Source organism: Rhizobium sp. Nf11,1, assembly GCF_050587665.1.
Lineage (GTDB): Bacteria > Pseudomonadota > Alphaproteobacteria > Rhizobiales > Rhizobiaceae > Rhizobium.
Map to the genome: position 1 here is coordinate 54,336 of NZ_JBOBHU010000021.1, position 50,371 is coordinate 104,706.

At 61.7% G+C, this 50,371-nt stretch carries 63 protein-coding genes (1 of these 63 running past the window's edge); 51 read left to right on the top strand and 12 right to left on the bottom strand.

Annotated elements, in window-relative coordinates; translation table 11 throughout:
• From ACQ7C1_RS25020 to ACQ7C1_RS25165, 30 genes are all read left to right on the top strand, one after another.
• Positions 1 to 1,489, top strand: partial view of a hypothetical protein gene (locus tag ACQ7C1_RS25020; RefSeq protein ID WP_430960210.1) — the 3' portion only. Its footprint begins 137 nt before the window's first position; 1,489 of the gene's 1,626 nt are visible here — the last part of the coding sequence; the start codon falls outside the window, past its left edge; its stop codon occupies positions 1,487 to 1,489.
• 61 nt (positions 1,490 to 1,550) lie between these two features.
• Positions 1,551 to 1,886, top strand: coding sequence for a DUF2190 family protein (locus ACQ7C1_RS25025; RefSeq protein ID WP_430960211.1), 336 nt, complete (start codon positions 1,551 to 1,553; stop codon positions 1,884 to 1,886).
• A gap of 4 nt (positions 1,887 to 1,890) precedes the next feature.
• Complete coding sequence (locus tag ACQ7C1_RS25030) at positions 1,891 to 2,298, top strand: hypothetical protein (protein ID WP_430960212.1); 408 nt, start codon at positions 1,891 to 1,893, stop codon at positions 2,296 to 2,298.
• Positions 2,298 to 2,975, top strand: coding sequence for a hypothetical protein (locus tag ACQ7C1_RS25035; protein ID WP_430960213.1), 678 nt, complete (start codon positions 2,298 to 2,300; stop codon positions 2,973 to 2,975). Before ACQ7C1_RS25030 ends, ACQ7C1_RS25035 begins: the two co-directional genes overlap by 1 nt.
• Positions 2,976 to 3,004: 29 nt before the next feature.
• Positions 3,005 to 3,205 carry a hypothetical protein gene (locus tag ACQ7C1_RS25040; protein ID WP_430960214.1) on the top strand — a complete coding sequence of 67 codons (201 nt, stop codon included), beginning with the start codon at positions 3,005 to 3,007 and terminating at the stop codon, positions 3,203 to 3,205.
• Positions 3,206 to 4,696, top strand: a complete 1,491-nt coding sequence (locus tag ACQ7C1_RS25045; RefSeq protein WP_430960215.1) for a phage tail sheath subtilisin-like domain-containing protein — start codon at positions 3,206 to 3,208, stop codon at positions 4,694 to 4,696. It abuts the gene before it with no gap.
• Positions 4,697 to 4,723: 27 nt separating this feature from the next.
• Complete coding sequence (locus ACQ7C1_RS25050; protein ID WP_430960216.1) at positions 4,724 to 5,095, top strand: phage tail tube protein; 372 nt, start codon at positions 4,724 to 4,726, stop codon at positions 5,093 to 5,095.
• Entirely contained in the window at positions 5,095 to 5,409 is a 315-nt protein-coding gene (locus ACQ7C1_RS25055; protein WP_085858493.1) for a phage tail assembly protein, read from the top strand. The genes ACQ7C1_RS25050 and ACQ7C1_RS25055 overlap by 1 nt, the downstream gene beginning before the upstream one ends.
• Positions 5,410 to 5,515: 106 nt before the next feature.
• Complete coding sequence (locus ACQ7C1_RS25060) at positions 5,516 to 7,372, top strand: phage tail tape measure protein (protein ID WP_430960217.1); 1,857 nt, start codon at positions 5,516 to 5,518, stop codon at positions 7,370 to 7,372.
• Position 7,373: 1 nt separating this feature from the next.
• Positions 7,374 to 7,832: a DNA circularization N-terminal domain-containing protein gene (locus ACQ7C1_RS25065; RefSeq protein ID WP_430960218.1), complete on the top strand. Its 459-nt coding sequence runs from the start codon at positions 7,374 to 7,376 to the stop codon at positions 7,830 to 7,832.
• 8 nt (positions 7,833 to 7,840) lie between these two features.
• The gene (locus ACQ7C1_RS25070; RefSeq protein ID WP_430960219.1) at positions 7,841 to 8,464 is read left to right on the top strand and encodes a hypothetical protein; all 624 of its coding nucleotides are present in this window, start codon (positions 7,841 to 7,843) and stop codon (positions 8,462 to 8,464) included.
• A gap of 9 nt (positions 8,465 to 8,473) precedes the next feature.
• Entirely contained in the window at positions 8,474 to 9,526 is a 1,053-nt protein-coding gene (locus ACQ7C1_RS25075; RefSeq protein WP_430960220.1) for a phage baseplate assembly protein, read from the top strand.
• Positions 9,523 to 9,978, top strand: a complete 456-nt coding sequence (locus ACQ7C1_RS25080; RefSeq protein WP_430960221.1) for a phage baseplate assembly protein domain-containing protein — start codon at positions 9,523 to 9,525, stop codon at positions 9,976 to 9,978. The genes ACQ7C1_RS25075 and ACQ7C1_RS25080 overlap by 4 nt, the downstream gene beginning before the upstream one ends.
• Positions 9,979 to 10,024: 46 nt before the next feature.
• Positions 10,025 to 10,255 (top strand): hypothetical protein, encoded by a 231-nt coding sequence (locus ACQ7C1_RS25085; protein WP_430960222.1) that lies wholly within the window; start codon positions 10,025 to 10,027, stop codon positions 10,253 to 10,255.
• A 6-nt stretch (positions 10,256 to 10,261) separates the two neighbouring features.
• Positions 10,262 to 10,798, top strand: a complete 537-nt coding sequence (locus ACQ7C1_RS25090; protein WP_430960223.1) for a phage GP46 family protein — start codon at positions 10,262 to 10,264, stop codon at positions 10,796 to 10,798.
• A complete protein-coding gene (locus ACQ7C1_RS25095) occupies positions 10,770 to 11,852 on the top strand; it encodes a baseplate J/gp47 family protein (protein WP_430960224.1) in 1,083 nt (360 codons plus the stop codon). The genes ACQ7C1_RS25090 and ACQ7C1_RS25095 overlap by 29 nt, the downstream gene beginning before the upstream one ends.
• A gap of 121 nt (positions 11,853 to 11,973) precedes the next feature.
• Complete coding sequence (locus tag ACQ7C1_RS25100; RefSeq protein WP_430960225.1) at positions 11,974 to 12,633, top strand: hypothetical protein; 660 nt, start codon at positions 11,974 to 11,976, stop codon at positions 12,631 to 12,633.
• 15 nt (positions 12,634 to 12,648) lie between these two features.
• The gene (locus ACQ7C1_RS25105; protein WP_430960226.1) at positions 12,649 to 13,563 is read left to right on the top strand and encodes a hypothetical protein; all 915 of its coding nucleotides are present in this window, start codon (positions 12,649 to 12,651) and stop codon (positions 13,561 to 13,563) included.
• Between the two features lie 10 nt (positions 13,564 to 13,573).
• Positions 13,574 to 14,521 carry a hypothetical protein gene (locus ACQ7C1_RS25110; protein WP_430960227.1) on the top strand — a complete coding sequence of 316 codons (948 nt, stop codon included), beginning with the start codon at positions 13,574 to 13,576 and terminating at the stop codon, positions 14,519 to 14,521.
• Positions 14,518 to 14,943: a hypothetical protein gene (locus ACQ7C1_RS25115; protein WP_430960228.1), complete on the top strand. Its 426-nt coding sequence runs from the start codon at positions 14,518 to 14,520 to the stop codon at positions 14,941 to 14,943. Before ACQ7C1_RS25110 ends, ACQ7C1_RS25115 begins: the two co-directional genes overlap by 4 nt.
• Before the next feature lie 79 nt (positions 14,944 to 15,022).
• Positions 15,023 to 16,120, top strand: a complete 1,098-nt coding sequence (locus ACQ7C1_RS25120; RefSeq protein WP_430960229.1) for a hypothetical protein — start codon at positions 15,023 to 15,025, stop codon at positions 16,118 to 16,120.
• 49 nt (positions 16,121 to 16,169) lie between these two features.
• The gene (locus ACQ7C1_RS25125; RefSeq protein WP_430960230.1) at positions 16,170 to 16,370 is read left to right on the top strand and encodes a hypothetical protein; all 201 of its coding nucleotides are present in this window, start codon (positions 16,170 to 16,172) and stop codon (positions 16,368 to 16,370) included.
• A 127-nt stretch (positions 16,371 to 16,497) separates the two neighbouring features.
• Entirely contained in the window at positions 16,498 to 18,639 is a 2,142-nt protein-coding gene (locus ACQ7C1_RS25130; RefSeq protein WP_430960231.1) for a hypothetical protein, read from the top strand.
• A 29-nt stretch (positions 18,640 to 18,668) separates the two neighbouring features.
• On the top strand, positions 18,669 to 19,637 hold the full coding sequence (locus tag ACQ7C1_RS25135) for a peptidoglycan-binding protein (RefSeq protein ID WP_430960232.1): 969 nt from the start codon (positions 18,669 to 18,671) through the stop codon (positions 19,635 to 19,637).
• 1 nt (position 19,638) lies between these two features.
• Complete coding sequence (locus ACQ7C1_RS25140; RefSeq protein WP_430960258.1) at positions 19,639 to 19,887, top strand: hypothetical protein; 249 nt, start codon at positions 19,639 to 19,641, stop codon at positions 19,885 to 19,887.
• Complete coding sequence (locus ACQ7C1_RS25145) at positions 19,787 to 20,026, top strand: hypothetical protein (RefSeq protein ID WP_259667925.1); 240 nt, start codon at positions 19,787 to 19,789, stop codon at positions 20,024 to 20,026. Before ACQ7C1_RS25140 ends, ACQ7C1_RS25145 begins: the two co-directional genes overlap by 101 nt.
• A gap of 29 nt (positions 20,027 to 20,055) precedes the next feature.
• Positions 20,056 to 20,334: a hypothetical protein gene (locus ACQ7C1_RS25150; protein WP_430960233.1), complete on the top strand. Its 279-nt coding sequence runs from the start codon at positions 20,056 to 20,058 to the stop codon at positions 20,332 to 20,334.
• Complete coding sequence (locus tag ACQ7C1_RS25155; protein ID WP_430960234.1) at positions 20,331 to 20,528, top strand: hypothetical protein; 198 nt, start codon at positions 20,331 to 20,333, stop codon at positions 20,526 to 20,528. Before ACQ7C1_RS25150 ends, ACQ7C1_RS25155 begins: the two co-directional genes overlap by 4 nt.
• Positions 20,525 to 21,001 (top strand): hypothetical protein, encoded by a 477-nt coding sequence (locus ACQ7C1_RS25160; RefSeq protein ID WP_430960235.1) that lies wholly within the window; start codon positions 20,525 to 20,527, stop codon positions 20,999 to 21,001. Before ACQ7C1_RS25155 ends, ACQ7C1_RS25160 begins: the two co-directional genes overlap by 4 nt.
• Positions 21,001 to 21,132 carry a hypothetical protein gene (locus ACQ7C1_RS25165; protein WP_430960236.1) on the top strand — a complete coding sequence of 44 codons (132 nt, stop codon included), beginning with the start codon at positions 21,001 to 21,003 and terminating at the stop codon, positions 21,130 to 21,132. Before ACQ7C1_RS25160 ends, ACQ7C1_RS25165 begins: the two co-directional genes overlap by 1 nt.
• A gap of 357 nt (positions 21,133 to 21,489) precedes the next feature.
• On the opposite strand, the gene ACQ7C1_RS25170 is transcribed toward ACQ7C1_RS25165, so the two are convergent.
• The gene (locus ACQ7C1_RS25170; protein WP_430960237.1) at positions 21,490 to 21,723 is read right to left on the bottom strand and encodes a hypothetical protein; all 234 of its coding nucleotides are present in this window, start codon (positions 21,721 to 21,723) and stop codon (positions 21,490 to 21,492) included.
• A gap of 104 nt (positions 21,724 to 21,827) precedes the next feature.
• Between ACQ7C1_RS25170 and ligD the strand changes: the two genes are divergently transcribed.
• Complete coding sequence (ligD, locus tag ACQ7C1_RS25175) at positions 21,828 to 22,883, top strand: non-homologous end-joining DNA ligase (protein ID WP_430960238.1); 1,056 nt, start codon at positions 21,828 to 21,830, stop codon at positions 22,881 to 22,883.
• A gap of 325 nt (positions 22,884 to 23,208) precedes the next feature.
• On the opposite strand, the gene ACQ7C1_RS25180 is transcribed toward ligD, so the two are convergent.
• Positions 23,209 to 23,496: a hypothetical protein gene (locus ACQ7C1_RS25180; RefSeq protein ID WP_020922394.1), complete on the bottom strand. Its 288-nt coding sequence runs from the start codon at positions 23,494 to 23,496 to the stop codon at positions 23,209 to 23,211.
• A 167-nt stretch (positions 23,497 to 23,663) separates the two neighbouring features.
• Complete coding sequence (locus ACQ7C1_RS25185; protein WP_430960239.1) at positions 23,664 to 23,999, bottom strand: hypothetical protein; 336 nt, start codon at positions 23,997 to 23,999, stop codon at positions 23,664 to 23,666.
• A 154-nt stretch (positions 24,000 to 24,153) separates the two neighbouring features.
• On the opposite strand from ACQ7C1_RS25185, the gene ACQ7C1_RS25190 reads away from it, so the two are divergent.
• The gene (locus ACQ7C1_RS25190) at positions 24,154 to 25,899 is read left to right on the top strand and encodes a cation:proton antiporter (RefSeq protein ID WP_430960240.1); all 1,746 of its coding nucleotides are present in this window, start codon (positions 24,154 to 24,156) and stop codon (positions 25,897 to 25,899) included.
• A gap of 16 nt (positions 25,900 to 25,915) precedes the next feature.
• Here the strand turns inward: ACQ7C1_RS25190 and ACQ7C1_RS25195 are convergent, their stop codons facing one another.
• Positions 25,916 to 26,206: a hypothetical protein gene (locus ACQ7C1_RS25195; protein ID WP_430960257.1), complete on the bottom strand. Its 291-nt coding sequence runs from the start codon at positions 26,204 to 26,206 to the stop codon at positions 25,916 to 25,918.
• Positions 26,207 to 26,401: 195 nt separating this feature from the next.
• Between ACQ7C1_RS25195 and ACQ7C1_RS25200 the strand changes: the two genes are divergently transcribed.
• Both ACQ7C1_RS25200 and ACQ7C1_RS25205 read left to right on the top strand, forming a co-directional pair.
• Positions 26,402 to 26,998 carry a YqaA family protein gene (locus ACQ7C1_RS25200; RefSeq protein WP_183705388.1) on the top strand — a complete coding sequence of 199 codons (597 nt, stop codon included), beginning with the start codon at positions 26,402 to 26,404 and terminating at the stop codon, positions 26,996 to 26,998.
• Between the two features lie 22 nt (positions 26,999 to 27,020).
• Complete coding sequence (locus ACQ7C1_RS25205) at positions 27,021 to 27,536, top strand: disulfide bond formation protein B (protein WP_183705386.1); 516 nt, start codon at positions 27,021 to 27,023, stop codon at positions 27,534 to 27,536.
• A gap of 10 nt (positions 27,537 to 27,546) precedes the next feature.
• Here ACQ7C1_RS25205 and ACQ7C1_RS25210 read toward each other — a convergent pair whose 3' ends face one another.
• Together ACQ7C1_RS25210 and ACQ7C1_RS25215 are read right to left on the bottom strand one after the other, a co-directional pair.
• Positions 27,547 to 28,104 (bottom strand): HNH endonuclease, encoded by a 558-nt coding sequence (locus tag ACQ7C1_RS25210; protein ID WP_085779620.1) that lies wholly within the window; start codon positions 28,102 to 28,104, stop codon positions 27,547 to 27,549.
• 111 nt (positions 28,105 to 28,215) lie between these two features.
• Positions 28,216 to 28,908 carry a DNA-3-methyladenine glycosylase family protein gene (locus ACQ7C1_RS25215; protein WP_430960241.1) on the bottom strand — a complete coding sequence of 231 codons (693 nt, stop codon included), beginning with the start codon at positions 28,906 to 28,908 and terminating at the stop codon, positions 28,216 to 28,218.
• Here ACQ7C1_RS25215 and gluQRS point away from each other — a divergent pair.
• Positions 28,907 to 29,788 (top strand): tRNA glutamyl-Q(34) synthetase GluQRS, encoded by an 882-nt coding sequence (gene gluQRS / locus ACQ7C1_RS25220; RefSeq protein ID WP_430960242.1) that lies wholly within the window; start codon positions 28,907 to 28,909, stop codon positions 29,786 to 29,788. The two genes, ACQ7C1_RS25215 and gluQRS, sit on opposite strands and share 2 nt — an antisense overlap.
• On the opposite strand, the gene ACQ7C1_RS25225 is transcribed toward gluQRS, so the two are convergent.
• Positions 29,753 to 30,676: a YihY/virulence factor BrkB family protein gene (locus ACQ7C1_RS25225; RefSeq protein ID WP_085779623.1), complete on the bottom strand. Its 924-nt coding sequence runs from the start codon at positions 30,674 to 30,676 to the stop codon at positions 29,753 to 29,755. The two genes, gluQRS and ACQ7C1_RS25225, sit on opposite strands and share 36 nt — an antisense overlap.
• Before the next feature lie 76 nt (positions 30,677 to 30,752).
• On the opposite strand from ACQ7C1_RS25225, the gene ACQ7C1_RS25230 reads away from it, so the two are divergent.
• The 7 genes from ACQ7C1_RS25230 to ACQ7C1_RS25260 all read left to right on the top strand — a co-directional run bounded on the left by ACQ7C1_RS25230 (position 30,753) and on the right by ACQ7C1_RS25260 (position 36,532).
• The gene (locus ACQ7C1_RS25230) at positions 30,753 to 31,586 is read left to right on the top strand and encodes an SDR family oxidoreductase (protein ID WP_430960243.1); all 834 of its coding nucleotides are present in this window, start codon (positions 30,753 to 30,755) and stop codon (positions 31,584 to 31,586) included.
• An 18-nt stretch (positions 31,587 to 31,604) separates the two neighbouring features.
• On the top strand, positions 31,605 to 31,808 hold the full coding sequence (locus ACQ7C1_RS25235; RefSeq protein WP_085779625.1) for a twin transmembrane helix small protein: 204 nt from the start codon (positions 31,605 to 31,607) through the stop codon (positions 31,806 to 31,808).
• A 411-nt stretch (positions 31,809 to 32,219) separates the two neighbouring features.
• Positions 32,220 to 32,798, top strand: a complete 579-nt coding sequence (locus ACQ7C1_RS25240; protein ID WP_097601620.1) for a cob(I)yrinic acid a,c-diamide adenosyltransferase — start codon at positions 32,220 to 32,222, stop codon at positions 32,796 to 32,798.
• Between the two features lie 32 nt (positions 32,799 to 32,830).
• Positions 32,831 to 33,613, top strand: coding sequence for a rhomboid family intramembrane serine protease (locus ACQ7C1_RS25245; RefSeq protein WP_430960244.1), 783 nt, complete (start codon positions 32,831 to 32,833; stop codon positions 33,611 to 33,613).
• A gap of 184 nt (positions 33,614 to 33,797) precedes the next feature.
• Positions 33,798 to 34,547 (top strand): electron transfer flavoprotein subunit beta/FixA family protein, encoded by a 750-nt coding sequence (locus ACQ7C1_RS25250; RefSeq protein WP_430960245.1) that lies wholly within the window; start codon positions 33,798 to 33,800, stop codon positions 34,545 to 34,547.
• A gap of 25 nt (positions 34,548 to 34,572) precedes the next feature.
• Complete coding sequence (locus ACQ7C1_RS25255; protein ID WP_430960246.1) at positions 34,573 to 35,502, top strand: electron transfer flavoprotein subunit alpha/FixB family protein; 930 nt, start codon at positions 34,573 to 34,575, stop codon at positions 35,500 to 35,502.
• A gap of 148 nt (positions 35,503 to 35,650) precedes the next feature.
• Entirely contained in the window at positions 35,651 to 36,532 is an 882-nt protein-coding gene (locus tag ACQ7C1_RS25260; RefSeq protein WP_064805274.1) for a 3-hydroxybutyryl-CoA dehydrogenase, read from the top strand.
• Positions 36,533 to 36,705: 173 nt separating this feature from the next.
• Here the strand turns inward: ACQ7C1_RS25260 and tlpA are convergent, their stop codons facing one another.
• Complete coding sequence (tlpA, locus tag ACQ7C1_RS25265; RefSeq protein WP_430960247.1) at positions 36,706 to 37,368, bottom strand: thiol:disulfide interchange protein TlpA; 663 nt, start codon at positions 37,366 to 37,368, stop codon at positions 36,706 to 36,708.
• Positions 37,369 to 37,392: 24 nt separating this feature from the next.
• On the opposite strand from tlpA, the gene argH reads away from it, so the two are divergent.
• From argH to ACQ7C1_RS25285, 4 genes are all read left to right on the top strand, one after another.
• Complete coding sequence (argH, locus tag ACQ7C1_RS25270; RefSeq protein ID WP_430960248.1) at positions 37,393 to 38,796, top strand: argininosuccinate lyase; 1,404 nt, start codon at positions 37,393 to 37,395, stop codon at positions 38,794 to 38,796.
• Between the two features lie 149 nt (positions 38,797 to 38,945).
• A complete protein-coding gene (gene lptM / locus ACQ7C1_RS25275; RefSeq protein WP_003582619.1) occupies positions 38,946 to 39,140 on the top strand; it encodes an LPS translocon maturation chaperone LptM in 195 nt (64 codons plus the stop codon).
• A 12-nt stretch (positions 39,141 to 39,152) separates the two neighbouring features.
• Positions 39,153 to 40,421: a diaminopimelate decarboxylase gene (gene lysA / locus ACQ7C1_RS25280; protein WP_430960249.1), complete on the top strand. Its 1,269-nt coding sequence runs from the start codon at positions 39,153 to 39,155 to the stop codon at positions 40,419 to 40,421.
• Between the two features lie 268 nt (positions 40,422 to 40,689).
• Entirely contained in the window at positions 40,690 to 43,359 is a 2,670-nt protein-coding gene (locus ACQ7C1_RS25285; protein WP_430960250.1) for a TIGR02302 family protein, read from the top strand.
• Between the two features lie 33 nt (positions 43,360 to 43,392).
• Here ACQ7C1_RS25285 and ACQ7C1_RS25290 read toward each other — a convergent pair whose 3' ends face one another.
• The 3 genes from ACQ7C1_RS25290 to ACQ7C1_RS25300 form a co-directional block, all read right to left on the bottom strand.
• The gene (locus ACQ7C1_RS25290; RefSeq protein WP_010028815.1) at positions 43,393 to 43,752 is read right to left on the bottom strand and encodes a response regulator; all 360 of its coding nucleotides are present in this window, start codon (positions 43,750 to 43,752) and stop codon (positions 43,393 to 43,395) included.
• A 136-nt stretch (positions 43,753 to 43,888) separates the two neighbouring features.
• A complete protein-coding gene (gene hpt / locus ACQ7C1_RS25295; RefSeq protein WP_064805282.1) occupies positions 43,889 to 44,431 on the bottom strand; it encodes a hypoxanthine phosphoribosyltransferase in 543 nt (180 codons plus the stop codon).
• A gap of 129 nt (positions 44,432 to 44,560) precedes the next feature.
• Entirely contained in the window at positions 44,561 to 45,214 is a 654-nt protein-coding gene (locus ACQ7C1_RS25300) for a hypothetical protein (protein WP_430960251.1), read from the bottom strand.
• A gap of 206 nt (positions 45,215 to 45,420) precedes the next feature.
• Here ACQ7C1_RS25300 and ftsE point away from each other — a divergent pair, with 206 nt between their 5' ends.
• The 4 genes from ftsE (at position 45,421) to ACQ7C1_RS25320 (ending at position 48,761) form a co-directional block, all read left to right on the top strand.
• Positions 45,421 to 46,080 (top strand): cell division ATP-binding protein FtsE, encoded by a 660-nt coding sequence (gene ftsE / locus ACQ7C1_RS25305; RefSeq protein ID WP_097601574.1) that lies wholly within the window; start codon positions 45,421 to 45,423, stop codon positions 46,078 to 46,080.
• On the top strand, positions 46,073 to 47,092 hold the full coding sequence (locus ACQ7C1_RS25310) for a cell division protein FtsX (protein ID WP_430960252.1): 1,020 nt from the start codon (positions 46,073 to 46,075) through the stop codon (positions 47,090 to 47,092). Before ftsE ends, ACQ7C1_RS25310 begins: the two co-directional genes overlap by 8 nt.
• A 67-nt stretch (positions 47,093 to 47,159) precedes the next feature.
• Positions 47,160 to 47,876: a YdcF family protein gene (locus ACQ7C1_RS25315; protein ID WP_430960253.1), complete on the top strand. Its 717-nt coding sequence runs from the start codon at positions 47,160 to 47,162 to the stop codon at positions 47,874 to 47,876.
• A gap of 87 nt (positions 47,877 to 47,963) precedes the next feature.
• Positions 47,964 to 48,761, top strand: coding sequence for a lysophospholipid acyltransferase family protein (locus ACQ7C1_RS25320; protein WP_085779636.1), 798 nt, complete (start codon positions 47,964 to 47,966; stop codon positions 48,759 to 48,761).
• Here ACQ7C1_RS25320 and ACQ7C1_RS25325 read toward each other — a convergent pair whose 3' ends face one another.
• Positions 48,762 to 49,292, bottom strand: coding sequence for a gamma-glutamylcyclotransferase (locus tag ACQ7C1_RS25325; protein ID WP_097601580.1), 531 nt, complete (start codon positions 49,290 to 49,292; stop codon positions 48,762 to 48,764). It abuts the gene before it with no gap.
• Positions 49,293 to 49,341: 49 nt separating this feature from the next.
• Here ACQ7C1_RS25325 and ACQ7C1_RS25330 point away from each other — a divergent pair, with 49 nt between their 5' ends.
• On the top strand, positions 49,342 to 50,358 hold the full coding sequence (locus tag ACQ7C1_RS25330; protein WP_430960254.1) for a DUF2125 domain-containing protein: 1,017 nt from the start codon (positions 49,342 to 49,344) through the stop codon (positions 50,356 to 50,358).
• The last annotated feature ends 13 nt before the right edge of the window (positions 50,359 to 50,371 follow it).

Sequence of the window (50,371 nt, forward strand, 5' to 3'; positions counted from 1 at the left end):
AAACCATGTGCATCATTTCGCGGTCACGCTCGCTGCCATGCGGGCCGATCTCGACAAGCTGACCCAGCGGGCCGCGGCGAAGATCGCCGAAATTACGGACGACATGTCCACTGATGCCGCGCGCGCCATCGAGGATGAGCACAAGACCATCCTGGCCGAGGCGGATAAGCTTCGTGGCGAAATCAAGCAGAAGGAAGAAGAGGAGGCGGCCGCAACCCGCTCGCAGCAAAATCAGAATCCGGAGCTGACACCGGAGGCGGTGGCTGCCAGCCGCGCAGCCGACATTCTCGACATCGGCACTCGCGCCGGCATGGCGACGGACGCCATTCAGCAGGCCATCCGAAATAATGTCACGCTCGACGTTTTTCGTGCGCAGGCTTTCGATCACATGGCCGGGCGTCAGCAGCGGACATCGCCGAGCCGTGTTATCACAGATGAACGCGAGACGCGGCGCAATGCTCGCATCGAGGCCCTGTCCTATCGCCTCGGCGCTCCCATCCCGGCAGCGGGACCGAGCGCGGCCGCACGCGGCCATATGGCTGACGGCCTAGTCGCAATCGCAGCGGAGGCGGTCGAATATCGCGGCTATCCTCGCAATGCCCGCGACATCGAGGATATCTTCACGCGTGCCGCACATACGACTTCCGACTTTCCTGTGATCATGGAAGGGGCGATCAACCGGACGCTCGAAGGCCGATACGCCCTGGCGCAGCCCACCTATCGCCGGATCGCGCGCCAGCGCAATTTCCGAGATTTCCGTCCGCACACTGTCCTCAAGACCGGTGATTTCCCGATGCTCAAGCAGGTTCTTGAGGACGGCGAGATCAAATATGGGACGCTGACGGAAGGTAAGGAAACGCTGCAAGTCCTCTCCTATGCTCGAGCAATTTCTGTTTCTCGTCAGCTGATGATCAACGACGATCTCGGCGCGATCCAGGACATGCTATCCTCTTACGGCACCACCGTGGCCCTGTTCGAAGAGATCACCTTTTACAGCTCCGCCTTCAATGCCAAGCTTGCCGACGGCCAGACGGTATTCCATGCCAGCCACAACAACCTCGGCTCAGCCGCGGCGATCGATATCGACCCGGTTTCGCTCGGTCGCGCGGCAATGGCCAAGCAGAAGAGCCTTGACGGCAACCCGCTGCTGGCGAATGCGCCCGCCATCATCCTGACGGGACCCGATACGATCACCAAGGCTGAAAAGCTGGTCGCCAGTTTCACGCCGGCGACCGTCGCGACCGTCAATATCTTCTCCGGCCGCCTAACGCCGATCGATACGGCGCAGATTACCGATACCGCCTGGTACCTCTTCCCGAACCCGGAAGCGGGATCGAATTACCGCTGGGGTTATCTTGAAGGCTACGAGGCGCCGCGTGTCCGCATCGAAAGCCCCTTCGGCCGCCAGGGCATGGCGATGTCTGTAGAGCACGATTTCGGCTGCGGTGCGACGGACTATCGCTACGGCTTCAAAAATCCCGGCGCATGACGAACTGGCGGCGTCAGGCCGCCAGCTTCCCTCACCAATCTGATCATCTGAGGATAGAACCATGAAAAACTTTGTTCAGCCGGGCGACTCGATCGATGTTCCGGCACCCGCTGGCGGCTCAGTTTCGGGTCGGCCGGTCATCATCGGATCGCTGATCGGGATCGCCAGCGTCACAGCCGTCGCCACAACCATGATCGCGATTCAGACCAATGGCGTCTTCAACCTTCCCAAAACCTCGGCGCTTGCGATCGCGATCGGCGACAAGCTCTACTGGGATGCTACAAATAACGTCGTCAACAAGACCGCGACCGGCAACACTCTGATCGGCACGGCAGTCTCGGCTGCCGCCGACCCATCGGATAACGTTGACGTGCTACTCGGACCAACGACGGTCTAAGGCGATGTCGAACATCTTTGAGCGGGCGGTCTCGATTGCCCGCTCGACGACAGAGCGGGTAATGGGGAAAGATGTCACGATCTTTCCGGTTGCCAATAAGGATCCGAACGCCGCGCCGCGGCTATCGCAGACAGATGCGCCGTATACGACTTCGGCTGTCTTCTATGAAAACACCCTGATCGAGAATGATGCGAAGGCGCAGCCAGTGACGGGCGGAGGCGGCAAGCTTGTCAATCGAGCGCTGCAGCGTCAGGCGTCGATCAGGATCGTTGAAGGCCAGCCGCTCATGGCCGGCTACTTCATGCGTCGGGAGAGCGACGGCGCCATATTCATCATCAGCCAGTTCGATGCTGACGGGCTCGGAACCGTGCTCGCCCTAGTCGCGACTGTCAAAGCGCTGCCGGAGGCCTGATGCTATCCGCCGAAGCCATGCGGCTTGCCGCTATCGAGATACTGAGACCGACCGCGGCCGTCGAAGCCGGTTCAGGCTTTCCCACCCTTGCCGGTCTCATGGTTCTCGATACACGCGATATTGCGATCGAGGAGCTGAACCAGACCGCAACCTATACGCCGGTATTGGCGCTCTATACGATGGGTAGCGACGCGGTTCTCCGTGGAGAGATGGCTGCTGCCGGCGATACGGTTGCCACGGCTGTCCTGGAGATCGTTGCGGAACTAGCGATTGACGCCGGCAGTGGCCCGGCTGACGCCCTAGTGGCCAACGACCCTGAAGCGCGGCTCGTTCTTGCTGCGCTGTGCGCGCAGACCCGTTATCTGCTGGAATACAGCCAAGCGGGACTTCTCTGGCGGAAAATCGTCAAGCGGGTAATCCGTTTTGAAGAGGAGACCTTCGCAGCACCGCAACTAGGTGTCCGATGGCAGCGCACGACAATGCGTTATCACGTCGAACTTACCGACGACGATTTCGACATGACCGGCGGCGGGCTGCCGCAGCCGATACGGCGGCTCTATGAGGCGCTGCCTGACCAATCCTATGCGAAGGCCAAGCTCGCGGCGCTGGCCTCGCATTTCCCGGCCGAGGTCCTGCCGCCCTTCGAAGGCGGGGATGCATACGGTCCCGAGACCTGAAGCCGTCGTCACGACCGGAGATCACGACCATGTCTGAAGACATCTACATCCCCGCCAAAACGGGGGAGCGCATTCCCATGCCGGGCAACCAGCCGGACTGGCCGGCTGACGGGCGAACGGTGAATTTTGCCAGCCCCTACGAGGCCCGCCTCGTCGCCGACGGCACGCTCAAGCTGAAACCGGCCTCGGCCGATCCCGAACAGAAACCCACAGCCAAGAGGACGAAGTAAATGGCTTCGAACATTCCAGCCAACCTGACCGCGCCGATCTTCGCCTTCGATACACAGTCGGGCGGGCAATTCCAGAGCGAAACCCGGATGATCATCCTGGCGCATGGCCTGGCTGCCGGCAAGCTTGCCGAGGGTCAGATCGCGATCTGCAACACCCGCACCGATGCGCGGTCGCTCGCCGGCGCCGGCTCGATGCTGGAAGCGATGTTCATTGCAGCCAGGCGCAATGCGCCGGCGCAGGAAATCTGGATCGGCCGCGTCGCCGATAGCGGGACCGCCGAGATCCGCACGATCACCGTCGGCGCGCCGCCGGCCGCCGGCGGGCAGGGCATCCTGCAGATCGCCGGGGAGTCGATCTCGCTGGAGCTTGCTGCAGGCATGACCGCCAATGCGGTTGCGACCGCGCTCGCCGCCGCCATCAACGGCTATTACAACCGGCTGACGGGCATGTCGCTGCCGTTCACCGCGACCGCCGCGACCAATGTCGTGACGCTGACGGCGCGGCATAAGGGCACCTATGCCAGCGGGCTCGATATCTTCGTGCCGGTGCTGGATACGGTGAATGCCTTCGTCGGCCTCTTTACTTTCGCGACCACGACGGCCGGCGCCGGCACGCCGTCGCTTGCCAATATCCTGGCGGCGATGAACGACGATCCCTTCGAGATCATCGTTTCGGCCTTCGACGACGGCACCAACCTCGACCTGCTGAACAGCTTCCTCGGCGAGGTCTCCGGCCGCTGGTCCTATATCCAGCAGCTCTACGGCCACGCCTTCTATCCGAAGACGGACACGTCGACGAACCTCGTCACCTTCGCGCTGGCGCGTGACACCTGGCACCTGACGATGATCCCGCGGTTTACCGACGGCGGCAATGCCGAGCCGGGTTATATCTGGGTCGCGGCGGTGGTGGGCCGCATTGCCGCATGGCTCGGCGGCGGTGCAAACGGCGACGTTTCGCGCAACCAGTCGGGCCTGATCGTCGAAGGCATCTCGGCGCCTCGCGATCGCGCCTACTGGATGGACTATGCGACGCGCGACGCGATGCTGAAGAACGGCGTCAGCACCTGGGCCGTCAACCGCAGCGGCCAGGTGACGATCGACAAGATCATAACCCAGCAGCAGACGACCAACGGCGCGCCGGATACGACCTTCCGGGATATCCAGACGGTCTACCAGCTGACCTACGCGCTGAAGAAGTTCCGCGCCGCTCTCGCCTACGAGCATTCCAACAAGGCGATCGCCGACAGCAATCCGCAGAACCTCGATGCGCTGACCACGGTGAAGGACATCAAGGCGACGCTGTTCCATACCTATCGCGAGATGGCGGGCGTACTGGAAAATTCCGAGGAGGCGCTGCTCAGCATGGTCGTAGAGCGGGATACGGACAATCCGAACCGCGTCAACATGCGGCTGCCGCTCGACGTCGTCAATCCGCTCGACATCCTCGCCGGTCTCGCGGTCGTCTACAGCCAGTTCCGCGACGCGGCCTAAACCCTCTCAAGCTGAAGGATCAATCATATGGGCAAGGATTTCGGCGGGCGCATGCTGGTGCGCCTCTCTGACGGCACCACGATGTCGATGCGCGGCACGTTCAGCGTCAATACGGCCGGCCAGTCGAACGAGGCGGTCACCAACCAGGACGGCAGCAGCGATCGCATCGGCACGCCGATGCCCTATCGCGCCTCGGCCACCTTCCGCGACGACAATGCCGATCTCGGCGCGCTGATGCGGTCGCCGCGGCTGAACGTGACGATCTTCGAGGAGTTTTCGGGGGTGACGCATTATTTCACCAATGCGTTTTTCACCGGGGACCCGGAGTCCAATCGTCTGAACGGCGAGTTGACCAACCTGACGGTCAATTCGGAGCAGTATAACCGGAGCACCGGCTAATGGATCCCGTCAAGCTTTCGAAGAGCTATACCGAGAACGGCATCACCTTCGACAGCGTCGAGCTCCGGGAGCCGACCTATAAGGAAATCTTCCGGTCCGGTCTCGGCCGGCCGAACGACTGGCAGCCGACGCAGCACGGCCCGATGCTGGTGCGATATCCCGAAGTGGTCGACGCCTATCTCGAGCGCATCTGCATCAACCCGGGCTACGAGCATATCGGCTGCCTGAACGCCGTCGACTCTCTGAAGCTGGAAGAGGCGGTGGTCGGTTTTTTTCGGGAATTGCCGCCGCCGAAGACATCGCAGACGGATTGATTTTCGCCCTGGGATGGACGGTCGAACGGGTCGAAGCCATGACGCCGTCCGACATTTTCTATTGGGGCGATCGCTTCCTGAAGTTCAAGGAAAGACGTAAGGGCTGATGCGCGAAGTCGAAGCAAGGCTGAAGATCTCGGCCGTCGATCGCACCGGGCAGGTCTTCAAGTCGGTCGCCGGCAAGATGGACCAGGTCAACCGGCGGGCGGGCGAGTTCAACAAGAACCAGGCGGCGCTGGCGAGGACGCAGGAGCGCATGGCGGCGGTCGGTCGTATAGGCGCCGTCGCCGGCGTCGCTCTCGCCGCCGGCGCCCGCGCGGCCGTGATCGATTTTGCCGCTGTCGAGCGGCAGATGGAGCGGATCGGCATCACCGCCGATGCCAGCGCCGAGCAGACCAAGGCCGCCTTCCAGAACCTGCAGCAGGTGACGAAGCAATTTGCCATCCCGCTCGACGACGGGATCAGCGCGCTCGACACGCTGGTTTCCTCGGGTCTTAGCCTGCAGGAGGCGATGGCCTTCCTGCCTTCGGTGCTCGCCACCGCGCAGGCTTCCGGTGCGGCGACAGAGGACATCGCCAATACGGCGATCAAGGCTTCGTCGGCGCTGAAGATCCAGGCGAGCGACATGCAGCGCGCCTTCGACGTCATGGTCGCCGGCGGCAAGGCGGGCCAGTTCGAACTGAAGGACATGGCGGCCTACATCCCCGAGCTGGCCAATTCCTTCTCCTCGCTCGGCTACAGCGGCCAGGACGGCCTGAAGCAGCTGATCGCGCTTTTGCAGACGCTGCGCGAGGACACCGGCACGGCGGAAGCGGCCGCGACGCAGGCGCAGAACATCTTCGGCAAGATGTATTCGTCTGACACGGCGAAGAAGTTTTCCGATTTCGGCATCGATCTGCGCAAGCAGATGGAGGCGGCCAAAAAGAACGGCGAGGACGCCGTTTCGGCCTTCGTGCGTCTATCGAAGGAAGCGGTGAAGGGCGATCTCAGCAAGCTGCCGCTGCTCTTCACCGACCAGGAATTCCGCCTCGGCATGCAGTCGCTGATGACCAGCGCCGACAGCTACAAGAAGTTCATCGACGCGGTGAACAGTTCGAAGGTCGACGGAACGGTTTTCCGAGACGTCGACCGCGTGCTCGAGGGAACGCAGTCGAAGATCGACCAGCTTTCGAGCGATTGGGAGAAGCTGAAACTTTCCTTCGGCGAGACGATCGCGCCGGCGGCGTCGACCGTCATGCAGAGCATTTCGCGCGGGCTCGATTACGACAATGCCAAGCAGGAAGGCGCGAAGAAGCGCGGCTATTCCTGGCTGCGCCGAAATCTCGGCTTTACCACGGAAGCCGATGCCGACGATCTCGCCTATGAGGGGGGATATCGCAATGAGGAGTGGCTGAAGACCTACCGGCAGAACAGGTATCTGCGCGGTGCGGTCCGACCCTCGACCGGTCGGCAGAGCGCGCCCGTTGTCACGCCGGAATTTCCGGGTGGCGGGAGAAACTTCGGGCCGAAGAATTTGCCCGGCACGGATGCGCCGGTTCCGATGGCGCGCCCGGCTGGCGTTTCGCCGGTCGCCGACATACAGCGGCAGTATCAGGAATATGGGCGTGGTCGCCAGATCGTGGAATCGTTCACCTCGCAGGTTGGAACCGATGTTCTCGGCCCGATGGAGCGCAGGCTGGAAACCGCCGCGAAGTCGGTGGCGGACGGCGGCAAGGAAGGCGCGGATGCGATCACCGGCTCCGCCGACAAAATAAGATCGGCGGGAACCGACGCGGGATCCTCTATCTCGACGGCTGCGGCCAAGCTCGAGGCGGCGGCGCAGGCCTTGGCGAGTGCCTTGTCGAAGGGTGTGTCGCTCGTGCGTTCGTCGACCGCTGCTGCGGTCAACGCCAATACCGGCCGCAGCATGGCCCCGGCGCCTCCGAATGGACCCGCCGGCGGCGGTGGCGGCGGAGGGTTCTGAGATGAGAGACTGGAAAAAAACGCTGCGGCCTGCCAGCTTCAGCGGCGTTTCCTTCTTCGTCGACTACGACGAGCTGACGGCGGGCAAGCGCCTGGCGCTGCATGAGGTGGCAGGCGGACGGCAGACCGTCGTCGAGGAGCTGGGGCTTTCGACGTCGGTCTACGACGTCACGCTCTATCTGCTTGGCGATGCGTCCGATGCTCAGGCCCAGGCGCTGAAGGACGTCATGCTGGCACCCGGTCCCGGCTTCCTTATGCTGCCGATGGACGGCGCGATGATGGCGACGGCGCAGGGCTTTCGGCGCACGCGCGCCAAGGATCGGTTCGGCTATGTCGCTTTCGACGCGACGTTCATTCCGGCCGTCAATGATGGCGGCGCCGTGCTCTCGCTCGGCGATGTCACGGCGACGGTCGCGGCCGGCATTGCTGCGGCGGCCAGCCAGTTCGCACGGTTTTTCTGAGAGGTTTCATGGCAGCGAACAGGCAGACGGTGCTGGCATGGCTGGCGGATCTTGCGGCGACTGTTGTCACCGACGTCGACGATCTCTCTGACGTCACTGCACGGATTGCGGCTGCGCCTGGTCTCGACGCGGCGGCCTTCGCGACCGAAGCGCTGGCGTTGACGCGGATCATCGCCGAGAGCGTGACAGCGCCGGCCGATTTCGATCGAATTTCGGTACCGGCGACGGCGACGGGCGAGACGGCGCAGGCCTTCGCGATTTTGGTTGCGATGGGTTCGGCGATTGCCGGGTGTCGGGCGGAATGGCCTTCGCGGCCGGCGGCACGGCGGGCGCGATCGCAGGTTTCATCCGCCGGCGACGCAGGAGCAGCGGGCGCCAGCACTCTCGGCGGCGATGGCGCCGATCTCTACGCCTGGCTGACGGCAGTGACCGCCATTTCATGCCGGCTGATTTCCGAGATCGCCGCCGATGCGGCGCCGGTCATCCGGATCGAGACCGGCATTTCCCTGCCGTCGACCGTGCTGGCATACCAGCTCTATGGCGATGCGGCACGTGCCGGCGCTTTGGTCGATCTGGCGGGCTCGGCGACGCCGATGGTGATGCCGACGCTGTTCGATGCGCTCGCGTCATAGGCTTGGCCGATGCTGGAACAACTGACGATATCGGGCCTGCCGCCCTACAAATCCATCTCGATCACCTCCTCGGCAGAGGAGGCGGTGCGCAACGCCACGATCGACCTGGTGCCGGCAGGCAGTGGGGTTCCGGTGCGGCCGGGGCAGGCTGTGACGATCAAGGCGGGCGGCGAGCTGCTCCTGACGGGCTATGTCAGAGACGTGCAGCCGAGCCATGACGCGAACGATCGGAAGCTGTCGGTCACTGTTGTCTCGCGGACGGTCGACGCGACGGAATGTTCGGTCGATCACCCGACGGGAGAGGTTCTGAAACAGGACCTCGCGGGCATTGCCAAGACCTTCGATACGCTCGGCGTCGGGGTCGAGAGCGATGGAAGCCTGCCCGTCGAGCCGCGGCACAAACTGCGGACTGGCGAGACGCTGTTCGAGACGATCGAGCGGCGCGCGCGCGGGCGCGGCATCCTGATCTACGACACTCCGAAAGGGAAGCTGAAGCTCGCGACAAAGCCGGAAGGAACCCACTCCGGCGGGCTGATCTGGGGCAAGAACATCGAGCAGGCCTCGTCCTCGATCACCGAATACGGGCGGCATAGCGAAGTGCGCGTGCGCGGCCAATCCACAGACGGCACGGACAAGCAGCAGCTGCGGCCCGAGGCGGTGGCGCGGGATGCGGGGGTTTTGCGCAAGCGGCCGCTGATCATCGCCCATGAAGGCGAGACGACGATCGACCGGATCAAGAAGCGGGCCGACTGGCAGGTGAAGCGCGGCGCCGGCTATGCGGCGACGGCCTCGGTCACGACGATTGGCTGGCGAGACGGCGGCGGCGCGATCTGGCAGCGCAACTGGCTCGTCTATGTCGAGGATCCGTGGATCGGCATCGAGGGCATGATGGTGATCAAGAGCGTGACGCTCACCCAGGACAGCGCCGATGGCGGACAGGGAACGGTGGCGATGCTTTCGCTTGCCGATCCTCGTGCCCTCGGCGGCGAAAACCCGCGCGGCAAGACGGCGGACGCCTATGGTGCGCCCGGGGCAATCACCCCGGAGTACGAGGACCAATGAGCGGGCGGCGGATCGAGCTCGACGGCGAGAATGTCGAGAAAGGCGGGCAGCAGTTCGTTTCCGGGCGCGGCCTGTTCAATGACGGCTATACCAAGATCCACCGGATCGAGCCGCACGGCTTTGCCTCGATGCCGATCAAGGGTGCGAAGGCCTTTCTGTTGCAGCCGAATGGCGATGCAGACCAGGCCTATGTCTTCGGAGGCGAGCATCCGGATCATCGGCCGAATGATCTTCCGGGCGGTGGTACGGCGATCTACGATTCGAGCGGCAACATCGTCAGCCTGGTCGGCACGAGCATCCGGGTCAAATCCGGCGGCGTGCTGATGGTGATCTCGCCGGATGGTGTGGCGATCACCGGCGGCACGGTCACGCATAACGGCAAGGAGATCGGCGACACGCATCGCCACGGCGGCGTCGTTGCCGGCGGCGACATCACCAGCGTACCGGTTTGAGAAATCCGCGCCCGGCGGTTCCGGGCAATACCAAAGGAGAAGTCGCATGAGCGAACACAAGCATCCCACAGTCCGGGCAAAATTCACATGCACCGGCAAGGACGGGAACACGATCTTCCTGCACACGGTCTATTCCGAGGAAATCCAGTCCGAGGATGGCCGGTTCACCAAGGCAACCCCGTGGGGTGAACTGCGGATGACGGTAGATAACCCGAATGCTTCCGTCCAGTTTGAGCCGGGCAAATCCTACTACCTCGACTTCACTCCGGCCGAATAAGCCATCATGCTCAAGATCATTCCAGCCGATGGTGCTGAAGAGCCGTACCGCTCGCCGGATCTCGGCTGGGATGGCCTCTCGGGCGACCTGATACTCAACCCGCTGACGCATCCGAATGCGCCTGGCGATTTCCGGGCAGAGCAGGGGCTTGCGACGCAGGTGCTGATCTGCCTGATGACCGACCGGCGAGTCGAGGCGAGCGAGCTGCCGGCCGGTGTAGAAAACCGAGGGTGGATCGGCGACAGCTTCGACACGGCCGAGGGAGAGACGCCGCTCGGCTCGAAACTCTGGCTGCTGCGCCGCTCGGCGCTTTACGAGGGTATCGAGATCAAGGCGCAGGATTATGCGCGCGAGGCGTTGCAGCCGTTGCTCACCCAGGGCGTTGTTGCCCGCATCGATGTGACGGCGACGGCCAACCGGCCGCTTAAGCGGCTCGATCTCGCCGTCTCGCTCTATGGCCGCGACGGCACCAAGCTTTACGACAACAAATTCGAACTCCTCTGGAGACAGATCGATGGCGTGGCAGATCCGCTCGCTTTCTGAGGCTTCCGCTCGGGTACGCGGCGCGTTCCGGCAGTATCTGCCGGGCACCGATACGGCACTGAAGAATAACTTCGTGACGGTGACGGCCAAGGTGCTGGCAGCGCTCGCGCATGAATTCGAACTGCGCATGGCCTACCTGTCGAAGCAGCTCTTCGCCAGGACGGCTGAAAAGCAGTTTCTCGTCCAGCACGCGGCCGAGTTCGGGATCTACCGGAAGCCGGCTTCGGCAGCGCAAGGCGTCATTATCGGCTCGGGTACGGCCAACGTCACCTATCCCTCGGGCATCCGTTTCGTGTCCGGCTCGATCTCTTATCTCTCAAGCGCGCCGGCCTCGGCCGATCCGCTGGGCGCGCTCAGTCTGAATGTCGTGGCAGAGTCAACTGGCGCAGCGACCAACCGCGACGCTGACGGCACGATGGCGCTGGCCGACCCGGTACTCTGGCCTGACCTTTCCACCGCGTGGCTGGTCGGTTCGGCTGGGATTGGTGGCGGGGCCGATATCGAGAGCGATGACGGCCTGCGAGCGCGCACGCTTTACCGAAAGGCCAACCCGCCGGGCGGCGGCAAGCTCACCGACTATGAGGCGATTGCCCTCGATGTGCCCGGCGTCATCAAGGCGTGGGCCTTCCGCCAGCCTCTGGCGCCGGGCTTCATCGCGGTCTACTTCCTGTTCGACGGCCGGCCGAACCTTATCCCGACTGAGGGCGATGTGCTGATCGTCCAGGCGGCGATCGACGCGAAGCGGCTGATCCGGATCGACGACAGCGTCGCCGTCGCGCCGACGCCGGAGCCGTTGCCTCTGACGATCGATGGACTCTCGAGCGACAGCCAGACGGTGCGCGACGCGATCGCCGCGGCGGTGACCGAGATGCTGGTCGAGCGGTCGCGGCCGGGCATACCAGGCGACACCTTCACCCTGTCGCGCTCGTGGATCTCGGAAGCGATCTCAGGTGTGACGGGCGAGGACCGGCACGTGCTGGCATGGCCGCTCGACGACGTGACCTATACCAACGGGCAATACCCGGTTCTGGGGACGATCACCTATGGCGCGTAGTTCCGCGTTCAACACGATCACCCGGGACCCCGCTGCCGCCTTCGGCACTGTGAGTGTTGCGGCCCCGTTCGACGCGCTGGTGGCCCCCGCAAATGACGACCTCATCTCCTCGGCGCTGACCATGCTGCCGCAGGGCGCAGCGTGGGGAACGCCCGACGGCGAGGCGATGCCGCTCACCCATGTGCTGGCGCGCTTCGTGCGCGTGCTGGTTGACGACTTCGTATGGCTTTATGCGCGCGCTTTCGGGCTGACGCGCGAGGCGATCTCTCAGGGCGCTTCTGAGCTGTTGCCGGAATGGGAGAGTGATTACGGCCTGCCGGAAGCCTGTTTCACCGGCGAGATGACAACGGCGCAGCGCCTCGTTGCCTTGGGGCGGAAGGTGCGCGCCGACGCGGTCAATACGCCCGGCGATTTCATCCGGCTGGCGCTGGACTATGGTTTCGAAATCGAGATCGAAGAGCCGGCCATCTTCCAGTGCGGGTTTTCAGAGGTCGGTGGGTTTCACGCTCTGGGGCCAGCTCTCGAAGAAACCTACTGGATTGTGCGCGTCAAAGATGTTGGCGTGACCTATTTCGAGGCGGGCGCCGGCGAGTGCAGTTACGACCCGCTGTTTTCATTCGGCGCGGCCGAACAAATCCTCTGCTTGTTGCGCAAAATGGCGCCGGCATGGACGCTGCCGATCCTGGCGCCCTGGATCTATCTCGACACGCTCGTGACCGAGGATGGAACACCGATTATCGACGAATACGGCAACGAGCTGCTCGTCACCCTCAACAACTGAAACATCGAGGACAAGATGAAGTACAACGCTCCCTATGGCAGCGCAGATCCGAACGCGCCCTATATTGACCGCAACACGCCCGGGGGGCAATCCGGCTCGCGTGTTCCGGCGGCTGCGGTGGAACATCCGCAGCGCGAGATCATGGCCGTCATCACTGCGGCGGGCATCTCGGGATCAGAGGCCGATCTCACGCAACTGCTACAGGCGATCCAGCAGCTGATTTCGGCTGCGACGGGCGGAGGTGATACGAGCAATTTCGTGCTGATGCCGGCGGCCCGTGCCCGGCTCCCAATCTTTCCCGAGGTCCTGACTTCCGATGGACGGATACCCGTCACGTCACCGTCGACAGGTCAGGTGCGCGTACCGGCCGGCTACGACTTTCTCCATCGCGGCATATTCGCAGTGACGACCGTGCAGGCCGACTTCGCAACCGCGGCCAATAAGACCTATCACCTTCGCTGGTCGTCTGTGGCGGGTTTCGCACTCAAGGACCTTGCTGATGTCACTTACAATCCAACCGCTGCGGCCGAGACGGGCAGCGCGTTCGACAGCGCCTATGATGACATGCTTGTGGCGCGCATCGTCACAAATTCGTCGAACGTCGCGACGATCACCAACCTCGCCAACAAGGACCGCTTGGCGCTCAATGACCTGATGACGCCTAGCGCGCTGGCCGGGAGCGGCGGCCAGGGGGCGCGGTGCACGGAAACCCTTACATACAATTGGGCGCGGACGCCTCTCCAGAAGGCGTTTACCCGAACCTATCTCGCAACCAACGAGTCGCTGACCGATCGGGACGAGCTTCTCTACTCGTCTTATCCGGACACGATCCTCGATCAGATCCCGGCCACCCGCTACGGCAGCACGTTCATCTACATGGTGGACGGAATGAATGACCTGACGAAGCTCCAGGCTTCGTTCTCGGCATAAGAGGTCACTGATGGGTATCACAATCGAAGATCTCAACGCGGCTGTCGCCGCTGACTTGGCCCATGCCATCCCAGCGACGAAGGACGACGAGACCGTGAAACTGACGGTTGCTCAGATCGTTGACCTGATGGTCGACGAGGCACTCGGCGGCGATGATGCTTTCGCAGCGACCATGGCTGACGCTCTTCTGGCCTTGTCGACATCAAAGGCCGACGCCGTGCAGGCGACCGTCGATGTCGCCAGTGCGGCAACGACGAACCTTGCTGGCGCGGCATCCTGGAATGTTCGGATCACTGGCACGACCGGGCCGATCACCTCGTTCGGTACGGCTCCAGAGGGAACCCTGCGGTTTGTCCGTATACAGGGAATCGTCCAGATCAACCACGGCACGGCGATCGTGCTGCCTGGGGCCGCGAACATCACGAGCGCGGCGAACGACTGCTTTATTGCAAAGTCGCTAGGCTCTGGCAATTGGATCGTTCTGGTTTACCAGAAGGCCACCCCTGTGAAGGGTTTGATCCAAACTCAAGCGCAATACACTGGGGCGGTGGCCACCGGCAGCACGGTCATCCCTGATGATGACACGATCCCTCAAAACACCGAGGGCGATCAGTACCTAACCGTGACCATCACCCCCACCAACGCGGCGAGCATTTTGGAAATCGATGCGCAGTTCATTTCGTCACTCTCGACCGGTGCCGTCAGAAGCATGGCTCTGTTTCAAAACGGGGTAGCGAATGCGCTGGAGGCTGTGCAGATCACACCGGGGTCGGCAGGCCTCTATGCGCAAGCAAACCTGGCCCATCGAATGGTTGCTGGAACGACATCCCCAATCACGTTTACGATCCGAGCAGGCCCGGCATCGGCCGCAACCCTGACTATGAATGGGGGTGGCGGAGCGCGCAAGTTCGGAGGGGTCATGAACTCCTATATCCAGGTAAAGGAATATACGCCATGAGCCTTGGGATGGCCCTTGGGTGGAAGTTCAACAACGCGCCGGGCATCCTGACAGTTGACGGCGTCCTTACAGGTTGGCCCGAAGCGCTCGGCGATATACCCACCGAGGAAGAGCAGGAAGAGATCCTCGCGGAATATGAGGCTTTCCTGTCTGCGCCCACGATTGCCGATTACCAGACTGCGATCCAAGAGATGGTCGACGAAACGGCCCGCGGAAAACAGTTCAACGACGGCGTCACTCTCGCCTCCTATGCCAACTCGACCAACCCCGAATGGGCTGGGCAGGCTTTGGCCTTCATCGCTTGGAGAGATCAGGTTTGGCTCTACGCCTATGCTGAACTGGAAAAGGTTCAGAGCGGAGAGCGAGAGCAGCCTACGGTCGAGCAGATCATCGCCGAGTTACCTTTGATCGCATGGAGCTAAATAAGTGAGTCAATCGCAAGGCGCGGTTGACTACATGCCCAACCTACGTCAATGCAACCTTATGAGGAAAATCATAGCCATGGCCGCTGCGCTTCTCATCACATCAATCGACAGCAGCATTGCCGCCGTATCCCCGCCGGTTATCGTTAAGACGGATCAGTTCGCGCCTCTTTTGATGAAGACCGGTGCCGGAACAGTGTCCGTCAAAGCCGGCATCAGCTTCTCTGTAAATGGGGCTGTCGTCTCGACGATGGTCGATACACCTGTTTCGATGCCTGCGCTGGTCGCGGGCACGGACTATCGCGTCGTCATCAAGGCTGACGGAACGTTTGAGGCCATCGACTACAGCACGGCAATTCCGACCGGCGGCGCTGTCATCGGTGGCTTCCACTATCTGCCTGGCGGATATGCCTCCGGTTATGATCAGGGCGGGAACACGACGCCGACGATCCTCGAATGGTCATTCTGGGACAACAACTATCGGCCGGCTTGCCCCGACCCGCGTGGTATGACGAAGATCGGCAAGAGCAACGTTTGGGTCGATATCTATTTTGCCGGAAACAGCTACGCCGCGGACGGTGTCAGCCGCAACAACGACACGATCCTTACCGGGACAAACCCTTCAGTGATCCCCGCCGACTATGGTGGCAACGGCACTACGAAGTACACAACGATGAATTGGTGGGAGGCGAACGAGATCGTCGGCCAGTGGGGCAAGCGCTTGCCCAGTTACGCCGAAATGACGCTGGCTGCCTTCGGCACCAACGAACAGGCGGGCCGCGGAGCTCATCCCGTCAAGACCGGATTGAATACCGCGAACAACCCCGCCGGATCGTCTTCCGATGCGAACTTCACCAGCAAGTGGGGCTTGATCCAGTCGACCGGCGTCCTGTGGATATGGACAGGCACGCTTTCCGACTGGGAGGGAACGCCGACGGCCAACGCGCATGGGTGGGAAGCCTATGACGTCACCGGCAACCGCGGCAAGGCGATCCTTCAGAACAGCGCCGACCTGACATCGCTGCTCTTCGGCGCCAGCAATGTCTACAAGCTGACCACCAGCCCGACAGGGGTCGCGGCGGTCGCGGGATCTCGCGCTGTCGAGACCATCGAGAAGCTGTGGGACAACAGCGAAAACATCGCCATTCGTGGCGCCTGCGACCACATGTGGCGCTAGCGGCCTGAGAGCCGTTTCTTCCTTCTTCCTTGAAAATCTGGAGCGTCCTATGGACCGCAAGCATTTCTCCGATGCTGTGCGAGCGTCGATCTTTGGCGGCTCGCTTTCGGCAATTCAGGTGCAGGGCATGGAGGCGTTGCTTGACGAGGCCGGCAAGTCGTTTATCGACCAGCGCAAATGTACGATCCCAAGGGACAGCGGCCGGCGGCGGCCGCGAGGCTCGGCAACAACCAGAGTGGCGACGGCGTGAAGTATGCCGGGCGTGGTCTCGTTCAGTTGTCTAGGCAAGATCAAACGTCCGAGACAATTAGCGCCGTTCATGTGGCAAGCAAAGCAGGATTTTGCATAGCGGCACGGCCGCAAAAACAGGATCATCCATGGAAATCGGATTTAGCGTCTCCTCCGGAGCGGGCGCCAACGGCGTGCCCGGGGTCATGACCATGCTCAAGCCTTTGACGCTGAGCGCCTTCCCGTTCGACACGAACGACGGGCCTGGTGTGATCATCGGCACAATTGGAAACCGCAGCGACAGGTCAACTCTTGCCGTCGTGCCGAATGACGGCAGGTTTCTGATCGATGGTGACAACATCGTCGTCGGGCCATCGGCTTCCTCAGCGGGCGAAATCACGATTTTCGTGCGCGAGACGCTGCCTGAGGCGATCAATAGCCCGCGAGAAACACGTTTTACCCTGGTGAAAGAAGACGTGGCGCCGGCCGTTGATCCGGACCGCTACATGTTCTTCGCAACGCGCGCTCGCATGCCCTCGGGCGCCATCGTGACGGCCGCGGCCGGGACGAACTACTTCTGCTCGAAGATCGTCATCAGCTCGCCGCAATACGTCACCCGATCGTTCAAGTTCCATTTTCCGGGCTTCGCCTCGACGGAAGGCGGCAACTCACCGCAGGAGACGGTCGTTACCGGTACCGTCGGCACCCCGGGGAATTCCGTCATCGTCGACGCCATGTATGCCCGAATTGCCGGCGTCTTCTACCAGTGTAAATTCGGCGGGAACAATGGCGTGACCGTCGCGGACCAGACGAACGGGCAATGGACAGACGAGTTGATCACCGCGAAAGTCGCGGCCGAAAGCGACATCGAGCTTTGGACGTTCTATCACGCCGCCGTCGGCGAAAAGATATGGCCGATCTACCGCGTTCAAAAGCATCGCGGCGAAAGGATCTGGGGTGCGAACGACAATGCCTCGCTCCTGGGCTTCATGGCCGATCCTCTGGCGGACAGCACGCCGGCGCTCGATACCGGTTACGGCACGCAGGCGCAGCCGCAATATTACGGACCTGACGGCTTCATGCTCGCCAAGGGCGATTGGGACGGTCGGCCTGTCGTGCTTGGCTTCGTCGACAGCATCGGCGAAGCGCGGCAGGAGTTCAGCGCCGCAGCCGACGCGCGTGGCAATCTCGGCTGGACGCGCCGCTGGCTCGACAAAGACGGCGGGATCGGCCGCATTCCTCATTGCTTTCTCGGTATGCCAGGCGCCGGCTCTGTTCGCGAATATACCGGAAGCGGTTCCTCGATCGCGACCAGGCGCAGGGACATCATCCGCGAGATCATCGCCTTTAATGGCAACAAGTGGCCTTTTACGGTCGTTGCAAACCAGATGGGGCAGAACGACACATCGACGGTATATTCGACGTGGTTCAACACGAACTATCGCAGCCTGGTGACGCGCATCCGCGCCGAATATCCCGGCGTGAAGATAGTGGCATTCCCGCCGCTCGGCCGCACCGAAACGCAGAAAACCTTGACGTCGGTTACGTCGGTGGGCACCGTCGCAACGGCAACACTGGCATCTACGGCTGGGTTGCGATCTGGGCAGACGCTCACAATTTCCGGGGCGACGCCGACCGCTTACAACGGCAACGTCGTAATCACCGTGGTTGACGCCACGACGTTCACCTACAATTTCGCTGGCGGCACGTCGCCGGCAACCGGGACCATTCGCGCCAACGATCTCGGCCTGGACGCTTCGTTTACAAACTATGCCGCCAATAACACATGGCCGGCAGACGCGACGGACGCTTCCGGGAAGTGGCGGCTCCGCAATGATATTCTCGCCAAGACGTCGTCTTGCTGCGACGAGGCGATCGACACTTACGCCGCGTTCGCGTCCGCGAACAAGGGTGGCGCATGGCCGGGCATGCTGGAGTTGCCCAGCACGACATTGACCACCCAAGCCGGGACCGACGGTGTGGCAACCTACAATCAAATCACGGTCGCCGACGCCAGCATCTTCAGGCCGGAGCAGCAGATAAACATCTACTCCGGGCCTGACGGCATTGCCCGGCTCAGCACGCAGACAATTGCCAGCATCGCGGGCAATGTCATCACATATCAGGGGTCTAGCGCCGTGGTGCTGCCTGTCGGATCGGTTGTGAGGCCATCGGCTGCGCTTCAAGAGTCCTCGACGCCGATATCACTTGTCCATCCGTACCCGATCATGATCGACCGCATCGTCAACGGCATTGCTCAGTCTGAAAAGACGAAGCTGATCGCGGCGTAAAGCCTTTTATCCTTACATCGGAGACCACCATGAGCCGTATTACCGCTCAGCAGATTCGCGCGGCCGCGAAAGGCCCTGTGAACGAGAGCAACATGAAGTCCGTCCTCGTTTCCCTCGATCGCTACGGCGACGATTTCGGGATGAACCGGCTGCATCGCCTGGTGCAGTATCTGGCGCAGCTGATGCACGAAAGCGGCGACTTTCGCTACGATCGCGAGATCTGGGGACCGACGCCGGCGCAGAAGCGTTATGATACCCGCACGGATCTCGGCAACACGCCTGCGGTCGACGGCGACGGCAAGAAGTATGCCGGCCGCGGGCCGATCCAGCTCACCGGCGCTGATAACGTCAAGGCGTTTCACGACTGGTGCGACGATCGCGGGCTGAACCCGCCCAATTTCGTCGCCAATCCCGATCTCATCAATACCGACCCCTGGGAAGGACTTTCGGCGCTTTACTATTGGGACACTCACAATCTGAACCGCTGGGCCGACCAGGGCGACATCGAGACGATCACCAAGAGGATCAACGGCGGCATGAACGGCTTTGCCGATCGCGTCGACCATCTGGCGCGGCTCTCCCTCGTCGTACTCGGCTATGCGCCCGATGCAATCAGGCAGTTCCAGTCAGCGAGCGGCCTGAGCGCCGACGGCGATATCGGCCCGAAGACGCGCGCGGCCTTGCACAAGGCGCTGCTGGCGGCCGACGGCGTGCCGATGGCGGCGGCCGGCATCATGGCCGCGCCTGTCGTCGAGGAGAAGGCTGTGGTGCCGCAGGCTGTCGAGGGCGTGGTGAAAAAGAAATTCAGCCTGCTCGGCTGGGTTGGGAGCGCCTTCGGCGGCGGTGGCGGTCTCGGTCTGGCGGCGCTGACCGGCTTCGACTGGCGGGCGCTGCTGGTGATCATCGTGGCGGGGCTCGCGGTGGCGATCGGCGGGCTGGTGCTGCGCCACTACATCATCGCGGCGATCAAGGATATCCGCTCGGCGGTGGAGAGCTGAGATGTTTTCCGGCCTCACACTCAAGATCATCGCCGGCGCAATCGCGTTCGGCGCGGTCCTGTTCATCATCCATAAAATCCGTGAGAGCGGCGCCGACAGCGTGCGGACCGCCATCGAAAGGCAGAACAATGACGCGGGCAAAGCTGCTGATGAAGGCGTGCTTGATTATGATGCCTGCCGCGATGCTGGCAGGGTGTGGGACTTCGGGGCCGGCAGATGTGTCGGGCCTGCGCCGGGTCGTCGGAACTGATCTGATCGGCGCTCGCGGCGCCACCGACGCCGATCAGCGCAAGATCGACCGGACCGTAGTGCGGCTTTGCGCCGGCGGCGTCTGGTCTCGCAAGGAATGCGGGCTACATGGCGATAGCCTTGCCAAAGCTGCTGAATAAGCGCTTTCCAAACCACAACAGGCAAAAGAATGGTTGGAATCCAGGCAGAGCTCGCCAAGTGGATGTTGCAGAACGGCGGCGTTTTTGCCGCGACGACGCTCATCTTCCTCGGCCTCTATCTCTACGAACGTTATGGCAGAGCGAAAGACAGGGCCGCCTATGACGAGGCCCTCGCCAAGGCGCAGCAGGAACATGTCGCGACCCTCAAACTCGTAACCCCGCTTGCGCAGAAATTCTCCGACACGATGGATGTGATCCTGCCTCTCGCCATGGCGCAGATCAACGGCGGCAGGAGAAGGGGTGAATGATGCTGCTCAGTTGGTTTCGGCGACCGCGCACGCGGAGGGCTCTCTCGGTCGATCCGGATGTCGAAAGGGAGAAGCGCGCCTTGCTAGCCAAGCTTGCACAGAGCGTCATAGAGTTCGAGCACAGCCGAGATGGCATTCACGAGCTAGCAACAGCAACGATGAAAATCATGAAACAGCAGGGAAAGAAGCGATGAAGCGGCTGAAAACGAGCATTGCGGCTTGGTCTGCCCTGTCGGCCGTTGTTTCCTTCTGGCTGCTCAATATCTTCATTCCCTACGAACGGATGGTCGAGATCTCCTCGAGCCTGGTGCTCGGCGTGACCTTCGCGGTACTGGTGCGATGGGCAAGCGATGCGGCACGCGCCCTGCGCTCTGGCCGCGACGGCCCGGATTTCCTGATTGTGGCCGTGTTCTCGATCGTGCTGATCATCTTTTTCCAGCGCGTCTGGGTGACCATCATCCGGTTCTACGATCGTGCCGATCACTTGGTCAATTCGCCGGTCGGCGCCTTCATTGCCTGGATGCTTGCCTGGGCCTGCATGCTGGTGCTGATCGCGCCGGACGCCGAGAACGGCAACATTCCCGGCCGCAGCCGCATGTTCATCGGGGTGGCGCTGTTCATCGCCGGGATGGTTTCGGGGCTGGGGCTGGCGCTGGCGATCGTCTAGTGTTCCATGCGAATATCGCCCGCCAGGTCTGGTGCTCTCGCTGGCTGACGTCGCTGCGGAAGAATGGCGGCGTCTCGACGGTGACTGTCTCCCCGCATCTCCGGCAGGAGATGACCGAGAAGGCATCGTAGCGGGCATGCGGCCGGCCGCCGCAGCATTGATCAGGTGACAAAGTTTCCAAACCTCAATTTTCCTGCCTTGGCGCCGCAAGAGGAGCATTTCAGGTGTGGCTCGATCTCGCTGATGAGATGTTGCTGCATGCCGGCTGGCACGGCCTTCCGATCGAATTCCCTCTGCTCTCCGCATGCCTGGCACTCGGCCATGATGGTTATATGCTGCGGCGCTACGCTGATGTATCCCGGCGACCAGTCCCTGATCTCCTGAAATCGTCGCATGCGTAATCAATCCTCTTCCGAGGTCCCTTCTGACCGCATTGTTGAGAGTGCCCGCCCGAGCTAGTTCCTAATATGTTCTCATCTGCGAGCGAGTCAAGAGCCGCTTTTCAAAGCCGCGATGATCCGATCGAGTTCAGCGTTCTCCGCCAGCATCAGCGCGTGGTTGTCGGCGAGTTCTATGATTGCCGTGAGGACCTCTTCCGGTTTCCAGCCGGCCGCAACGGCAGCATCCACCATTTCGCTGAACACGAACTGAAGTTCATATTGGCATTTTACGAACCGGTCTGGATCGCCTTCGGGTAGGGTGGGACCTGAAATATAGCTCATCTCTCGATCATGGGGCGGCGAGTGCAAAGGTCAAGCGCTTCCATCCGGCAGTCTAATCAATCTAGGTCAATTGCTTTTTAAGGTGTGGCTGCTGAACTGCCGGCATGACGAAGCCGCCCCGCAAGCCTTCCAAGCCGCTGCTTGGCAAAGCCGACGCCCCGCTGCGGGGCCGGCCGCGCCGGCGGCGCGATCCAGCCCAGCATCAGCTTACCCTCGATCCGATGCCGGCGCGCATCGATCCGTGCCTTGCGCTGCTGAAACCGCGGCCGCCGAAGGGCCGGCAATGGGCGTTCGAAGTGAAATGGGATGGGTACCGCCTGGCCGTTCATATCGAACCGAAGGGCGTCAGGATCCTGACACGCGGCGGCCACGACTGGACCGCCCGCTTCCCTGCCATCGTGGCCCAGGTGAAACGTCTTTCTGTCTCGACAGCGATTTTGGACGGCGAGGCTGTCGTGTTCGACGAGCTCGGCCGGTCTGACTTCGGCAAGCTTCAGCAGTCGCTCGGCGGCAAGGGCGGCAAGCGGGCATCATGGGAATCGGTCTTGATGGCCTTCGATCTCCTCTATCTCGATGGTCATGACCTCACCGAGACCGAGTTCACCGCACGGCGCCACCTCCTCGAAGGGATAGTGCCGGCCGGCGGGGAGGAGGCTATTCGCCTCTCCGAGGAGATCGAATCGGATGGTGAAACCCTTCTGCGCATCGCCTGCGAGCATGGACTCGAGGGCATCATCGCCAAAGATCGGAACAGCACCTATCGCAGCGGCCGCGGCGGCGAATGGCAGAAGATCAAATGCATCCAGAGCGGCGGCTTTGCCATCGTCGGCTATGAGAGGTCCAGCTCGGCTTTCGGGAATATCCGCGCGCTGCTGCTTGCGGCGCGAAAGGAAGGCCAGCTGGTCTATGTGGGATCGGTCGGAACTGGCTTTAAGGCAAGCCAGGCATTGGAGCTCCGCGCCGCGATGGACAAGATCAAGGTATCGGCGCCCGCAGTTAGATATACCGGCCGCCGCAAGAACCTGATCTGGATCAAGCCGACCCTCGTCGCCGAGATCGAATACCGAGCCTGGACGCGTGACGGGAAGCTGCGGCATCCATCCTATAAGGGGCTGAGGGAGGAGCAGGACGATGCGGGGATGTATGAGAACGACGGCTAAGCCTGCACACTTAAGTGGGACGGAGAAGGCGAAAAACATAATGATTGCGAGAGCTATAAGCTTGTCTCACAATTCAGCAACATATTGAAATAACTGAATTCGGGTACTTCGGCATGGGGCACCAGCCTACGCTCTGCGGAGCTTCGGCTCGGCGAGCCGAAGAGCAGCCAAGCGGAGGCTGTCGCGCCGTAGTTCCGTCAGGAACGAAGGCGGACTGTTCGACAATCTCCGGTTAGCTGCACCATCATCTCAAATGACTTTGTGTAGCCCCTACCTCTAAAGACCTGAGCGGGACTACGGAGCAAGTTTCACCTCCGAGTGAAGCCTACTTGTTCTTCAGCAGCCACATCTTGCCGGCCATCGTGATGCCGTAGACATCTTTTGATGCGTCATCGTCGAGGTGCCGCCGCTCTAAGAAGCCCGGCTCTTTCAACTCGCCCAGCGTCTTTGCCGTGACCGATTTCACCTTCTGCGGCCGCTCTTTCCAGCGGTCGGTCTTTGCGTAGGTCACCGTCGCGTTCTGATGCGTCCATTTATTCGCCGGCTGAGGATAGAGATCTCCATCCTTGGCGAGTTTGAGTGCAACGATCTGGGATGGGGTAAGCTCAATCATGCCGAATAATTCCTGTGCGGGGTTCTGTGCGCCGAAAATGCGCTTCGAACGAAGGGGTGCTCATAACACCGCCTGATCACTTCCACCACCGCATTGCGCTTCGTGCCACGCGAAAGGCGAAAACCCGGCTCGCGGGAGCCGGGTTTCGTCTTTGTCGCGAATTTTCGTCAATAGCAGCGCCTTACTGTCTTGGTCACCTCGCCTTCATCAGTCTGACGGGTAACGCTCCTGGTTTCGCAGCCGTCATGTCGATAGCGGCGATGCTCGCGTTCGCGAACGCCGAAGGTCACGCCGCGCTCGCTGATGGTGATGCCGGGCCGCACCCGCTCGTAACGATAGTCATCGTCATAGGTACGCTCCCTGACGTAGACGCTATCGGCGAGAACAGGCGCTGCAAACGAGCAGGCGGCAAGGGCCGTCACGGCACAGTTCAGAATGATCTTTTCATGTCGTTTCTCCTTGTCTGAAGGGCCAACGAAGCAAAAGGGAAGTGGTTCCCACATCAGCGGCAACCCTGTCATTCTCGAATGCACGTGGAATCTATTGTTCGCGACCAAGCCGACGCCTCGAAGAGCAGCCGCAAAACGCAAATCAACTATTTAATTTTGCTTGCGCTTCGTCCAAGGTGGCGGCCGTTACCATCAGGCGAGGGCAGACGTGCATCAGGAAGTAGGACTCATTGCGACGGTCGCCGTCAGTTTTGTTTTCGCGGCCGTCCTCGGTTATGGCGCCGACCGGCTGCGGCTGCCGCCGCTCGTCGGCTATCTGATGGCCGGCATCCTGATGGGCCCGTTCACACCGGGCTTTGTCGCCGATACCGCTCTTGCTGGCCAGCTCGCCGAAATGGGCGTCATCCTGCTGATGTTTGGCGTCGGCCTGCATTTTTCCGCCTCCGACCTGCTCGCTGTACGCGGGATCGCCGTGCCGGGCGCGATCGGCCGAATTATCCTCGCCACCCTGCTGGGCATCGGCCTCTGCATGCTCTGGGGCTGGAGCCTCGGTGCCGGCGTCGTCTTCGGGCTCAGCCTCTCGGTGGCGAGTACGGTCGTGCTCCTGAAGGCGCTGGAGGAACGTAATCTCGTCAATGCGCCAAGCGGGCGCGTCGCCGTCGGCTGGCTGATCGTCGAGGATCTGGTGATGGTGCTGGCGCTGGTGCTGCTGCCGGCGCTGGCAGAGCTTCTCGGCGGCCACGCCGTCGACACCAATCACGGCTTCGGTGAGCTGCCGCTGGCACTGACGATCGGACTGACCTTGTTCAAGGTGCTGGCCTTCGCCGCCATGGCGGTCTTCCTCGGCCCCCGTATCGTGCCCTGGCTGCTGACGATGATCGCCCGCACCGGCTCGCGCGAACTCTTCACACTGACGGTGCTGGCGATCGCGCTCGGCATCGCCTTCGGCTCGGCGGCGATTTTCGGCGTCTCCTTCGCGCTAGGCGCGTTTTTCGCCGGCGTCGTCATGAGCGAATCCCAGCTCAGCCACAGAGCGGCGGCCGATTCGCTACCGTTGCAGAACGCCTTCTCCGTGCTGTTCTTCGTCTCGGTCGGCATGCTCTTCGACCCCTCGATCCTGGTGCGCCAGCCGCTGTCGGTGATTGGCGCCTTGGCGCTCGTCATTCTCGGCAAGGCCGTCATCACCTTCGCCATCGTCATGCTGCTGCGATATCCGATCGGCATGGGGCTGACCTTGGCCGGCGGCCTTGCCCAGATCGGCGAATTTTCCTTCATCCTCGCCGGCCTCGGCGTCTCGCTCGGGCTGCTGCCGCATGAAGGCCAGGATCTGATCCTGGCTGCAGCGATCCTGTCGATCACACTCAACCCAATCGTGATCATCGCAACCGAGGGCTTGAAGAAATATATCCATGCGCAATGGCCCTCCGTCTTCGAAAGCTTCGGTAGAAAGAGGCAGATAACGCTCGGCAAGGAACTGGAAAAGATCAGGGCGCTCGGCGAGGAACGCGAACGCCAGCATCAGCTGAAGATGCAGCAGCTGATCGAAACCTTCCCGCTGTTCTCCCAAGTCGGGGAGGATGCGCAGGAAGAGCTGCTGCTGCTCTTCAAGGCAAAGTCGGCTCCCCCTGGCGAACGTGTCATTCGTCGCGGCGATCGCGGCGACAGCATGTACTTCATCTCCTCAGGCGCGGTCGAAGTGCGCCTAGCCAGCGGCGCGATCCGCCTGGAGCCGGGCGCCTTCTTCGGGGAGATGGCATTGCTGAGCGGCGGAAGGCGTACGGCCGACGTCATCGCCGTCGACTTTTGTCAGTTCGAAGTGCTCGAGCGGCGCGATTTCAATATGTTCATGTCGCATCACCCCAACTTGCGCGCCATCGTCAGCGAAATGGCGCAAAAACGCACGGAAATGAACGTCCTGCGTCAGCAATGGGAAAAGTCGATGGATCTGTCCTGAGGGCGCGGCGCTCGTCTCAACCCGCCGGCCAATAGGCGTCAGAGCGGAAATCGTCTGGGATCGGGTCGAGCCGCGACAAGGTCTCGGCTGCGAAATCGATCTGCAGCGACAGGTATTTCAGGGAGGCCAGCATCGGCACACCGGTGGCAAATTCCCGGATGCGGGAAGGGTGATAACCACTTTCCTTGAGCCGCCGGTTCGCTTCCCGGCGCACATCTTCCCGGCTCGGTCCCGAACCTGCTTCAGCCCGCTCATTCATCTGCGCGGCCCGCCCAAGGCCGCCTTCGATCACTTTGAACATTCTCATGCCACCCTGCACGTCGACCACGTAAACCTTGCCCTAGAATGGCCGATTCGCAATCCCATGAAATCCTGGGAGAGGCGGCGACGCCTCCGCATCACAAAATTTTTAGACGGCGGTGGCACGAAGGACACGGGCGAGCATTTACAGCGCCGCATACGACCCCTAAAGCTTTTTGCACCGCAATAGGAAAGGAATGGAATGCTTCGCAGACTTTACGACTGGACCATGTCTCTGGCCTCGCGCAAATCGGCCGAAGTCTGGCTCGCCGTCATCGCCTTCGTCGAAAGCTCCGTCTTTCTCGTTCCCGCCGACGTGCTTTTCCTGCCAATGGCGCTTGCCAAGCCGGAGCGCTCCTATCGCTATGCACTGATCGCTACCGTTGCCTCCGTGCTCGGCGGCATTGCCGGCTGGGCGCTCGGCTATTACGCCTACGAGACGGTGGCGCGGCCGATTCTCGAATTCTACGGCAAATTCGATGATTTCGAACAGCTGCGAAACTCGATCCATGGCGAATGGGAAATTTTGCTGCTGTTTTTGGTGACCTCCGGCTTGGCCCATCTGCCGCCGATCAAGGTCGTAACCATTATGGCGGGCGCCATCGGTATAAATCTGAGCTTCTTTGTCATTTCTGCCATTGTCGCTCGCGGCGCCCGGTTCCTACTTTTGGCTTGGCTGCTGCGTCGCTATGGCGAACCGATCCGCGATTTCATCGAGAAGCGTCTCGGCCAGATCGTAGGTGTCGGTGCTGCCGTGCTGATTATGCTCGGTATCGCCTACAAACTACTTGCTCACTAGGCCCACTTTGCGGAGTTCCGCCATGACTGCCACTTCCTCGCCGCTCGCCCGCCCCGGCTTTATCTATTCCATATTGCTTGCTATCGGCATGGCGGCTGTGGTTGGCGCCGCGCTTGGATTTCAATATATCGGCGGCTATATTCCCTGCGCACTCTGCCTGCTGCAGCGCCAGCCCTATTATTATGCCATCCCGATCGCCATTCTCGCTGCCATCTGCGAGCTTGCCGGTCTGCCGAACTGGATTTCCCGTGCAATGCTGCTTGCGGCCGGCATCCTGATGCTGGTGACCGCCGGCATGGGCGTCTATCACGCCGGCGTGGAATGGCATTTCTGGCCGGGGCCGGCGACCTGCTCGACGACCGCAAACAGCATGACGAGCAACGCCGGCGATCTGCTGACCGAGCTCAATACGATCAAAGGCCCATCCTGCACCGATGCAGCGCTCAGGGTGCTTGGCCTGTCTTTCGCAGGCTGGAACGTGATCGCCGGCATTCTGCTCGCAGCTTTCGCCTTCGTCGGCGTCCGCAAATCTGCGTGAGGTGAGCCTATCAGGGCTGCAGTTCGGTATCCCAATAGAGATAGTCGAGCCAGCTTTCATGCAGATAGTTGGGCGGAAACAGCCGGCCATTATTGTGCAGATCCTGCACCGTCGGCTGATAGGGCTTCTGCGACGGGAACATGCCCGCCTGCTTCGGAAGCTTGCTGCCCTTGCGCAGATTGCAGGGCGAGCAGGCTGCCACGACATTCTCCCAGGTCGTCTCACCGCCATGGGCGCGCGGGATGACGTGGTCGAAAGTCAGATCGTCGTGGGAGCCGCAATACTGGCACTCGAACCGATCGCGCAGGAAGACATTGAACCGGGTGAAAGCCGGATTGCGGGATGGCTGAACGTAAGTCTTCAGGCATACGACACTCGGAAGCCGCATCGAAAAGCTCGGTGAGGAAACCGAATGTTCATATTCCGCGATGATATTCACACGGTCGAGAAAGACCGCCTTGATCGCGTCCTGCCAGGACCAAAGCGACAAGGGATAATAACTCAGCGGCCGGTAGTCAGCGTTCAGGACGAGCGCCGGCAGGGCCTGCGGGGAGACTGCAATCGTCAAGGGACTCTCCTGATCGATTCGGCATCTGCTCCTGTATATTAGGCCGGTTGTTACAGGATTGTGAAGTCCAATAAATTCAGAGGATAAAGGCAATTTGAAGAGTGTTGCCGATCAGCCGGTCGGTACCATGTCGCGCCGCATTTTCGTTGCGTAATAGGCCCAGAAAAGCCGCGCCGCCACGGAGCGCCACGGCGACCAGATCTCCGAAAGCTTGGCAAGCGCCTTTGTTTGCGGGCGCGCCGCAAGTCCAAGCGCAGCGCCGACGGCATTCTGCAGCGCCACATCGCCAGCCGGAAAGACATCGGCGTGGCCGCCGCAGAACATCAGATAAACCTGCGCCGTCCATGGACCGACGCCCTTCAAGGCGGTGAGTTCGCCAAGCGCTTCGTCCGGTGGCTTCAGACAGAGTCTGGAAAGATCGAGGCGGCCGGAGGCAACGGCTTCCGCAACCCGCGACAGCGTGTCGGCCTTGGCGCGCGACAGGCCGAATTCCCGCCATGCCTCGGGCCCTAGCAGCATGTAACCTTCGGCCGTCAGCGGCCCGTCCGTCGGCAGCATGCGCCGCCAGATCGCCTCGGCGCTGGCACGCGAGACCATTTGCGAGACGATGATATGGGCAAGGCCGGCAAAACCGGGTTCGCGCAACCGCAGTGGAACAGGCCCTGCATTCGCCGCAATCGGTGCAAGGCGCGGATCGAGACGCAGCAATGCTTCGAGCCCCAGCTTGACGTCATCGTCGTTGCGGATGATCTCCACGCGTCCTCCCAGTGGTTCGAAATTCAAATTCGTGGCAGAAGAAAGCATGACCACGAGCGAGCGTCAAAAACCTGTCTTTCGTTTTGCGCCGAGTCCGAACGGATCGCTGCATCTCGGCCATGCGCTGTCGGCCTTTTTGAACCGGGATATGGCCGAAAGCGAAAACGGCCGGCTGCTGCTGCGCATCGAGGATATCGACCAGATGCGCTGCACGCCTGAATTCGAGGCCGGCATCCTGAGGGACCTCGACTGGCTTGCCATCGACTGGGAAAGCCCGGTGCGGCGCCAATCGGAACATTTCCCGGAATATCAGGCGGCGCTCCACGCATTGATCGAACGCGGCCTGGTCTACCCGGCCTTCCTGACGCGCGGCGAGGTGAAGGCGCGTGTCTCCGCCTACGAGGCAACGGGCCGATCCTGGCCGCGCGACCCCGATGGCACGCCGCATTACCCGCCGATTGATCGCGAGCGGCCTGAGGCCGAATGGCGGGACATCCTTTCCTCGGGGAAAAAACATGCCTGGCGGCTCGATATGCGCAAGGCGCTCGACCTGATCGGCGAACTGCTGTTCTGGACCGAAACCGGCGACGGCAGGACGGGCGAGATCGCCGCCGAACCCGAGGTCTGGGGAGACGTCATCCTGTCTCGCTCGGATGCACCCTCGAGTTATCATCTTTCGGTGGTCGTCGACGATGCGCTGCAGGGCGTCACCCATGTCGTACGCGGGCTCGACCTCTTTCACGCCACGTCGGTGCACCGGTTGCTGCAGGTGCTGCTCGGCCTGCCGCAGCCCCTCTATCACCACCATCGTCTCATTCTCGATGCCAATGGCCGCAAGCTTTCGAAAAGCGAAGGTGACAGCGGCCTTGCCGAATTGCGTGCCCAGGGCATGTCAGGGGCCGATATTCGCCGCCTTGTCGGGCTCTGACCGCCGCTCGACACGCTCTCTGCCGACGATCGAAAGTGTGTGGGAGAACATCCGGAAGACGCGGAACTTGATCAGCGCCGCGTTGATCTCTGCGCCGATGATGAAGATGACGCCGACCATGTAGAGAAAGATCAGCACGATCATCACCGAGGCGAGACCGGCATAGGTCGCGGTATAATTGGCGAAGGTCGCGAGATAATAGGCAAAGACCAACGCGCCGGCGAGCCACAGAAGCAGCGTCAGCAGCACGCCGGGGATGACGTCGAACACCCGCCGCTTGCCGGCCGGCAGCCACAGATGCATGACCAGCAGGCCGACGGTGAGCACGACAAGTGTGCCGTAGATGCGCCAGCTGAAGACGACGTCGAGCGTATCGGCAAACAGCGGAAGCCACTTCCGGGCATAATCGAGAGCCAATGGCACGGCCACCAGCAGAATGCTGATTGCCGCGAAGATGATGACGGCAATCAGCACATAGCCGAGGCTGGCGAGGCGGGTGAAATACCACGGCCGCGTTTCCTGCACCCGGTAGGCACGGTTGAGCGAGATTCGAAGCGCTTCTACCCCGTTCGAGGCGAAATAGGCCGCCGCCAGCACCGAGATCGTCAGCAGTCCGCCGCGCTGAATGGTGAGGACCTGGAGCACCTGGTCGGCGAGCGGCTTGGCGATCGCTTCCGGCCAGGTGTCGAAGATCAGATGGATAGCGGTGGAGGAAAACTGATCGGCGCCGAGGAAGCTTGCAAGCGCCGTGCCGAAGATCAGGAAAGGGAAGACCGCAAGCAGGCTCGACAAAGCCACGTGGCTCGCCATCGCAAATCCGTCATCCTCGACCATGTGACAGATCGCGTCATAGACCACGTCGTAGATCGTGCGCAGCACCTTCGGCATTCCGTCTCCGGGTTTCCAGATTGTATCCTCTGGCCGAATATGGGAAACGAGTCCCATTTTGTACAGGAATCATTCCATGGCGGAACAGCGCACAATCGTCGTCACCGGCTGTTCCTCCGGCATCGGCGCTTACTGCGCCCGGGCGCTGAAAGCCGATGGCTGGCGTGTCTTTGCGACGGTGCGCAAGGCGGATGATCTGCCGGCACTGGAAGCCGACGGCATCGAAGCCTTCGTGATGGACTATGCCAGGGCCGACACCATCTGCGACCTGGCAGCCGCGGTCCTCGATCGCAGCGACGGCCGCATCGACGCGCTCTTCAACAACGGTGCCTATGGCCAGCCTGGTGCCGTCGAGGATCTGTCGTCGGCGGCGCTGCGAGCGCAGTTCGAAGCGAACTTCTTCGGCTGGCACGAATTGACGCGGCAGCTCATTCCGTCGATGCGCAACCATGGTCGCGGACGGATCGTGCAATGCTCCTCCATTCTCGGCCTGGTTCCTTATCGCTATCGCGGTGCCTACACCGCCTCGAAATTTGCGCTCGAGGGCCTCAGCATCACCCTGCGCATGGAGCTCTCCGGCAGCGGCATCCATGTGAGCCTGATCGAGCCCGGGCCGATCGCCACGCGTTTCACCGCCAATGCGCTCGCAAAGTTCAAAGAAAACATCGACCTCGAGAATTCGCCGCACGCAGCCGATTATGCCAGACAGTTGGCGAGACTTGACGGCTCCGGGCCGGTCAACCGCCACAAACTTGGCCCGGACGCGGTCTATTCGGTGTTGAAACACGCATTGAACTCGAAAAGACCAAGGCCACATTATCCTGTAACGACTCCGGCTAAACAGGGCATGCTCCTGAAGCGGCTGCTTCCGGCGGACCTCTTCTACAATCTGATGCGCTGGACCGATTGACCGAGAAAGTTGAATACCATGTCCACGGCCACCTATATCCTTGCGATCATCGTCATGGGCCTCGTCGCCCTCGTGCTGATCCGCGGCCTCTTCAACATGATGAAGGGCGGCGATGCCAACCGTTCCAACAAGCTGATGCAGCTTCGTGTGCTGCTGCAGGCCATCGCCGTCATCCTGATCATGATCACTCTCTGGATCACCGGCGGCGGCCGGCCGACGTGAGGAAACCATAGTGGAGGTTTTGATGACGAATGGGAATGACAGAGCCGAGGTGATGCCGGATGAGGTGTCTCTCCAGGCAGCGTCAGGTTTGGCGAAAGGGCGAACTCCATTCTTCGTCATCCTCGGCCTTGAGCCGAGGATCCAAGCCGCGGCTGCTGGTGGGCGCCGTGTAGATGCTCGGGTCAAGCCCACAGCGGTTCGGTTTGTACCAGTGGCTGCCCCTCACCCCAACCCTCTCCCCGTTCCGACGGAGAGAGGGGACGTGCCCTGCGAGACGTCAGTGAGGAGCGGAGAGGGTGCAGCATGTTCCCTTCTCCCCGTGAAAACGGGGAGAAGGTGGCGGCAGCCGGATGAGGGGCCGGCCTCGCCGATCTCCGGCCTTGCAAAAGCCCTCCCGCCAGGCGGTGCTACATGGTGAAACTCAACAGGATCTACACCAAAACCGGCGATGACGGCACGACCGGGCTGGTTTCCGGCCCGCGCCGGCTTAAGGACGATCTGCGCGTCGAAGCCTATGGCACGATCGACGAAGCCAATTCGGCGATCGGCCTGGCGCGGCTGCACACATCAGGCTTGCCCGAGCTCGACGCCATGCTGATGTCGATCCAGAACGACCTCTTCGATCTCGGCGCCGATCTCGCCACGCCCGATACCGGAGAGACGCCGGCCTACGAACCGTTGCGGATAGTCGAGACCCAAGTCGACCGCGTCGAGCGCGACATCGATCAGTTGAACTCCGGTCTCGAGCCGCTGAAATCCTTCATCCTGCCGGGCGGCAGTCCCGCTGCCGCACATCTGCATCTTGCCCGCACGATTGCGAGGCGCGCCGAACGTCTGATGGTGGCGCTTGCCCGCAGCGACGGTGAAATCGTCAGCGAGCCTGCAAGGAAATACGTCAATCGGCTCTCGGATTTCCTCTTCGTGGCGGCCCGTCACGCGAATGAACGCGGTCGTGCGGATGTGCTTTGGGTTCCGGGAAAAAACAGATAGGTTTGCCGCGATCACGATCGCCGGGGGGCCTTATGTTCATACCACTTCATGATGCCAATACGCTGAAGCATATCAAGGTTCAGTGGGTGACCCTGGCTTTGATCGTCCTGAATGTCGCGGTCTGGCTCTTCACCAGCCTGGAGAGCGAACTGGCAGCCCAGGCGACGACGGTCGGCCTCGGCTTCATCCCGGCGATCGCCTTCGGGCACGCCCAATTGGCACAGGGATTGGAAATCGTGCCGGAACCGCTCACCTATCTCACCTATGCCTTCGTCCATACCGGCTTCTGGCATCTGGCCTCCAACATGGTCTTCCTCTGGGTCTTCGGCGACAATGTCGAGGACGCGATGGGGCATATGCGTTTCCTGCTTTTCTACCTCCTCTGCGCCGCTGCCGGCGCCCTTTGCCACGGGCTGCTGACGGCGACGTCGGAAGCGCCGCTGGTCGGCGCTTCCGGGGCGATCTCCGGCGTCGTTGCCGCCTATGTCATGCTGCATCCGCGCGTCAGGGTCTGGGTGCTGGTGTTCCTGCGTGTGCCCTTGCCCCTGCCGGCCTTCGTGCCGCTGCTTTTGTGGATCGGACAACAATTCTTCATGCTGGCGATTGCGCTGGATGGCGATGTTTCCTGGGGCGCCCATGTCGGCGGCATCCTTGCCGGTGCCCTGCTGATTCTCGTCCTGCGCCGTCCAGGCCTGCCGCTCTTCGACCGTGAAATCGTAACGCCCCGCGCCGTAAGGGATGAAGCCGGCGCCGTTGCGGCCGGCACGGGCGGCCGCAACGAGCAGCGTCTTCCCTGGGGTCGAGACCGGCGTTGACCGATATATTGACGTGTACGTAAACGTCCATATATTGCCGAGGCGATTCCCTGCCGGCATCATGCAAGCGTTGTATTTGGAGGAAAAACGCGTATCCATGTCGCCATTCGACAATCGAAGCGGCGCCTGAGCGCGCATTTTCCTAAAAACTCGTGAAATCAGTTTCTCTTGAAGGAAGGCTCCCATGAAGATTCTCGTGCCCGTCAAGCGGGTTGTCGACTACAACGTGAAGATCCGGGTGAAGCCGGATGGCACGGGTGTCGAGCTTGCCAATGTGAAGATGTCGATGAACCCGTTCGACGAGATCTCGGTGGAAGAGGCGCTGAGATTGAAGGAAGCCGGCAAGGCGGAAGAAGTGGTGGTGGTGTCGATCGGCCCGGCCAAGGCCGAGGAAACGCTGCGCACGGCGCTCGCCATGGGCGCCGACCGGGCGATCCTAGTCGAGACCGACGACGCCGTCGAGCCGCTCGCCGTCGCCAAGATCCTTAAGGGGGTCGCCGATGCCGAGCAGCCTAGCCTTATCATCGTCGGCAAACAGGCGATCGACGACGATTCGAACCAGACCGGCCAGATGCTGGCGGCATTGCTGGGCTCGGCCCAGGCGACCTTTGCCTCGAAGATCGAGATCGGTGACGGTAAGGCTCAGGTCACCCGCGAGGTCGACGGCGGCCTGCAGACGATCGAGATCAAGCTGCCGGCGGTCATCACCACCGACCTCAGACTGAACGAGCCGCGTTACGCCTCGCTGCCGAACATCATGAAGGCGAAGAAGAAGCCGCTCGACAAGAAGAGCCCTGCCGATTTCGGCGTCGACACGGCGCCGCGGCTGAAGGTGCTGAAGACCGAGGAGCCGTCCGGCCGCAAGGCCGGCGTTAAGGTCAAGTCGGTCGCCGAACTCGTCGACAAGCTGAAGAACGAAGCCGGCGTGCTGTAATCGGGCTGGAACAGGAGCAACTATCATGACCATTCTTCTTCTGGCCGACCATGACGGCAATCACCTTTCCGACCAGACCGCCAAGGCGCTGACGGCGGCAAGCCAGATCGGCTCCGACGTGCATGTGCTGGTTGCCGGCAAGGCTGCCAGGGCTGCGGCCGATCAGGCGGCAAAACTCTCCGGCGTCTCCAAGGTGCTGCTCGCCGAAAGCGACGCGCTTGCCAACAATCTCGCCGAACCGCTGGCCGAGCTGATCGTCTCGCTTGCCGGCTCCTATGACACGATCGTCTCGGCCGCCACCTCGGTCGGCAAGACGGTGCTGCCGCGGGTGGCAGCCCTGCTCGACGTCGCCCAGGTCTCGGAGATCATCGAGGTCGTCTCCGCCGACACCTTCAAGCGGCCGATCTATGCCGGCAACGCCATCCAGACGGTGCAATCAAGCGACGCCAAGAAGGTGATCACCGTGCGCACTGCTTCCTTCGCCTCGGCAGCGGAAGGCGGTTCGGCAACGGTCGAGGCGATCCCGGCCGTCTCCGATCCGGGGCTGTCGCGTTTCGTCTCCGATGCACTGTCGGCGTCGGAACGTCCGGAATTGACCTCGGCCAAGGTCATCATCTCGGGCGGCCGCGCACTCGGCTCGGCCGAGAAGTTCAAGCAAGTCATCCTGCCGGTGGCCGACAAGCTCGGTGCGGCGGTTGGCGCCAGCCGTGCTGCCGTCGATGCCGGTTATGCCCCGAACGACTGGCAGGTCGGCCAGACCGGCAAGGTGGTGGCGCCCGATCTCTATATCGCCTGCGGCATCTCCGGCGCCATCCAGCATCTGGCCGGCATGAAGGATTCGAAGGTGATCGTCGCCATCAACAAGGACGAGGAGGCGCCGATCTTCCAGGTTGCCGACTATGGCCTCGTCGCCGATCTGTTCGACGCCCTGCCGGAATTGCAAAAGGCGCTCTGAGCGAGGCAAATGCCTTTCTTTCGCACTTGCGAATGACTGGAAAATTGTCTTTTATCGGTCTACTACTTACTGCCGGGCGATCTTTCGTCCGGCAGTATTGCTAATATAATACGGCAACGCGGGGGCGACTGCCGGCGGGGGTTTGGAGATGAATGCGGTGTTGAAGAATATTGGTATTATCGGTGCTGGCCAGATGGGCTGCGGCATCGCACATGTTTCGGCCGCCGCAGGTTACAGGGTTCACATCTACGATCTCTCGCAGGACCGCATCGAATCCGGCCTCGCCACCATCAACGGCAATCTCGCCCGCCTGGTGACGAACGGCAAGATGACCGACGAGGAACGCAAGGCGACCCTGTCGCGCATATCAGGCTCCGCCGATGTCAACGATCTCGCCCCGTCCGATCTCGTCATCGAGGCGGCCACCGAGGACGAAAGCGTCAAGCGCAAGATTTATAGCCAGGTCTGCCCGGTGATGAAGCCGGAAGCGCTGCTGGCCACCAACACCTCTTCGCTTTCCATCACCCGTCTTGCTGCTGCCACCGACCGCGCCGAGCGCTTCATGGGCATACATTTCATGAACCCGGTGCCGGTGATGAAGCTGGTCGAGCTGGTGCGTGGCATTGCGACCGACGAGAAGACCTTCACCGCCGCCAAGGAATTCGTCGGCTCGCTGGAGAAGACCGTCACCGTCGCCGAGGACTTCCCGGCCTTCATCGTCAACCGCATTCTGTTGCCGATGATCAACGAGGCGATCTATACGCTCTACGAAGGTGTCGGCACCGTCGACGCCATCGACACGGCGATGAAGCTCGGCGCCAACCATCCGATGGGGCCGCTGCAGCTTGCCGATTTCATCGGCCTCGACACGTGCCTCTCGATCATGCAGGTGCTGCACGACGGGTTGGCGGACTCGAAGTATCGCCCATGCCCGCTGCTGGTGAAATATGTCGAAGCCGGCTGGCTCGGACGCAAATCCGGCCGCGGCTTCTACGATTATCGTGGCGAAGTGCCCGTCCCGACCCGATAAGCAGAGATCATCAGAAAGGGCGAGTGGACCGCACGCCCGCTAAATGCTTTCCTTGCCGGAACGGGAGGAATGCCATGTCGACCGAAACACCCATGTTCCTGCTGCAATGCTGCGTCCTTATCGGACTCGCGGGCGTCTTCCTCATAAGAGGAGATGGGGACTCCTGAGCGCACTCACGACCCGATCGCACCCTTGATCAGCGCCTTTGCATCTTCGCTGTCCCAAGCGGCAGGCCCGTTCATGGCCGAAATCAGGCAGCCCTTGTCGTCGAGCAGCAGCGTCACCGGCAGGCCGAAAGCGATACCTTCCTTCTTCAGGCTGTTGAAGACGCCGATCGTATTGTCGCGGTAAAGCTGCAGCGCATCGACACCGGTCTCGGCGAGGAAAGTCTTCGGCTTCTCATCATTGCCAGTGTCGATATTGACGGGCACGACCTGGAACTTGTCGCTGCCCATTTCCTTTTCCAGCGCGTTCAGCGCCGGCATCTCCTCGCGACAGGGCACGCACCATGTGGCCCAGAGATTGAGCAGCACGGTCTTGCCGGCGAAATGATCGAGCGTCAGCGATTTACCATCCGGTCCGTTGAAGGAAACCGTCGCCAGTTTGCGCGGCTCGTTGGCGGCAACCATGGCGGCGACCTGCCCCTTCATCAGCGGCGCCAGTTTGGCGGCGCTCTCCTTTGCCTGCGGGCATTCGGCCGAAGCGCTACTGCCGATGCCATTGCCAATGCCCGCCTCCTTCACGTATACCGCTGCCGCACCTGCAACGACACCTGCGACGGCGGCGATTGCGATCAGTTTTCCGGACGGCAGGCCGAAGGGTTTTTTCGTCGTCATTTCATTCTCCAGGACGGGCATCTTATGGCCGAGAACAACACGGACACCAAATCCTCCAACCAGATGTGGGGTGGGCGCTTCGCCTCCGGCCCGGACGCGATCATGGAGGAGATAAATGCCTCAATCGGTTTCGACAAGAAGCTATTCGCGCAGGATATCCGTGGTTCCGTCGCCCATGCGACGATGCTCGCCCATCAGGGGATCATTTCGTCAGACGATAAGGACAAGATCGTTCACGGGCTAAACACGATCCTGTCAGAAATCGAAAGCGGCAATTTCGAATTCTCCCGCCAGCTCGAAGACATCCATATGAATATCGAAGCACGCCTGGCGACGCTGATCGGTCCGGCGGCCGGCCGGCTGCACACCGCCCGCTCGCGCAACGATCAGGTGGCGCTCGACTTCCGTCTCTGGGTGAAGGAAGAGCTTGAGAAGACCGAACGGATGTTGACCGGCCTGATCGCCGCCTTCCTCGACCGCGCCGAGGAACATGCCGAAAGCGTCATGCCGGGCTTCACCCATCTGCAGACCGCCCAGCCCGTCACCTTCGGCCATCACTGCATGGCCTATGTCGAAATGTTCGGCCGTGACCGCTCGCGCGTGCGCCATGCTATCGAGCATCTGGACGAGAGCCCGATCGGCGCTGCCGCCCTTGCCGGCACCGGTTATCCGATCGATCGCCATATGACGGCCAAGGCATTGGGTTTCCGCGAGCCGACCCGCAATTCCATCGATACGGTCTCCGACCGCGACTTCGCCATCGAATTCCTGGCGATCGCCGCGATCACGGGCATGCATCTGTCGCGCCTCGCGGAAGAGATCGTCATCTGGTCGACCCCGCAATTCGGTTTCGTGCGCCTGTCCGACGCCTTCTCGACCGGCTCCTCGATCATGCCGCAGAAGAAGAATCCGGACGCAGCCGAACTGGTGCGCGCCAAGACCGGCCGCATCAACGGCTCGCTGATCGCGCTGCTGACGATCATGAAAGGCCTGCCGCTCGCCTATTCAAAGGATATGCAGGAAGACAAGGAGCAGGTGTTCGACGCCGCCGAGAGCCTGGAACTGGCGATTGCCGCCATGACCGGCATGGTGCGCGACATGACCGTCAATACCGCGCGCATGAAGGCGGCGGCCGGCTCCGGTTTTTCGACGGCGACCGATCTTGCCGACTGGCTGGTGCGCGAAGCGGGCCTGCCCTTCCGTGATGCCCATCACGTCACCGGCCGCGCCGTGGCGCTCGCCGAAAGCAAGGGCTGCGATCTTGCCGAACTGCCGCTCTCCGACCTGCTGGCGATCCATTCTGCAATCACCGACAAGGTCTACGACGTGTTGACGGTGGAAGCCTCGGTCGCCAGCCGCAAGAGCTTCGGCGGCACGGCCCCGTCCGAAGTCCGCAAGCAGATCGCCTTCTGGCGCGCCCGCAATTGAGGGTACAGGGCAGGCCGAAAGCCGCCTCGCCCTTCTGCCAGCGCTCGAAACCGCCCAACAATCAGGGTGCACAAGGCTGAGAAACTTCGCTATGAAGATCCCGTCGTTCGATGAACGATATCAGCCATAGGCCGCACAAGAGGATATCCATGCAGAAGAGCTTGCCGCACCTCATCCGCCTGACGGCGGTGCTCGCCGTCATCGGCCTTGCCGTTGCCGGATGCGGACGCAAGGGCGATCTCGATCCGCCGAGTGCTGCGGCGACGAAAGAAGGCGACGTTTCCAAGCCGACGAAACAGCCCGGCACCGTTGACAAGCCCTTCCTCCTTGACCCCCTCCTTTAAGGCGCGCACCCCGTGAACCATTTCGATTACCGCGACGGCATCCTTTACGCCGAGAACGTCCCCGTTCCGGAGATCGCCAAGGCGGTCGGCACGCCGTTCTACGTCTATTCAACCGCAACGCTGGAGCGCCACTATCGCGTCTTCTCGGAAGCCTTCGCCGATGTCGACTCCATGGTCTGCTATGCGATGAAGGCGAACTCGAACCAAGCCGTGCTGAAGACCCTGGGACGCCTCGGCGCCGGCATCGACGTCGTTTCGGAAGGCGAACTGCGCCGTGCACTTGCCGCCGGCATTCCGGCGAGCCGCATCATGTTTTCGGGCGTCGGCAAGACGCCGCAGGAGATGGATTTCGCCCTCGAGGCTGGCATCTACTGCTTCAACGTCGAATCCGAGCCTGAGCTGGAGATTCTTAACCAGCGCGCCGTCAACGCCGGCAAGAAGGCGCCGGTCTCCTTCCGCATCAATCCGGATGTCGATGCCAAGACGCATGCGAAGATCTCGACCGGCAAGAAGGAAAACAAGTTCGGCATCTCTTGGGATCGCGCCCGCGCCATCTATGCCCATGCCGCCAAGCTGCCCGGCATCGTAGTCACGGGCATCGACATGCATATCGGCAGCCAGATCACCGAGCTGCAGCCCTTCGACGACGCCTTCAAGCTGCTGCGCGATCTCGTCGCGACATTGCGTGCCGACGGCCACTCCATCCATCACGTCGATATCGGCGGTGGCCTTGGCGTTCCCTATAAGGATGACAACAATCCGCCGCCGCTGCCCGATGCCTATGCGGCGATCGTCAAGAACCAGCTTCGCGGCCTGAACTGCAAGATCGTCACCGAACCCGGTCGCCTGATCGTCGGCAATGCCGGCATTCTCGTGACCGAAGTTCTTTATGTTAAGGACGGCGGCGAGAAGACTTTCGTCATCGTCGACGGTGCGATGAACGACCTCATTCGACCGACGCTCTATGAGGCCTATCACGAGATCCGTCCGGTGACGATATCGGCAGCAAACGCGCCGCGCATCCGCGCCGACGTGGTTGGCCCCGTTTGCGAGACCGGCGATTATCTGGCGCTCGACCGCGAAATGGCGATGCCGAAGCCCGGCGATCTGATGGCCGTCAGCACTGCCGGCGCCTATGGCGCGGTGCAGGCCGGCACCTATAACAGCCGCCTGCTGGTGCCCGAAGTTCTGGTCAGGGGCAGCGATTTTCATGTGATCCGCCCACGCAGGACCTATGCCGAGCTGATCAGCCTCGATTCCGTTCCGGCCTGGCTCGATTAGAGCATGTCGCTCAAAAGTGTGAAGCGGTTTTGCGTTAACGACATCCGTAAAACATAGAGCTAAAGCGCAAGAAGCGAATCTGAAAGATCGCGGCGCGCTTTAGCAGCACCATCACTTTTCGGCGAATAAACGTGAAAAGGCGGTATTCCTGCCCGTTCGCCCTCGCCTTCGCCACAAAGAGTGTTATCCTTTCGTTCATGAGCGTATTGCCCCGCAATCGCCGGAAGCGCCCTCTGTACCAGAACGCCAGATCGCGGAGACCGGACCGATGACAAGCCCCTCAATGCAGAGGAAGGGTGCATTTGCGCTCCGTCCCTCGCTTGCCCGGCTGGTAACGACGAAACGCCTGCTGGCGCGCACCGTGCTCTTCTTCGAGCAACTGCTGCCGCTGCTGACGCCGGTCCTCTCCATCGTCGCCATTTATCTTTCGGCTTCCTGGTTCGGTATCTTCCGCAACGTGCCGGACTGGCTGCGCATCCTGCTGCTGATCGCCTTTGCCGCGGCGTTCCTCGTCTCGCTTGTTCCCTTCCGCCATCTGCGCTGGCCGAAAACCGCTGAAGCCGATCGCATGCTGGAAGAGCGCAACGGCCTGCCGCACCAGCCGGTTGCCGTCCAGGAAGACGAGCCGGCCTACGACACACCCTTTTCGCGGGCACTTTGGCGTGAGCACCAGGTGCGCATGGCCGAAAAGATCGCAGCACTCGATGCCGGCATGCCGCGGCCTGATATCGCCGCACATGACCGCTTCGCCCTGCGCGCCATCCCTGCTCTGCTTGTTGTCACCGCTTTTGGCTATTCGCTGTCGCTCAACGGTGGCTCGGTCAGTGACGCATTGCAGTCAGCGCCCGAACAGGTGGCGGTCGATCCGGCGGTGCGCATCGATGCCTGGGTGACGCCGCCCTCCTATACCGGTCGCGCGCCGGTTTACTTGACCGCCGACGGCAGCGAACAGGCGCCGATCGGCGTTCCGCAGTTCTCCGGCCTCACCGTGCGCGTCAGCGGCGGAAAGACGGCCGAAAAGGTCGTGTTCCGCAAGGCGAACGGCGAGGCGCGGGATATCGCCGTGCAGGCTGACGCAAAGCCGCAGCAGGCAAGCGCGCCTGCCGGCGAGCAGCCGACGGCCGGCGCGCCTGCCAATAATGCCCTCATCGCGCAGACGCATGTGATGAAGCTTGAGGAAAACGGCGCGCTCGAAGTCAACGGTCGCCGCTGGAGCTTCGACGTGCTGCCTGACAAGGCGCCTGAAATCGCCTTTGACGGCATGCCGAAGGCAAGCGTCAACGGCGCGCTGGAAATCGGCTTCACCGTCAAGGACGATTACGGCGTCCAGGAGGCCCATGCGGAGATCGTTCCTCTGGAAAATGATCCGACGGCGACGCCGCTATATCCGCTGCCGGAGTACCGGCTGGATATTCCCCGTCGCAACGCCCGCGACGCCAAGGGCGTGACCAGCCGGAATCTGACCGAACATCCGCTTGCCGGCAAGCCGGTGCGCATTACCCTCGTCGCCAAGGATGCCGCCGGGCAGACCGGCCGCAGCCCGCCCTACGAGATGACGCTGCCGTCGCGACCCTTCAACGAGCCGCTTGCCGCAGCTGTCGCCGAGGAACGGCAGGTTTTCGCGCTCGATACCCGTAAGATGCCGCAGGCGATCGCGCTGAACGAGGCGCTGACCATCCGTCCCGAGGAGACCATCCCCAAGCTTACCAACTACTTGCTGCTGGAATCGGCCTTGGCCCGCATGAAGCTGGCAAGAGGCGAGGAGGCGCTGAAGGATACTGCCCAGTATCTCTGGGAAATCGCGCTCGGCATGGAGGACGGCGATCTTTCGCTTGCCGAACGCAAGCTGCGTGAAGCCCAGCAGAAGCTTGCAGACGCATTGGACCGCAACGCGCCCGACGAAGAGATCAAGAAGCTGATGGATGAGCTGCGCAAGGCGATGCAGGACTATCTGACGGAGCTTGCCGAACGCATGCAGAATGCCCCGACGATGCAGCCGAACCAGAACGCGCAGAACATCCTGCGCCAGCAGGATCTGGAACGGATGATGGACCAGATCGAGAATCTCGCCCGCTCCGGCAATCGCGACGCGGCACAGCAGATGCTGTCGGAATTGCAGCGCATGATGAACAACCTGCAGGCCGGCCGGCCGCAGCGGGGCCAGCAGGGTCAGGAAAACAGCGAAGCCCGCAAGCAGATCGACAAGCTCGGCGAGATCCTGCGCGATCAGCAGAAGCTGATGGAAGAAACCTTCCGCCTCGATCAGCAGCTCAAGGACCGTATGCAGCGTGGCGAATCCGATATGGGCGAAAACGATCCGCTGCTCGACGATATGATGCCGGGAGAGAATGGCGAACCGCAGGACCAGCAGCAAGGGCAGCAAGACCAGAGCCAGCAAGGTCAGGGCCAGAAACCTTCCGACCAGATGACCGCCGAGCAGCTCAGAGAAGCGCTGAAGCAGTTGCGCGCCCAGCAGGATGCCCTCGGCAAGCAGCTCGGGGAATTGCAGAAGAAACTCGGCGAAATGGGCATGAAGCCCGGCCCGGGCTTCGGCCAGGCCCAACGCGAGATGGACGGCGCCGGCCGCGAGCTCGGCCAGGGCCGCGGCGACACGGCCGTCGAGAACCAGGGCCGTGCGCTGGAAGCCCTTCGCCAGGGCGCTCGCGACATGATGAACCAGATGATGCAGGCGCAGCGGGGCCAGCAGGGACAAGGCCCGAACGGCCAGGTCGGCCAGGGCGATCAGAACGGCCGGGATCCGTTGGGGCGACCGCGCATGACCAACGGCTATATCGACAACGATGGCGTGAAGGTGCCTGACGAAATCGACGTTCAGCGCGCACGCGAAATTCTCGATGCGATCCGCGAGAAGCTCGGCAACAATCCGCCACAGGAAATGGAACGGCGGTATCTCGAACGGCTTCTGGACATCCAGTAAGCCTTATACCGCCGTCAAAGATAGGCGTGCGCTTTAAGCGACGAGTGCCCGGGCGACAGCCTTGCGGATATCGGGAAGCGCAAATGGCTTTGCGACGACGTCGATGATTTTTTCTGCGAGATCGTCGGCGCGCTCGCGCTGCTCGGCATAGCCGGTCATCAGCAGGATCTTCAAAGCGGGGAAGGCGTCCTTCGCCTGATGGGCGAGTTCGATGCCGTCCATCACGGGCATGCGGATGTCCGACAGCAGCAGATCGTAGACCCCGTCCTTCAGCTTCTCCAGCCCCTCGGCGCCGTCAGCCGCTTCATCGGTCTCGTGACCGTCAAGCCGCAAGGCCCGGGCTACGAAAGACCGCAGGGAATCCTCGTCTTCCGTAATCAGAATTCTTGCCATATGTGCATTGCTCCGTCTTCAGCCCCGCGACGGAAATCACCAGACTTTCCTTTTCGATCGGTAAAGATGGCGAAGCGATAGGCGAGATGGTTAACAACCCGTCTTCACGCGGCAACTAAGCGACGCCTGCATTCCCTCAGGCGTCGCCGGTCACTACGCCCACGAAAGGCAGTTCGCGAAACGCATAGGCAACGTCCATGCCGTAGCCGACGACGAAGTAATCGGGACATTCGAAGCCGACATAATCGGCCTCCAGCTTTTCCTTGCGCTTGACCCGCTTGTCGAGCAGCACGGCGATCGTCACGTTGCGCGCGCCACGTTCGAAGAGCAGTTCCTTGGCAAAGAGCAGCGTCCGGCCGGACTCGAGAATATCGTCAATCAGGAGGACGTCTCGGCCATGTACGTCGCTGTCGATATCCTTGACGATGCGCACGCCCTGCGAAACGGTGCCGGTGCCGTAACTCGAAAGCGTGATGAACTCGACCTCAGGAGCAAGTCCGGTGTCGTGCAGGGCGCGAATCAGGTCGGCGGCGAAGATGAAGGAGCCCTTGAGCACGGCAATGACGAGCAGGTCCTTGGTCGGACCGTTGGCGATCTCCCGCGCCATCGCATGATTGCGCTCCGCGATCTGCTCGGCGGTGAAGAGCGGCTCGATATTTTTTCCGCGCACGACAGGCATAAGGGCTTGCTCCATGAAAAGAAGGGTAAGCCGTTAGCACATATGCGCGCCTGAAACAGCCTCGCCGTTTATGAAATCAACGGGATTGGTGCATCCTGTGGCAGAAAGCGATCACGAAACCCGTTATTTCTACGGCAGGAAAGAAAGCCGGACCTCCGGCAATTTTCCGCCGGCGTGCTGGACGCGGGCTGAAAAGCCACGGCTTTGGCCGTCGTAGATGACGTCGGCGGGCGGATCGATGACGACGCTTGCCGTCAGTCGTTCGTCGGTCACCAGATCGACGCGGATCGGATGCACCGTCTGCGTCGTGCCGCTTTCGTTTTCGATGATGCCGTTGACGACGAGCACACGCATGCCGTTCGCATCACGCGGCGTCACGGTGACATGGGTGAAATGCAGCGGCGCTCCGGAGGAGGCGCCCGCGGGGGAAAGGCCGGAAAAGCCGCCTGCGAGCCCGAAAACGAGCACGGCGAGCGCCAGTACCAGCACCGCGAAACTGCGCGGCGACGCTCGCTGCAGCCAGGATTCCGCCCTTCGCAGAGCGGAAGCAGCCATCGCCGACAGGAGCGGCGGCCGTGCGACGCGTGCTGCCGCCATGCGCCCGCCGTTGTCGTTATGGATCTTGGTGCTGAAGTCCTTCGGCCGGGTTTTGCCGACCGTCACGAATTCGGCGTCGGAGACATCAGCAGGACGTGTCGAACGATACTGGCGGCGTACGAGTTCGGGCGGCAGGAAATCATAGGCCTGGCCCGGCGTACGGCGGCTGAAGGAGGATGCTTCCATGGTGGCTGCCTCGCAGATGTCCACATGGTTTCGCTGCCGCAAGAAATCTTGGCATTGAAACGAATCCTCCTCAGTCGTAAATTTTAATGGTTAATGCTTCGCAAAGATTGCCATTAAACGGGCGTCTTTTCGGCAAACTTTACCGGCTGTTAACGGTGTTGGTTAACAAGTCACGCGGTGAAACCAAGAACAGACTGAGCTGCCCGTTGATCCACTTCGAGAATGTCGGTTTGCGCTATGGCATGGGCCCGGAAATCCTCCGGGACATGACCTTCGACATTCCGAAGAAATCCTTTCAGTTCCTGACGGGCCCATCCGGCGCCGGCAAGACCTCGCTGTTGCGGCTGCTCTTCATGTCGCTGCAGCCGACACGTGGTCTGATCCGCATGTTCGGGCGCGACATTTCCGAAATTCCCCGACCCGAACTGCCGCTGCTGCGCCGGCGCGTCGGCATTGTCTTCCAGGATTTTCGCCTGCTCGACCATCTCACGACCTATGAGAATGTCGCTTTGCCCTTACGCGTGCGCGGCAAGGAGGAAAGCTCCTACAAAACCGACGTTTTGGAACTCTTGAAATGGGTCGGGCTCGGCGAACGCATCAACGTGCTGCCGCCGGTCCTCTCCGGTGGGGAAAAGCAGCGCGCCGCCATTGCACGGGCGCTGATGGACCGGCCGGAAGTCCTACTGGCCGACGAGCCCACGGGCAATGTCGACCCGCCGATGGCAAGGCGCCTGCTCAATCTTTTCCTCGAACTCAACCGGCTTGGTACGGCGGTTGTCATCGCCACCCATGATCTGGCGCTGATGGAACAGGTAGAAGCCCGCCGTATGATCCTCTCGGAGGGGCATCTCGATATCTATGACTGAACCCCCGTCCAGGAACCGAGAGAAAGCGCCGGCTCAGCCTGCCGTTCAGCAGAAGCGGCCGGAAATGCGCGTGCGCCCGACCGCGCCGATCCTGCCGCCCTCCAATATCCAGGGCAACGCCCTGATGGTGGTTATATCGATCATGGCCTTTCTTGCCTGTCTGACGCTCGGCGGCGTCAGCATGGTGCGTTCGACGGCGGCAAGCTGGGAGAGCCAGATCTCCCGCGAGATCACCATCCAGATCAAGCCGGACGACAATCTCGATATGGAAAAAGCGCTGACGCAGGCACGCGACCTGGCGCTGACATTCGTCGGCACCAAAAGCGGCCAGATCGTCGACGAGGCAGCCACCGCCCGGCTGCTCGAACCCTGGCTCGGCCCCGGCCTCGATCTCAAGGATCTGCCTGTTCCCCGTCTCGTCGTCATCACCATCGACGAAAACAATCCGCCGGATTTCGATGCAATGCGAGGGCTCCTCAAGGACAGCATTCCGCAGGCGAGCCTCGACGATCACCGCACCTGGGTTGACCGGCTGGTCTCCATGGCGCACACGACGGTGCTGATCGGCACCGGCGTCCTGCTTCTGGTCTTCTCGGCGATGGTGCTGACCGTGGTCTTCGCCACGCGCGGCGCGCTGTCGGGCAACCGGCACATCGTCGAAGTGCTGCATTTCGTCGGCGCCGAAAGCTCCTTCGTCGCCACCGAATTTCAGAAGCATTTCCTGAAGATCAGCCTTAAAGGTTCGGCGATCGGCAGCGCGCTTGCCGCTCTTTTCTTCGCTAGCGCCGGCTTATGGCAAAGCCGTACGCTGGCAACGCCGGAGACGGATCAGGCAACGGCGCTGTTCGGCACCTTTTCCGTTGGTGTACTCGGTTATGCCGGCATCTTCGCGACAATGATCGTCATCGCACTCTTGACGACTGTCACGGCGCGGCTGACCGTCATGCGGACGATCTATGAAATCGATACATTGCGTTCGGACCCGACACGCACCGACGGCATCGCAAGTTGATCGTGACCATGCCGTTTTATCGTGAAAGCGTCTGTTCCGCGCCGCAATCAGCGTATAATCACGATTCATGACCATGGGCGATACGACACGCAATCCGATTCGGCAGGACCCGGAGCTTGATCGTCCGGCGGGGCTGCCGCCGCGGCGCGGTCCGATCCGCCGCCTGCTGCGCTGGGGCGGCTTTGGTTGCGTTCTGGCAATCGCCCTGGTGTTCGGCGGCTTTCTGCGGTTTGCCGATTCCGTGACAACGCTCAAGCCTCCGGCCGAGCCCAAGGCAGACGCGATCGTCGTGCTGACAGGCGGCTACCAGCGTATCGACCAGGCCGTGGAACTGCTGCAGAAGGGGGCGGGCAAACGACTGCTGATCTCGGGCGTCCATCCGACGACGACGCCGGCGCAGATTCGCAAGATGACGCAAGGCTCGGCCGATCTTTTCTCCTGCTGCGTCGATATCGGCCACGATGCGATAGACACGATCGGCAACGCCGAGGAAACCTCCAATTGGATCCACGCCAGGGGATACAGAAGCGTTCTCGTTGTCACGAACAATTATCACATGCCGCGCAGCCTCGCAGAACTCTCCTATGTCGATCCGGACATCGAGTTTATCCCCTACCCGGTGGTCAATTCGGATTTGAAGACCCGCAACTGGTTTACCGACCCGAACGCGATGCGGGTCATGCTCGCCGAATATGCAAAGGTGCTGTTAACGGGCGCTCGCAATATCACCGGCTTCGGCCGTCACACCGGACTGCGCTCGGCAAGTGTGTCCGCCGCAGACTGAGCTTTTGCATCGGAGCGGCATCAAACGCTTTTTATCACGGGCAATATCGTGTAGGCCGGTCGCATGAGCATGCCTCGGGATAATTTCATGATCGCCCTGCGTTCCGTCCTCTTCAACACGATCTTCTATGCCAATCTCATCGTCCGGATGATCGTGCTCTCGCCCTATTATTTCGTGGTGCCGCGGCTGACCGCCTATGAGATCCCAAAGAATTGGGCGCGCTCCAACCACTGGCTGATGCGCATGATCGTCGGCACGACCTTCGAGATCGAGGGGCTGGAGAACCTGCCTGAGGGCAGTTTTATCCTGGCGCCGAAGCACCAGTCCTTCTGGGACACCTATGCGCTGCTGCCTGATCTCAAGGATCCGGTCTACATCCTGAAGCGCGAGCTGATGTGGATTCCGCTCTTTGGCTGGTATGCGAAGAAGCAGCGCATGATCCCGGTCGACCGCGGCGCCCGCGGCAAGGTGATGGTGGAAGTGCTGAAACGCACCAGGGAGGAGCTTTCGACCGGTCGCCAGCTGATCATCTATCCTGAGGGCACCCGCCGCCCGCCGGGTGCCGAGCCGGTCTATAAATACGGCATCGCCCGCATGTACCGCGATCTTGGCATTCCCGTCGTGCCGGTTGCGATGCATCCAGGCCTCTTCTGGCCGCGGCGGAGCGTCCGCCGTTATCCCGGTCATTTCAAGGTCAGGATCCTGCCGCCGATCATGCCGGGAATGGATCCCGATGCTTTCTTCGCTCATCTGATCGAGGTCACGGAACGGGCAAGCGACGAGCTCCTCATCGACACCGTCGACCGTAATCCGCATCTGCCGTTGCCGCCGACAGCGGTCGCTCGGCTGACCGAGCTGCGCAAAGTGAGGGCGGCGACGGCCTGATCAGCCGGCCCGCAGCCGCTCCACCTCGTTGCCGACCTGCTCCAGCCACGGGTCGCGAATGCCCATCTGTCTCAGGTGCGCAAGCGTGTTGAAGACGTAGGCGTCGTTCGGGCCTGACTGCCCCCTGGCCTCGTTCACCACCCGCGCGGCCGCAAGCGCATCGAGCGTACCGGCATATTGCTCGTGGTCGCGATCAGCGATGTAGGTAACCGCTTCCGTTCGGCGACCGCCGGCAAACTGCAGCCGAACCCGGCGCTCCAGATAGACATTGGTGACGAGTTCGCGGGCGCGGAGATAATCGATCACCTCGTCCCATTTCTGCGGCGAAACACGAAACGCCATGCCACGGCATGCTCCACCCCTGTCGAGGCCGAGAACCAGGCCGGGATTGTCCGGCGTGCCGCGATGGACGAAGGATCGGACGCACAGCGAACGCCGGTAACCATGCACCAGAGCTTCTGCCCGCTCCAGGAACTCGAAGCCCGGATTCCACATTAGCGAGCCGTAGCCAAACACCCAAAATTCGTCCATATCGCACGCCAGACCGGAATCACATTGCGATTCACCATTGGAGAACATCATGGCAGCGTCAAGCCGATCCGGCAGCAGCCAAACCGGCAACAGCAAGAAATTCTTGTTGCTGGGCGGAGGCATCCTCCTGGTGATCGCGCTTTATACCGGCGGCTGGTTCTATGCCGCATCGGCCTTGAAAACGACGGTGCTGAAAGCAATCGCGCCGCGCGATCAGGCCAGCGTCACCGGCGAATGCTCCGATATCGAATTCCGCGGCTATCCTTTCCGCATCGGTCTGTTCTGCTCCAAGGTGGATGTCGACGACAATGTCAATGGCGTCTCCGCCACCTTCGGCGCATTGCGCTCCGCCGCGCAGGTCTACGCGCCGAGCCATATCGTCTGGGAGCTCGATTCACCGGCCGAAATCCGCACCACAAACGGCCTTTCGGTCTCGGCTCAGTGGACGAATCTGCAGGCGAGCCTGACGACCAGGCTGCAGGGCATCGATCGCAGCTCGACTGTCATCGAGGGCCTGAAGGCGACGGCGGTCTCCTCCTATACCGGCCAGACGATCAGCTTCGACGCGGCTCGCACCGAAATTCACCTGCGCCAGAACGGCGCCGATCTCGACGGCGCGATCTCCTTGCAGGATGCGAACACCGCGATCAAGGACTGGCCGCAGCTCTTCCCGAAACTCTCTGCCAGCATCGATCTCACGATTGCCGGCAAGGCCGGCCTGATCGACGGCAGCGACCCGAACGGCCTCAATGGTTCTGCCGGCGAACTGCGTCGCATCGTTGCCGACATCGGCGACGGCAAGGTGATGACGCTCACCGGTCCGTTTTCCTTCGACGAGCAAGGCTTTCTCTCCGGGAAGTTCAAGCTGGAAATTGAACGGCTCGGCCCCTGGGGCGACAGCCTGAAACAGGCTTTCCCGGATCTTGCTCCGACCGTCAACACGGCGACGAAGATGCTGAAGGCGCTGGCCGGCGGTAGAGACAAGGTCTCAGTCGATCTCGTCGTCGATCGCGGCAATGCCACCGTCAGCGGCTTCATTCCGCTCGGTCAGATCCCACCGATCTAAGGCTTTTCCGGGG

Excerpts from the sequence above, each read along its gene's own strand:
- ACQ7C1_RS25025 (WP_430960211.1), top strand. The coding sequence starts at position 1,551 with ATGAAAAACTTTGTTCAGCCGGGCGACTCGATCGATGTTCCGGCACCC.
- ACQ7C1_RS25030 (WP_430960212.1), top strand. The coding sequence starts at position 1,891 with ATGTCGAACATCTTTGAGCGGGCGGTCTCGATTGCCCGCTCGACGACA.
- ACQ7C1_RS25035 (WP_430960213.1), top strand. The coding sequence starts at position 2,298 with ATGCTATCCGCCGAAGCCATGCGGCTTGCCGCTATCGAGATACTGAGA.
- ACQ7C1_RS25040 (WP_430960214.1), top strand. The coding sequence starts at position 3,005 with ATGTCTGAAGACATCTACATCCCCGCCAAAACGGGGGAGCGCATTCCC.
- ACQ7C1_RS25045 (WP_430960215.1), top strand. The coding sequence starts at position 3,206 with ATGGCTTCGAACATTCCAGCCAACCTGACCGCGCCGATCTTCGCCTTC.
- ACQ7C1_RS25050 (WP_430960216.1), top strand. The coding sequence starts at position 4,724 with ATGGGCAAGGATTTCGGCGGGCGCATGCTGGTGCGCCTCTCTGACGGC.
- ACQ7C1_RS25055 (WP_085858493.1), top strand. The coding sequence starts at position 5,095 with ATGGATCCCGTCAAGCTTTCGAAGAGCTATACCGAGAACGGCATCACC.
- ACQ7C1_RS25060 (WP_430960217.1), top strand. The coding sequence starts at position 5,516 with ATGCGCGAAGTCGAAGCAAGGCTGAAGATCTCGGCCGTCGATCGCACC.
- ACQ7C1_RS25065 (WP_430960218.1), top strand. The coding sequence starts at position 7,374 with ATGAGAGACTGGAAAAAAACGCTGCGGCCTGCCAGCTTCAGCGGCGTT.
- ACQ7C1_RS25070 (WP_430960219.1), top strand. The coding sequence starts at position 7,841 with ATGGCAGCGAACAGGCAGACGGTGCTGGCATGGCTGGCGGATCTTGCG.
- ACQ7C1_RS25075 (WP_430960220.1), top strand. The coding sequence starts at position 8,474 with ATGCTGGAACAACTGACGATATCGGGCCTGCCGCCCTACAAATCCATC.
- ACQ7C1_RS25080 (WP_430960221.1), top strand. The coding sequence starts at position 9,523 with ATGAGCGGGCGGCGGATCGAGCTCGACGGCGAGAATGTCGAGAAAGGC.
- ACQ7C1_RS25085 (WP_430960222.1), top strand. The coding sequence starts at position 10,025 with ATGAGCGAACACAAGCATCCCACAGTCCGGGCAAAATTCACATGCACC.
- ACQ7C1_RS25090 (WP_430960223.1), top strand. The coding sequence starts at position 10,262 with ATGCTCAAGATCATTCCAGCCGATGGTGCTGAAGAGCCGTACCGCTCG.
- ACQ7C1_RS25095 (WP_430960224.1), top strand. The coding sequence starts at position 10,770 with ATGGCGTGGCAGATCCGCTCGCTTTCTGAGGCTTCCGCTCGGGTACGC.
- ACQ7C1_RS25100 (WP_430960225.1), top strand. The coding sequence starts at position 11,974 with ATGCTGCCGCAGGGCGCAGCGTGGGGAACGCCCGACGGCGAGGCGATG.
- ACQ7C1_RS25105 (WP_430960226.1), top strand. The coding sequence starts at position 12,649 with ATGAAGTACAACGCTCCCTATGGCAGCGCAGATCCGAACGCGCCCTAT.
- ACQ7C1_RS25110 (WP_430960227.1), top strand. The coding sequence starts at position 13,574 with ATGGGTATCACAATCGAAGATCTCAACGCGGCTGTCGCCGCTGACTTG.
- ACQ7C1_RS25115 (WP_430960228.1), top strand. The coding sequence starts at position 14,518 with ATGAGCCTTGGGATGGCCCTTGGGTGGAAGTTCAACAACGCGCCGGGC.
- ACQ7C1_RS25120 (WP_430960229.1), top strand. The coding sequence starts at position 15,023 with ATGGCCGCTGCGCTTCTCATCACATCAATCGACAGCAGCATTGCCGCC.
- ACQ7C1_RS25125 (WP_430960230.1), top strand. The coding sequence starts at position 16,170 with ATGGACCGCAAGCATTTCTCCGATGCTGTGCGAGCGTCGATCTTTGGC.
- ACQ7C1_RS25130 (WP_430960231.1), top strand. The coding sequence starts at position 16,498 with ATGGAAATCGGATTTAGCGTCTCCTCCGGAGCGGGCGCCAACGGCGTG.
- ACQ7C1_RS25135 (WP_430960232.1), top strand. The coding sequence starts at position 18,669 with ATGAGCCGTATTACCGCTCAGCAGATTCGCGCGGCCGCGAAAGGCCCT.
- ACQ7C1_RS25140 (WP_430960258.1), top strand. The coding sequence starts at position 19,639 with ATGTTTTCCGGCCTCACACTCAAGATCATCGCCGGCGCAATCGCGTTC.
- ACQ7C1_RS25145 (WP_259667925.1), top strand. The coding sequence starts at position 19,787 with ATGAAGGCGTGCTTGATTATGATGCCTGCCGCGATGCTGGCAGGGTGT.
- ACQ7C1_RS25150 (WP_430960233.1), top strand. The coding sequence starts at position 20,056 with ATGGTTGGAATCCAGGCAGAGCTCGCCAAGTGGATGTTGCAGAACGGC.
- ACQ7C1_RS25155 (WP_430960234.1), top strand. The coding sequence starts at position 20,331 with ATGATGCTGCTCAGTTGGTTTCGGCGACCGCGCACGCGGAGGGCTCTC.
- ACQ7C1_RS25160 (WP_430960235.1), top strand. The coding sequence starts at position 20,525 with ATGAAGCGGCTGAAAACGAGCATTGCGGCTTGGTCTGCCCTGTCGGCC.
- ACQ7C1_RS25170 (WP_430960237.1), bottom strand. The coding sequence starts at position 21,723 with ATGAGCTATATTTCAGGTCCCACCCTACCCGAAGGCGATCCAGACCGG.
- ligD (WP_430960238.1), top strand. The coding sequence starts at position 21,828 with ATGACGAAGCCGCCCCGCAAGCCTTCCAAGCCGCTGCTTGGCAAAGCC.
- ACQ7C1_RS25180 (WP_020922394.1), bottom strand. The coding sequence starts at position 23,496 with ATGATTGAGCTTACCCCATCCCAGATCGTTGCACTCAAACTCGCCAAG.
- ACQ7C1_RS25185 (WP_430960239.1), bottom strand. The coding sequence starts at position 23,999 with ATGTGGGAACCACTTCCCTTTTGCTTCGTTGGCCCTTCAGACAAGGAG.
- ACQ7C1_RS25195 (WP_430960257.1), bottom strand. The coding sequence starts at position 26,206 with ATGAGAATGTTCAAAGTGATCGAAGGCGGCCTTGGGCGGGCCGCGCAG.
- ACQ7C1_RS25200 (WP_183705388.1), top strand. The coding sequence starts at position 26,402 with ATGCTTCGCAGACTTTACGACTGGACCATGTCTCTGGCCTCGCGCAAA.
- ACQ7C1_RS25205 (WP_183705386.1), top strand. The coding sequence starts at position 27,021 with ATGACTGCCACTTCCTCGCCGCTCGCCCGCCCCGGCTTTATCTATTCC.
- gluQRS (WP_430960242.1), top strand. The coding sequence starts at position 28,907 with ATGACCACGAGCGAGCGTCAAAAACCTGTCTTTCGTTTTGCGCCGAGT.
- ACQ7C1_RS25215 (WP_430960241.1), bottom strand. The coding sequence starts at position 28,908 with ATGCTTTCTTCTGCCACGAATTTGAATTTCGAACCACTGGGAGGACGC.
- ACQ7C1_RS25225 (WP_085779623.1), bottom strand. The coding sequence starts at position 30,676 with ATGCCGAAGGTGCTGCGCACGATCTACGACGTGGTCTATGACGCGATC.
- ACQ7C1_RS25230 (WP_430960243.1), top strand. The coding sequence starts at position 30,753 with ATGGCGGAACAGCGCACAATCGTCGTCACCGGCTGTTCCTCCGGCATC.
- ACQ7C1_RS25235 (WP_085779625.1), top strand. The coding sequence starts at position 31,605 with ATGTCCACGGCCACCTATATCCTTGCGATCATCGTCATGGGCCTCGTC.
- ACQ7C1_RS25240 (WP_097601620.1), top strand. The coding sequence starts at position 32,220 with ATGGTGAAACTCAACAGGATCTACACCAAAACCGGCGATGACGGCACG.
- ACQ7C1_RS25245 (WP_430960244.1), top strand. The coding sequence starts at position 32,831 with ATGTTCATACCACTTCATGATGCCAATACGCTGAAGCATATCAAGGTT.
- ACQ7C1_RS25250 (WP_430960245.1), top strand. The coding sequence starts at position 33,798 with ATGAAGATTCTCGTGCCCGTCAAGCGGGTTGTCGACTACAACGTGAAG.
- ACQ7C1_RS25255 (WP_430960246.1), top strand. The coding sequence starts at position 34,573 with ATGACCATTCTTCTTCTGGCCGACCATGACGGCAATCACCTTTCCGAC.
- ACQ7C1_RS25260 (WP_064805274.1), top strand. The coding sequence starts at position 35,651 with ATGAATGCGGTGTTGAAGAATATTGGTATTATCGGTGCTGGCCAGATG.
- tlpA (WP_430960247.1), bottom strand. The coding sequence starts at position 37,368 with ATGACGACGAAAAAACCCTTCGGCCTGCCGTCCGGAAAACTGATCGCA.
- argH (WP_430960248.1), top strand. The coding sequence starts at position 37,393 with ATGGCCGAGAACAACACGGACACCAAATCCTCCAACCAGATGTGGGGT.
- lptM (WP_003582619.1), top strand. The coding sequence starts at position 38,946 with ATGCAGAAGAGCTTGCCGCACCTCATCCGCCTGACGGCGGTGCTCGCC.
- ACQ7C1_RS25285 (WP_430960250.1), top strand. The coding sequence starts at position 40,690 with ATGACAAGCCCCTCAATGCAGAGGAAGGGTGCATTTGCGCTCCGTCCC.
- ACQ7C1_RS25290 (WP_010028815.1), bottom strand. The coding sequence starts at position 43,752 with ATGGCAAGAATTCTGATTACGGAAGACGAGGATTCCCTGCGGTCTTTC.
- hpt (WP_064805282.1), bottom strand. The coding sequence starts at position 44,431 with ATGCCTGTCGTGCGCGGAAAAAATATCGAGCCGCTCTTCACCGCCGAG.
- ACQ7C1_RS25300 (WP_430960251.1), bottom strand. The coding sequence starts at position 45,214 with ATGGAAGCATCCTCCTTCAGCCGCCGTACGCCGGGCCAGGCCTATGAT.
- ACQ7C1_RS25310 (WP_430960252.1), top strand. The coding sequence starts at position 46,073 with ATGACTGAACCCCCGTCCAGGAACCGAGAGAAAGCGCCGGCTCAGCCT.
- ACQ7C1_RS25315 (WP_430960253.1), top strand. The coding sequence starts at position 47,160 with ATGACCATGGGCGATACGACACGCAATCCGATTCGGCAGGACCCGGAG.
- ACQ7C1_RS25320 (WP_085779636.1), top strand. The coding sequence starts at position 47,964 with ATGATCGCCCTGCGTTCCGTCCTCTTCAACACGATCTTCTATGCCAAT.
- ACQ7C1_RS25325 (WP_097601580.1), bottom strand. The coding sequence starts at position 49,292 with ATGGACGAATTTTGGGTGTTTGGCTACGGCTCGCTAATGTGGAATCCG.
- ACQ7C1_RS25330 (WP_430960254.1), top strand. The coding sequence starts at position 49,342 with ATGGCAGCGTCAAGCCGATCCGGCAGCAGCCAAACCGGCAACAGCAAG.